The sequence below is a fragment of the Okeania sp. KiyG1 genome (genome assembly GCF_014132355.1).
Lineage (GTDB): Bacteria > Cyanobacteriota > Cyanobacteriia > Cyanobacteriales > Microcoleaceae > Okeania.
The window spans coordinates 57672-115342 of sequence record NZ_BLZO01000109.1 but is presented as its reverse complement, the minus strand read 5'-3'; the positions used below and the strand labels follow the sequence as shown (position 1 = coordinate 115342).

The 57671-nt window shown below is 38.5% G+C and carries 48 protein-coding genes and 2 pseudogenes (2 of these 50 cut by a window edge); 22 read left to right on the top strand and 28 right to left on the bottom strand.

The window, feature by feature from the left end; genetic code table 11:
* A protein-coding gene (locus tag SAGCYANO_RS25910; protein WP_202222717.1) for a bifunctional nuclease family protein crosses the window boundary here: on the bottom strand, positions 1-249 show its 5' portion. 258 nt of this gene lie to the left of the window's left edge; the window shows 249 of its 507 coding nt (coding positions 1-249); its start codon is at positions 247-249; its stop codon lies off the left edge, out of view.
* A gap of 296 nt (positions 250-545) precedes the next feature.
* On the opposite strand from SAGCYANO_RS25910, the gene ribE reads away from it, so the two are divergent.
* The 3 genes from ribE (at position 546) to SAGCYANO_RS25895 (ending at position 3954) form a co-directional block, all read left to right on the top strand.
* On the top strand, positions 546-1259 hold the full coding sequence (gene ribE / locus SAGCYANO_RS25905; RefSeq protein ID WP_202222716.1) for a riboflavin synthase: 714 nt from the start codon (positions 546-548) through the stop codon (positions 1257-1259).
* A gap of 865 nt (positions 1260-2124) precedes the next feature.
* Positions 2125-2694, top strand: coding sequence for a GNAT family N-acetyltransferase (locus SAGCYANO_RS25900; RefSeq protein WP_202222715.1), 570 nt, complete (start codon positions 2125-2127; stop codon positions 2692-2694).
* A 591-nt stretch (positions 2695-3285) separates the two neighbouring features.
* On the top strand, positions 3286-3954 hold the full coding sequence (locus SAGCYANO_RS25895) for an ester cyclase (protein WP_202222714.1): 669 nt from the start codon (positions 3286-3288) through the stop codon (positions 3952-3954).
* A gap of 418 nt (positions 3955-4372) precedes the next feature.
* Here the strand turns inward: SAGCYANO_RS25895 and SAGCYANO_RS25890 are convergent, their stop codons facing one another.
* Complete coding sequence (locus SAGCYANO_RS25890; protein ID WP_202222713.1) at positions 4373-5071, bottom strand: sugar transferase; 699 nt, start codon at positions 5069-5071, stop codon at positions 4373-4375.
* A 504-nt stretch (positions 5072-5575) separates the two neighbouring features.
* Between SAGCYANO_RS25890 and SAGCYANO_RS25885 the strand changes: the two genes are divergently transcribed.
* The gene (locus tag SAGCYANO_RS25885) at positions 5576-5713 is read left to right on the top strand and encodes a hypothetical protein (protein WP_202222712.1); all 138 of its coding nucleotides are present in this window, start codon (positions 5576-5578) and stop codon (positions 5711-5713) included.
* Positions 5714-6723: 1010 nt separating this feature from the next.
* Here SAGCYANO_RS25885 and SAGCYANO_RS25880 read toward each other — a convergent pair.
* The 4 genes from SAGCYANO_RS25880 to SAGCYANO_RS25865 are packed head-to-tail and all read right to left on the bottom strand — an operon-like array spanning position 6724 to position 10485.
* Entirely contained in the window at positions 6724-7494 is a 771-nt protein-coding gene (locus SAGCYANO_RS25880; protein WP_202222711.1) for a hypothetical protein, read from the bottom strand.
* Entirely contained in the window at positions 7455-8282 is an 828-nt protein-coding gene (locus SAGCYANO_RS25875; protein ID WP_202222710.1) for a hypothetical protein, read from the bottom strand. Before SAGCYANO_RS25875 ends, SAGCYANO_RS25880 begins: the two co-directional genes overlap by 40 nt.
* Before the next feature lie 44 nt (positions 8283-8326).
* Complete coding sequence (locus SAGCYANO_RS25870) at positions 8327-8752, bottom strand: hypothetical protein (RefSeq protein WP_202222709.1); 426 nt, start codon at positions 8750-8752, stop codon at positions 8327-8329.
* Positions 8749-10485 (bottom strand): hypothetical protein, encoded by a 1737-nt coding sequence (locus SAGCYANO_RS25865; RefSeq protein WP_202222708.1) that lies wholly within the window; start codon positions 10483-10485, stop codon positions 8749-8751. The genes SAGCYANO_RS25870 and SAGCYANO_RS25865 overlap by 4 nt, the downstream gene beginning before the upstream one ends.
* A gap of 599 nt (positions 10486-11084) precedes the next feature.
* Here SAGCYANO_RS25865 and SAGCYANO_RS25860 point away from each other — a divergent pair.
* The 3 genes from SAGCYANO_RS25860 to cobT all read left to right on the top strand — a co-directional run bounded on the left by SAGCYANO_RS25860 (position 11085) and on the right by cobT (position 14612).
* Positions 11085-11789 carry a Crp/Fnr family transcriptional regulator gene (locus SAGCYANO_RS25860; protein WP_202222707.1) on the top strand — a complete coding sequence of 235 codons (705 nt, stop codon included), beginning with the start codon at positions 11085-11087 and terminating at the stop codon, positions 11787-11789.
* Positions 11790-12257: 468 nt separating this feature from the next.
* A complete protein-coding gene (locus SAGCYANO_RS25855; RefSeq protein ID WP_202222706.1) occupies positions 12258-12917 on the top strand; it encodes a DUF2232 domain-containing protein in 660 nt (219 codons plus the stop codon).
* Between the two features lie 606 nt (positions 12918-13523).
* Positions 13524-14612, top strand: a complete 1089-nt coding sequence (gene cobT, locus SAGCYANO_RS25850; protein ID WP_202222705.1) for a nicotinate mononucleotide-dependent phosphoribosyltransferase CobT — start codon at positions 13524-13526, stop codon at positions 14610-14612.
* 1213 nt (positions 14613-15825) lie between these two features.
* Here cobT and SAGCYANO_RS25845 read toward each other — a convergent pair.
* From SAGCYANO_RS25845 to SAGCYANO_RS25835, 3 genes are all read right to left on the bottom strand, one after another.
* Complete coding sequence (locus tag SAGCYANO_RS25845; protein WP_202220848.1) at positions 15826-16395, bottom strand: ISAs1 family transposase; 570 nt, start codon at positions 16393-16395, stop codon at positions 15826-15828.
* 75 nt (positions 16396-16470) lie between these two features.
* Positions 16471-16698, bottom strand: coding sequence for a hypothetical protein (locus SAGCYANO_RS25840; RefSeq protein WP_202219317.1), 228 nt, complete (start codon positions 16696-16698; stop codon positions 16471-16473).
* Positions 16685-16924: a transposase family protein gene (locus SAGCYANO_RS25835; RefSeq protein ID WP_202219316.1), complete on the bottom strand. Its 240-nt coding sequence runs from the start codon at positions 16922-16924 to the stop codon at positions 16685-16687. The genes SAGCYANO_RS25840 and SAGCYANO_RS25835 overlap by 14 nt, the downstream gene beginning before the upstream one ends.
* Before the next feature lie 463 nt (positions 16925-17387).
* Here SAGCYANO_RS25835 and SAGCYANO_RS25830 point away from each other — a divergent pair, with 463 nt between their 5' ends.
* The gene (locus SAGCYANO_RS25830; protein ID WP_202222704.1) at positions 17388-17870 is read left to right on the top strand and encodes a hypothetical protein; all 483 of its coding nucleotides are present in this window, start codon (positions 17388-17390) and stop codon (positions 17868-17870) included.
* Here the strand turns inward: SAGCYANO_RS25830 and SAGCYANO_RS49440 are convergent.
* The 4 genes and pseudogenes from SAGCYANO_RS49440 to SAGCYANO_RS49425 all read right to left on the bottom strand — a co-directional run.
* Positions 17770-18045 (bottom strand): annotated as a pseudogene (locus SAGCYANO_RS49440) (zinc ribbon domain-containing protein); the annotation flags it as partial. The gene SAGCYANO_RS25830 and the pseudogene SAGCYANO_RS49440 overlap by 101 nt on opposite strands.
* 61 nt (positions 18046-18106) lie before the next feature.
* Positions 18107-18739: pseudogene (locus SAGCYANO_RS49435) on the bottom strand (RNA-guided endonuclease InsQ/TnpB family protein); the annotation flags it as partial.
* A 55-nt stretch (positions 18740-18794) separates the two neighbouring features.
* A complete protein-coding gene (locus tag SAGCYANO_RS49430; RefSeq protein WP_307785881.1) occupies positions 18795-18980 on the bottom strand; it encodes a hypothetical protein in 186 nt (61 codons plus the stop codon).
* Positions 18973-19068 carry a helix-turn-helix domain-containing protein gene (locus SAGCYANO_RS49425; RefSeq protein WP_202223267.1) on the bottom strand — a complete coding sequence of 32 codons (96 nt, stop codon included), beginning with the start codon at positions 19066-19068 and terminating at the stop codon, positions 18973-18975. Before SAGCYANO_RS49425 ends, SAGCYANO_RS49430 begins: the two co-directional genes overlap by 8 nt.
* A gap of 244 nt (positions 19069-19312) precedes the next feature.
* Here SAGCYANO_RS49425 and SAGCYANO_RS25810 point away from each other — a divergent pair, with 244 nt between their 5' ends.
* Positions 19313-21541, top strand: a complete 2229-nt coding sequence (locus SAGCYANO_RS25810; RefSeq protein ID WP_202222703.1) for a tetratricopeptide repeat protein — start codon at positions 19313-19315, stop codon at positions 21539-21541.
* Positions 21501-21719: a hypothetical protein gene (locus tag SAGCYANO_RS25805; RefSeq protein WP_202222702.1), complete on the top strand. Its 219-nt coding sequence runs from the start codon at positions 21501-21503 to the stop codon at positions 21717-21719. Before SAGCYANO_RS25810 ends, SAGCYANO_RS25805 begins: the two co-directional genes overlap by 41 nt.
* Here SAGCYANO_RS25805 and SAGCYANO_RS25800 read toward each other — a convergent pair.
* From SAGCYANO_RS25800 to SAGCYANO_RS25765, 7 genes are all read right to left on the bottom strand, one after another.
* Positions 21714-22064, bottom strand: a complete 351-nt coding sequence (locus tag SAGCYANO_RS25800) for a type II toxin-antitoxin system PemK/MazF family toxin (RefSeq protein WP_202222701.1) — start codon at positions 22062-22064, stop codon at positions 21714-21716. The two genes, SAGCYANO_RS25805 and SAGCYANO_RS25800, sit on opposite strands and share 6 nt — an antisense overlap.
* Positions 22058-22288, bottom strand: a complete 231-nt coding sequence (locus SAGCYANO_RS25795) for a DUF2281 domain-containing protein (protein WP_202222700.1) — start codon at positions 22286-22288, stop codon at positions 22058-22060. The genes SAGCYANO_RS25800 and SAGCYANO_RS25795 overlap by 7 nt, the downstream gene beginning before the upstream one ends.
* Before the next feature lie 559 nt (positions 22289-22847).
* Positions 22848-23090: a type II toxin-antitoxin system HicB family antitoxin gene (locus SAGCYANO_RS25785; protein ID WP_202222698.1), complete on the bottom strand. Its 243-nt coding sequence runs from the start codon at positions 23088-23090 to the stop codon at positions 22848-22850.
* Positions 23091-23146: 56 nt separating this feature from the next.
* Positions 23147-23287 carry a hypothetical protein gene (locus SAGCYANO_RS25780; RefSeq protein ID WP_202222697.1) on the bottom strand — a complete coding sequence of 47 codons (141 nt, stop codon included), beginning with the start codon at positions 23285-23287 and terminating at the stop codon, positions 23147-23149.
* A 150-nt stretch (positions 23288-23437) separates the two neighbouring features.
* Positions 23438-23767, bottom strand: coding sequence for an element excision factor XisI family protein (locus SAGCYANO_RS25775; RefSeq protein ID WP_202222696.1), 330 nt, complete (start codon positions 23765-23767; stop codon positions 23438-23440).
* The gene (locus tag SAGCYANO_RS25770; protein ID WP_202222695.1) at positions 23752-24171 is read right to left on the bottom strand and encodes a XisH family protein; all 420 of its coding nucleotides are present in this window, start codon (positions 24169-24171) and stop codon (positions 23752-23754) included. Before SAGCYANO_RS25770 ends, SAGCYANO_RS25775 begins: the two co-directional genes overlap by 16 nt.
* A 73-nt stretch (positions 24172-24244) precedes the next feature.
* The gene (locus SAGCYANO_RS25765; RefSeq protein ID WP_202222694.1) at positions 24245-24520 is read right to left on the bottom strand and encodes a DUF1778 domain-containing protein; all 276 of its coding nucleotides are present in this window, start codon (positions 24518-24520) and stop codon (positions 24245-24247) included.
* Positions 24521-24719: 199 nt separating this feature from the next.
* On the opposite strand from SAGCYANO_RS25765, the gene SAGCYANO_RS25760 reads away from it, so the two are divergent.
* Both SAGCYANO_RS25760 and SAGCYANO_RS25755 read left to right on the top strand, forming a co-directional pair.
* The gene (locus tag SAGCYANO_RS25760) at positions 24720-24881 is read left to right on the top strand and encodes a Uma2 family endonuclease (RefSeq protein WP_202222693.1); all 162 of its coding nucleotides are present in this window, start codon (positions 24720-24722) and stop codon (positions 24879-24881) included.
* 71 nt (positions 24882-24952) lie between these two features.
* Positions 24953-25312: a Uma2 family endonuclease gene (locus SAGCYANO_RS25755; RefSeq protein WP_375339990.1), complete on the top strand. Its 360-nt coding sequence runs from the start codon at positions 24953-24955 to the stop codon at positions 25310-25312.
* A gap of 307 nt (positions 25313-25619) precedes the next feature.
* Here SAGCYANO_RS25755 and SAGCYANO_RS25750 read toward each other — a convergent pair whose 3' ends face one another.
* The 3 genes from SAGCYANO_RS25750 to SAGCYANO_RS25740 all read right to left on the bottom strand — a co-directional run bounded on the left by SAGCYANO_RS25750 (position 25620) and on the right by SAGCYANO_RS25740 (position 28520).
* Entirely contained in the window at positions 25620-27191 is a 1572-nt protein-coding gene (locus SAGCYANO_RS25750) for a sodium:proton antiporter (protein ID WP_202222692.1), read from the bottom strand.
* A 100-nt stretch (positions 27192-27291) separates the two neighbouring features.
* Positions 27292-27417: a photosystem II protein Y gene (locus SAGCYANO_RS25745; protein WP_202222691.1), complete on the bottom strand. Its 126-nt coding sequence runs from the start codon at positions 27415-27417 to the stop codon at positions 27292-27294.
* Between the two features lie 575 nt (positions 27418-27992).
* A complete protein-coding gene (locus SAGCYANO_RS25740) occupies positions 27993-28520 on the bottom strand; it encodes a gamma carbonic anhydrase family protein (protein ID WP_202222690.1) in 528 nt (175 codons plus the stop codon).
* Here SAGCYANO_RS25740 and SAGCYANO_RS25735 point away from each other — a divergent pair.
* The 3 genes from SAGCYANO_RS25735 to SAGCYANO_RS25725 all read left to right on the top strand — a co-directional run bounded on the left by SAGCYANO_RS25735 (position 28514) and on the right by SAGCYANO_RS25725 (position 30420).
* Positions 28514-28675: a hypothetical protein gene (locus tag SAGCYANO_RS25735; RefSeq protein ID WP_202222689.1), complete on the top strand. Its 162-nt coding sequence runs from the start codon at positions 28514-28516 to the stop codon at positions 28673-28675. The genes SAGCYANO_RS25740 and SAGCYANO_RS25735 overlap by 7 nt on opposite strands.
* 152 nt (positions 28676-28827) lie before the next feature.
* On the top strand, positions 28828-29352 hold the full coding sequence (locus SAGCYANO_RS25730; protein WP_202222688.1) for a TIGR02652 family protein: 525 nt from the start codon (positions 28828-28830) through the stop codon (positions 29350-29352).
* Positions 29353-29982: 630 nt separating this feature from the next.
* Positions 29983-30420, top strand: coding sequence for a VOC family protein (locus SAGCYANO_RS25725; protein WP_202222687.1), 438 nt, complete (start codon positions 29983-29985; stop codon positions 30418-30420).
* A 522-nt stretch (positions 30421-30942) separates the two neighbouring features.
* On the opposite strand, the gene SAGCYANO_RS25720 is transcribed toward SAGCYANO_RS25725, so the two are convergent.
* Positions 30943-31083, bottom strand: coding sequence for a hypothetical protein (locus SAGCYANO_RS25720; RefSeq protein ID WP_202222686.1), 141 nt, complete (start codon positions 31081-31083; stop codon positions 30943-30945).
* A gap of 332 nt (positions 31084-31415) precedes the next feature.
* Here SAGCYANO_RS25720 and map point away from each other — a divergent pair, with 332 nt between their 5' ends.
* Positions 31416-32261 carry a type I methionyl aminopeptidase gene (map, locus tag SAGCYANO_RS25715; RefSeq protein ID WP_202222685.1) on the top strand — a complete coding sequence of 282 codons (846 nt, stop codon included), beginning with the start codon at positions 31416-31418 and terminating at the stop codon, positions 32259-32261.
* A 557-nt stretch (positions 32262-32818) separates the two neighbouring features.
* Complete coding sequence (locus SAGCYANO_RS25710) at positions 32819-33550, top strand: response regulator (RefSeq protein WP_375339989.1); 732 nt, start codon at positions 32819-32821, stop codon at positions 33548-33550.
* A gap of 988 nt (positions 33551-34538) precedes the next feature.
* On the opposite strand, the gene SAGCYANO_RS25705 is transcribed toward SAGCYANO_RS25710, so the two are convergent.
* From SAGCYANO_RS25705 to SAGCYANO_RS25695, 3 genes are all read right to left on the bottom strand, one after another.
* Positions 34539-35252 (bottom strand): PHP domain-containing protein, encoded by a 714-nt coding sequence (locus SAGCYANO_RS25705; protein ID WP_202222683.1) that lies wholly within the window; start codon positions 35250-35252, stop codon positions 34539-34541.
* Between the two features lie 710 nt (positions 35253-35962).
* Entirely contained in the window at positions 35963-37204 is a 1242-nt protein-coding gene (locus tag SAGCYANO_RS25700) for a HetZ-related protein (protein ID WP_202222682.1), read from the bottom strand.
* Positions 37205-37812: 608 nt separating this feature from the next.
* On the bottom strand, positions 37813-38469 hold the full coding sequence (locus SAGCYANO_RS25695) for an L-threonylcarbamoyladenylate synthase (RefSeq protein ID WP_202222681.1): 657 nt from the start codon (positions 38467-38469) through the stop codon (positions 37813-37815).
* An 803-nt stretch (positions 38470-39272) separates the two neighbouring features.
* Between SAGCYANO_RS25695 and SAGCYANO_RS25685 the strand changes: the two genes are divergently transcribed.
* From SAGCYANO_RS25685 to SAGCYANO_RS25670, 5 genes are all read left to right on the top strand, one after another.
* On the top strand, positions 39273-39647 hold the full coding sequence (locus tag SAGCYANO_RS25685) for a hypothetical protein (protein ID WP_202222679.1): 375 nt from the start codon (positions 39273-39275) through the stop codon (positions 39645-39647).
* A 105-nt stretch (positions 39648-39752) separates the two neighbouring features.
* Positions 39753-39884 (top strand): hypothetical protein, encoded by a 132-nt coding sequence (locus SAGCYANO_RS48055; protein ID WP_255502704.1) that lies wholly within the window; start codon positions 39753-39755, stop codon positions 39882-39884.
* A gap of 793 nt (positions 39885-40677) precedes the next feature.
* Entirely contained in the window at positions 40678-45081 is a 4404-nt protein-coding gene (locus SAGCYANO_RS25680) for a hypothetical protein (RefSeq protein WP_202222678.1), read from the top strand.
* Between the two features lie 296 nt (positions 45082-45377).
* Positions 45378-46691, top strand: a complete 1314-nt coding sequence (gene larC, locus SAGCYANO_RS25675) for a nickel pincer cofactor biosynthesis protein LarC (RefSeq protein ID WP_202222677.1) — start codon at positions 45378-45380, stop codon at positions 46689-46691.
* Positions 46692-47748: 1057 nt separating this feature from the next.
* A complete protein-coding gene (locus SAGCYANO_RS25670) occupies positions 47749-57222 on the top strand; it encodes a CHAT domain-containing protein (protein ID WP_202222676.1) in 9474 nt (3157 codons plus the stop codon).
* 280 nt (positions 57223-57502) lie between these two features.
* On the opposite strand, the gene SAGCYANO_RS25665 is transcribed toward SAGCYANO_RS25670, so the two are convergent.
* Positions 57503-57671: the 3' portion of a hypothetical protein gene (locus SAGCYANO_RS25665; protein WP_202222675.1), read on the bottom strand. Its footprint extends 116 nt past the window's final position; only the last 169 of its 285 coding nucleotides appear in the window; its start codon lies off the right edge, out of view; the stop codon is at positions 57503-57505.

Sequence of the window (57671 nt, the reverse complement as noted above, 5' to 3'; positions counted from 1 at the left end):
GTTATCTTGCAATGAATGAATTACCACCTTTTCCAAGACCCCACTTAGTGATTCTAAAATACTGACTGTGAGGTCGTGAGTCAATGGACGTGGTGGCTGATGGTTTTCCAGAGCGCTAATAATTGCTTTGGCCTGGTCTTGACCTATATAGATAGGTAGAGCACGTCTCTCCGTACCATCTCTTAATAACACAATTGGATTGCGTGTTGATGCATCCAAAGCTATTCCTGCTACTTTCATTTCAATCATTGGCTCGGCCTCATTTTATAGTAATTTTTGTCAAGCTGTATAGAATGTAAGTGAGTATAGATATAGATCGGGATCGAGTAATTTTTAGTATTACTTGATATTTACCTATATGAGTCATTTTTACATTCATTTATTATCTTCGATCTTTGAGAGTATGGTGTCTACCTTGACTAATGGCTCACCATGATATACAAACCGTGTAATTTCAAGACTAGCATTGCTGCTCATAGAATATGAATAGAGTTTGTGTTCATAAAATTTAACTAATATTTAATTAATTAATCAGAGGAAAAACAGTGTTTACAGGATTGATTCAAGCTTTAGGAAAAATTAAGCTTTTAGAAGAAAGCCAAATTTTAGTTTCTCTGGCATCATCTAGTAGCAGTAAAATCATCTTGGAAGATTTGGCCATTGGTGATAGTGTCGCTGTAGATGGTGTTTGTCTAACAGTAATAGACATTTTAGCTCAAGGATTTGTGGCGATCGTATCACCTGAGACCTTAAAACGTAGTACATTAGGCCAAATATCGGATAGGTATGTGAATCTTGAGACTTCATTACGAGCAGGTAGTAAGTTAGGAGGCCATTTTGTTACTGGTCATATTGACGGGGTTGGACGCTTGGAAAGCTCTGTGGAAACTATTAATGCCTGGGAAATGAGATTTACTGCTTCACAAATAAGGGACGACAGGTGGCAACGTCAGATAGCTCCCTATATTGTGTCTAAAGGGAGTGTAGCAGTTAATGGCATTAGTTTAACTGTGGCAGATTGTGATGTGGATGGCAATTGGTTTGAGGTAGCAGTTATTCCCCACAGTTTTAATGAAACAAATTTGTGTCATTTAAAAGCAAGTAGTTTAGTGAATATTGAGGTAGATATTCTTGGTAAATATGTGGCTAAGTTTCTACATCAGAACTCTAATAACCATTCAGTTTTGGTAGGAAATTCTCATGTTAATAGTTTCCAAGATATTACACCACAATTTTTGAGTGAAAACGGTTTTATTTAGAAGAGGGAAGAGGGAACAGGGAACAGGGAACAGGGAACAGGGAACCCACCCTAACCCCTCCCAGGAGGGGAGTAATTGATAATCTATGGATAATAATTGATTTGATTTTTGAGTTTTACCGAATAATTAAGGTTTGAAGCTTCTCCTTTAAATGAGAACAAATTTCTCTTAAGCGTCAATTTTCTTCTTTTCAAGGATAGGTAATATTATGTTCGGTTGAATACTTATAAATAAATTTTGTGAGGAGTCAGGAGTCAACCCACCCCTAACCCCTCCCAACCCACCCTAACCCCTCCCTGGAGGGGAGGGAGTCAGGAGTCAACCCACCCCTCGCCCCTCCCAGGAGGGGAAGAAAGGAGAAAAAGAGGAAATATTGGAGATTGGGTATTGATAATTTCAGTATTTCTTTGCTACCGTCCGTACTGTCAGTCCTTAAATTTTATTTATAGCAGTCGAAGTAAAGGTTAGGACAGGTCAAAAGCTTAAAACTCAGACAACGTAATACTTTTCCTTCTTCCTTCTTCCTTCTTCCTTCTTTCTTCTGCTATATAACTGACCCGTCCGAACATGATATAATTATTAATAATTAATTATTAATTACTAATTATTAATTATTAGTTGCTGAACAGATGTCTACTGAAACAATTGAAATTTTGTCGGTATTGATGGAGTTATTTTGTTCTAATATAGCAATCAGGAATCAGTTGTGAGAATTGAGGTGTTCCTTAAAAGTTATAGAATATAATAATTGCTATATTCATATGATACGTTTTTTTCTTCTTCTCTGTTCCTAGATCCAGTGTTCCCTTTTCCCTAAAAGTTTCCAATATCTCACAACTCAAATCATATTGCTATATATAAAATAATGAAGATTTTTCTAGAGACAGAAAGATTAGTTTTACGACAGTTTACTGAAGCTGACACGGAATTATTATTTGAGTTGGATAGCGATCCAGAAGTAACTCGATATACAAAGTTAGGCGATCGCTCAGGAACACCTACAAGCTACGATGAGATTAAAAATGGATTTTTGCCTAAAGTTTTCAGGTATTACCAACAATATCAGAGTTATGGTTTTTGGGCAGCTATTGAAAAGTTAAGTAATAAATTTGTTGGTTGGTTTCATTTTCGACCAGGTTTAGATAGTTATATGGGGGCAGCATTGTATCAAGAGAATGATATTGAACTTGGTTATCGGTTACAAAGAAAAGTTTGGGGAAAAGGATATGCAACTGAAGGTTCAAAAGCTTTAATTCAGAAAGGTTTTTTAGAGTTGAAAATACAGCAAGTAGCAGCAAGTGCATTGTTAGAAAATAAAGCATCTATTCGAGTGATGGAAAAAGTGGGATTAAAATTTGAGCGAAATTTTGTTTATTTAGAATCTCAGCAACAAGGTGTTAAATATAGTTTGAGTCAAGATGATTTTTGTGCTTAGGGAATAGTTCATTAATGGATAATTGATAATGGATAATTGATAATTACCTCGGGTTTTAACCGTTACGGAATTGAATATCAGGAAATATCCTAGCACTTTTTTTCCCCTTAAAAGGGGAGGCTTTAAACCAAAATTATTTAATTATTAATTATTAATTATTCGGTAATAGGGAATAGGGAATAGAGAGTTGTATGCAACGTCCGTACAGATTAGTTCGTTCTTATGTTGTTCAGGAGCAAGTAGTGAAAGGGGTATTTATAATTCATATCTTAAATTACGGTTTGCCCAAATATCTTAATTATTATGTTGATTAACCAACCCCAATTTTTTTATTCTCGTTGACAACTGGTAACTGATAACTGATAACTGATAACTGAAATGACTCATCATCAAAAAATTAAATCATTATGTAATAAGTTATGGTTGCCAAAAATCATCGAGTAAATTAATCAAAGTTTGAATCGACTCAGATAGTTGAGAACAAATATAGCATTTTTATGGCAGATAAAGTAAAGGATTATACTTTTTTTATCCTGTTGTATGTTCTCTAAAATCAAAAATTTTGTACTTCATCCTAGGAATAAAAATTATATGAGTAATACTAATTCTAAAAATCTACCCCTATGGGTGCAGGACCGAGAAAAAGTAATTTCTAATGATATCGGTGTGGAATGGCGAGGCGGAAAACGACCAGATTATTCTCACAACGATCGAGTTTTTGAACAAGAGAGTAAATATCATCATCCAGAAGGGTCTTTAGAAGCGATCGCTCATAACCTAGTCAGAACTTTTGAGATGGAAGCATCTAATAAAACTAATCCTGAACAGTGGTTATCTGTTGTTGCCGATAAGTTTCGTATGAGTAGTAATGGAGGAAAAGAATATACTGCTGAGGAAGCAGGAGAACACGGAACATATAATCTTTTTATTAGTAAAAACAAACATTATAACCCTGAGGAAGAAACTTTTGAATCATCCTTTAAAACCTTTAATAAAGCTTTTCCAAAAGGGTTTCTCTGGGAAGTAATAGAAGTGCTTTCTGGACCGCCAAATGTTACTTTTAAATGGAGACATTGGGGGACTTTTCAAGGTAATTTTAAAGACTATCAACCTACTGGCGAAACAATAGAAATTATTGGTATGAGTATTGCTAGATTAACTGAAGATTTAAAAATTTTGTCTGTAGAACATTATTTTGATAATAGTAAATTTATCAAAAACTTAACCGCTGGTGGTTGCCCATTTCATAGTCAAAAATAAGAGAATTATTAGACATCTAGTCTCCCCCTCTAGTGGGAGTAATTTGCGATTTCAGAACGGGCGGAGCGAATCGCAACTTTCATGAAACAAAGCTCTGCTCAACCACAAACTTCTCTATTTTCCAGTATTATTTAATCTTTATTGGTAACTAATAACTAATTAAATCTAATTTTGCATTAAATAATCAGAATTTTTTCTTATCCTACTTCTAGTAGCATTAAACAACATTTCAAATCTAAGTAGGTAGGCGTGAATAAATCTAACTATAATAACGAAATGTTGATGCACCTAATACCCTTTATATTGCTTTCGGTCCGAAATGCTACGCAAACCTTCCACTTTACGGAAATACTTGTAAATTTTACCACCTACTTATTTTTGAGAAATGCATCATTGAACTCCTAATAAAATAGTATAACTAACACGCACCTGATTTATTAAATACCACCCAAATAGTTTTCCATATTAACTTGAGATCGTATGCGATAGACCATTTTTGCTGATAGTCAATATCCATACGCACTATATCTTCAAAGTCTTTCACACTAGAACGACCATTAACCTGCCATTCTCCAGTTATACCAGGTTTGACATTTAGTCTGTGCCAGTGATGAGCTTCATAATTTTTAACTTCATCGACAGTGGGGGGGCGAGTTCCCACTAAACTCATATCTCCCTTGAGAACATTCCAGAATTGAGGTAGCTCGTCTAAGCTAGTCCGACGCAGAAAGCGGCCTATACGAGTTATTCTAGGATCTTTCTCATTTTTAAAGATGTTACCTTTTGCTTCGTTTTTGACTAGGTGCTTCAGTTTTTCTGCATCAACAACCATTGAACGAAACTTCACGATCCAAAAAGTTTGACCCTTAAAACCACAGCGAACCTGACTGAAAAATAGCGGGCCAGGACCATCAAATTGCATGAATATAAGTACAGGAATTGCAAGTATCCCTGCGATCGCTAACCCGACTAAGGCTCCTAAAATATCAATCAGGCGTTTGATTGGACTATTGACAGAGGGATGAGCTACTTGTTTGTATAAGTTAGCTGAGTATTTGTGTTCTAGAACTAATAGAGAATTCATATCTGAGGAGACTGATAAGTTAGAGGTATTCATAAGATTTGCACTCTGAAATCATGTTTTACAGCCCTTTTCAGATTGATAAACCACATCGTCATAACCAAAAATCTATAAGGGCGCAATTCGGAGCTCTGCGCTAGCAAATGCCATTCGCCCCTACTGTGGTCTACTGAAATGAAAACCGCTGTAATCTATGGAAAACTTTTATACCTATATTCTAGAGTAGCTAAGTTCAGAGTGGTAGAGTTATCTAGTCAACTTTACTGAATCTTCACAAATTTTAGCTGTTTTTTAAAGTTTCTGTGTTGTTTTACCAAATTTATTATTATTTTTTTATCTCTAAAAAATATTGTGTATAATTTAAAATTGTGCTTTTTGTTTGTTATGGAGTTTTTAGACATCATGTAATTAAAATCACAAAAATATAGTATAATTTAGCACAAGTACTTGTAATTAGAAATCCTGAGATGTTTTTTACCGAAAAATTGGGTTTAAAGCCTCGCCCTTGTAGGGCGACTTTTTATTTTTATGTTAAGTGAATTGAATATATGCTATAGTGTTATTAGTTGCCGGGGGCACTCGGAAACTCTAAACGGACGTGGAGGCAAGCGTCAGACTACTGCCAAAGTAGCAGCAGCCTGTGAGACGTCAACCCACCGAGGAGCTAAGGCTCGGTAGGAATCCCCGTGCCTTTAGGCCGGGGAGGATGTCAACAATAGACCTCTCTAAAAAAGAGGGAACAAAAAAGAGGGAACAAGGAACAGGAAGAATTAATTGATAATTTATGGATAAGAATTGATTGAATTTTTTATTTTTACCAGATGTCTAATAGACTCCTTGTAGAAGTCAAGGAATAGCGGTGTTACCCTGCGGGACGCGACATACGCAAGCGGTCGGAACCCATTGAGGTATCCTCGCCATGGGAACGCCGACCAAGAGAGCAGGGTCATTTCAGTTATTACAGGACTTACGCATAACCACCATATCTAGTAGGGGCGAATGGCATTTGCGTTCCGCAAAGCTCCGAATGGCGCCCACTACAATTGGTGTATAATTTCACATTTTGCGTAAGTCCTGTATTAGTTATCAGTTATCAGTCAATTTATTGTCATATCAAATCCGGTTAAACAGCCATAGAATAGTTAAGTCAGGAGGAGTCAACCCACCCCTAACCCCTCCGAGGAGGGGAGGGGAAGTCAGGAGTCAGGAGTCAGGAGGAGAGAGAATTACAAAGATGAGGGTAGTTATGACGATTGGAGAATTTTGTTATGTTCAATAAAACGGATTTGATATCACTAGAGAAAAAGGGAGTGGGGGAGTTTTACAAAAGTCAATTTATCGTCACTAGAGAAAAACTGTATCCTTTGAAATTTTGAAATTTCGTACATCTTGCTAGAATTAGTTAACCAAAAATATAGAGTTGTAAATATTCTCTGATGACAAAGAATTAGCCCTGCGACCAAGAGATGGGATGCGCACTGCTGTGAGGGAATAGGGAATAGGGAGATAAAATTGTTGATTTCAGATATTGAATTGATTTATCGCAGAAGTGAGTAGCACAAATCAAAATTAGCAGGACTTACGCAAATTGACTGTCAAACCACCATCTGTAGGGGCGCAATTCGGAGCTTTGCGCTAACAAATGGCATTCGCCCTCTCTATATATAGAGTCTCTGCGTAAGTCCTGATTAGTCATAATTAATAAGTTTTATCCCAGTTCTCACTGTGGGTTCCTCAAATTTTTGCCTAGTATTAGCCACTAACTTATTTAAGTATTCTCTTAAATATTCTGCTTGTTCCCCACTCAAACGATATCCACTACCATCAGTTTCTTGGCAAAAAAGTGGCTTTGCTCTCAAACTTTGATAGTCAGAATTTTGTCGAGAAGCTTCACTTAATAGCATTACATCTTCTTCCGAAGGCATTAAACCAGGAGGTAGTTTACTGTCTAAAATAGTCTTAATGTTCTCCTGACAAACACGAGTATTTATTCCTTGTTCCTCTAATAATTGATAAACTTCCTTTAGAGATAAAGGACGGTCAGGAAAAACTCGCAGTATTTCCCACAGTAAAAAATAGTCGTTGTACTGTTGTTGAGGTATATCTATAATTTGTGGATAAAGAGGTAAGATAGCTAAACCATAAGCAACCCTACCGATAGTTAGTTTAATATCTTCAATCTCAGATAAATAATTATCCGATCCCTGCGACTTTTCTTGCTCTAACTCTATATTTTCAGAATTAACTTTTGTATCTTGAACAATAATTGCGTTAGATAATTTTTGACGTAACCAACGAGATATCCCGCTCCAACTCCCACTACCTCCAGTACATAAAGCACGGTTAATTCCCACCGGAGATATTCCCACCCTACTCAAAAAATTATTTAACTCCTGATTTAATTGTTGTATAAAAGGTCCTAATACTTTTTTTCTAAATCTTGTTGTTGTAAATTCCATTGGCGATCGCCTATATTCAAAATAAATTCTTTTTCCGATGGCAGAATTACTTTTAAATTACGAGCTGCTGCTAATAATTCTTGTCTGTAGGATGAACTTTGTAACCATTGCTGTAGTTGATACCTAATTGATAAATCTGGATAGCCTGGCCGTGGCCATGATTGAGTAGATTGTTCTTGATTCTTTTCTTTCTGGGTCTGGGGCGAAAGATTTTCGTTTTTTAATAAAAGTTGACAAACAATATCTTGATCTAGGGCCTGACCCCCATAAGCAAAACTATGGCAATGGAAGTGAGAGTAAGTTAAATTTTGGCCATCATCAGGAAAATCTACTAAGGCCATTTCTGTTGTAGTTGCTCCCACATTCACAATTAAAATTTTGCCCTTTCTAAATTCTGAGATAGTAGATGTTTTTGGATCTTCTGTTACTGAAGTTAATTCTGATAGGGCAGTAGCGATCGCCTCCTCAACTACAATTACTTGACTGACACCTTGGACAAGACCTGCTTCTAAAACTGCTTCTCTGAGATTGAAATGATAGGCTTCTGGCCAATTAGTTGGACTACCTATCAACACACATTTTAATTGTGCCAAAGCGGAAACAAATGTTTCTTGGTCTAATCCTACTGCGCCACAAGTATAATCATGAGGTAAAGTAATTATTGTTTGAGTTTCTCCATCAGTTAGAGAAATAGAGTCTTGGACAACAGCTTGGGTCTGAAGGGTAGTTAATAAAGTTACTAATCCTTGCTTAACTAAATTAAGAGGAATTTGTTGATGTTCAGACAACTGTAAAATTGGTTCATGGGCAGTTGTAGCAACAAAGTTAGAATCTAGAAGAAAAGATTTATCTGGTTTTCCTGAAATTGTTGTTTTTCAAATTTAATCGAAATGTAAGGAATAGTAACTTTTAAAGCAGGCTTCAAGTTTTGTACTAATAAGGGTTTTTCTTCTATAGTTTTCTGTTTAGATGATTTTTGATATATATATAAAGTTGATGGTAGCTTATATATTTTTGTTTTTGTAGTAGAACTTAATGTTGTTTGAGCTATTTTTGTTGATAGAGCAAATTCTTGATTTGTTTCAGTAATATCTAACCCTTGTTTAGTTGCTCCCCTTTCCCAATATATAGGATAAATTTCACTGCTGCTACGATTAAATAATGCGGCAGAAATACCTGTAGTACTAAAGTCAATTCCTAAATACCATAGTGAAGGTTTTTTCTCTGGTATTCTATCTGTCTCTTTCAAGGGATTCAATTTTTTTTTTCTGTCTCTGGAGAGTCTTGAAGTAGGGTTTCTAGAGGTAAAATTTCTCGCTCATTTGTATCTGTTGATTCTACTTCTGTTGAAGATGTTAAGTTATCTAAAATATCTTCTAGAATGTGTTCATTTTCTATATTTTCTGCTGAATTGTAAGTATTTTCTTGGTTCGTTAGATTTGATTTTTCTGAAGCATCACCAATATCTATAAATAAACTTTCTAAGTTAGTAATTTCTGCTTCTGAAGTCGAAGTAGCAGAAACATCAGTCGATTCAAGACTACTTTCTTCTAAAGATACAGGTGAATATTCTCCTAATTGAAGCTCAGTTTGTTGCGGATCTTCTGCTAATTCATCTAAGTCAAATTCTTCTAAATTTTCTAAATCAGAACGCAAATTATTGAGGATATTAGTATCTAATAATAATTCTATATCTTGTGTTTCATCTGATTCTTGTACTGGCAAGAGACTTTCTTTAGCAGATGCCTGAAGATACTCTTCTTCTTCTGATTTATTGCTGCAATTTGTTTTTTCTTGCTTAGGTTCTAGAGAAGCAATTAATTGATTAGTTTCTGCTTCATTTATCTCTAATTCACCAAAGAGATTACTGAGAGATTCGATAATTTCAGTGTTTTCTACATTTTCTGAATTGTCTAACTTTAACTCATAATTTAGTGGTGATTCAATCGTATTTGCTATTTCTGCATCTTCTATTTTAGCAGTATAATTTTGAGATTCTTGCCACTCTGTATTCTCCTCTTCAAAACTAGGAGCTTCTAGTTGAACAAAAGTTTTATCTTGCTCATTTTGACTTTTAATAACTTCTAAATCTTGCTCTTCATCAAGATTAAGTTCATTTTGAATAGATGATTCTTGAGGGCTTGAATTATCTGTTTCAGTTGTTTTTGATTCTGTATTTACTTTAGAAACAAACTCATATCCTGGATAAGGAAATACATCTGTATTGTTAGGCTCATGTAATTCATTTATTTGAGGAGATAGTTTTGGATTTTGAATATTTTGAGGACTAACATGAGAGGATGCTATAAAATTTTCTGGATCTGGCTGTGTTTCTTCATTATCTTCTGTATTGAACTCATCAATAAATGAGTGGTCCAAGTTATCGTCTTCTTTCAGTATACCCTCTGAATTTGTCCCCATTTCAGAAGGTTCAATATTCTTAGAAGTCTGTGGATCGAGATTTTGCTCAATAGGTAAAGCGCTCTGACTTGGATATGAATGTTGGTTGGTTAACTGAGACAAATGTTCCACCAATGTTTCTTGCACTGGGCCAAGTAAAGCCTGAGAAAACTCAGAAATAATTTGCTCCTGTTTAGCATATTGTTGAGCTAGGGAATAATTATCTTGTCTTTGCTTCTCAAGTTGTCTAATTTCTTCTTGCAAAGCTTGTCGTTGTTCTTTAAGAACTTGAAAATCTTCTTGTAAATATCGATTAATAGGAGTCAAAAACTCTTCTAGCTGTTGTGGATGTTCCTTAGTCGTCTGGTCAATAACATTTTCCGAATTTGAAGGTGGGTCAACAGAGAGTAGCTGTAGACTTGAGGTTGTATCCACATTCTGACTCAGATAGTTCAGCACCTGCTGTAGTGTCTTTTGAGATTTTCTGAGTGTTTTTTCTAAGACTTTAGGATAATTTTTAGTGCTAGGCTGATTTAGCACCTCATCTATTTCACTGATTATTGATTTGATTTGCTTATTCTGGAAATTCAAGAGTTTCACCTTTGTCACTCATCATTAAGAATTATAAAACTGATGAGAGCATAACTGACTTTAAAATTACTCTTTCACACAAGATGTACAAATTAGAGATAGATTGGATTAACAGTCTTAAAGTTTTTTCAGACTCTTTAGTCTAATGTATAGCCTGATGTGGCAATAGCACGATATTATTAAATTAATAATTTAAGTACTTTTACTTTCTATACCTACTACATACATAATAATATTTATTAACTATAATAGTCATAAATAGTCCTAAAATTGAGCTGTTTAGAAAATTTTTTAGGATTAGGAAATAGTATTATGACCCTGTGGATGTTTAACCCGTCAAGGAGCGCTTAACTGGAAGCAGTAGTAAAAGTTTCCGGATTTATTATTGATATTTTGGGTTTTTGACAAATCCTGTACTGATACCTATGTACTACCATACTGTAAAAGCCCTATCATAGATTCCACAAAGTTGTTGACTTTCAGGATATTTAAAGTCGGCCAATTGGCTAATAATATAATATGTATTAATTTTAATTATTAATTTATAGTTGCTTTGTGGGCTAAATATACTGCCCGATTAATATTGAAAAAATAACTTTATGGAAGAAAGGTATAATCGCGACCCCCAATTAAATATTAAAGAATTAATGCTTTCTACCTCATTTTTTGAGGGTTTACCACAAGAAGCATTAGAAAAAGCAGTAATTCATGTGGTCAGTCGTCAACATCCACCAAATCAGGTAATCTTACTAGAGAATGATTGGGGGACATCTGTATACTTCATTCTGGATGGGTGGGTAAAAATTCGCACCTATAACTTGGATGGTAAAGAAGTAACGCTGAATATTTTGGGTAAAGGCGAATTATTTGGAGAAATGGCCGCTTTAGATGAAGTACCTCGCTCTACTGACGTAATTACCTTAGCCCCCACATTAATTGGTAATATGCCAGCTCAAGATTTTGCTCATCTAATTCATACTGAACCCACAGCAGGAATTAGATTAGCCCAATTAATGGCCAGACGTTTACGACAAGTGAATCGACGACTTAGACTACGAGAAGCAGATGCTCAGGCTAGGGTAGCAGATATTTTACTATTTTTAGCAGAAGGGCAAGGTATAGACTCTCAACAAGGAAAAGAAATTCCTAATTTACCTCATAGAGAGCTAAGTAGTTTAAGTGGGTTGGCCAGAGAGACTGTTACCAGAGTCTTAAGCAAGTTAGAAAAAAAGTCATTAATCAAACGCGATCGCGATACATTATGTATTCCTGATATACACGCACTGGAACGTACACTTGTTTAGTCAGGGTTACTGATTAAGTGTATGATTTCACAGGAGTCAGGAGTCATTTCAGTTATCAGTTATCAGTTATCAGTTATCAGTACCTCTACCTGAAGTATTGGGATTGAAATATTGAACCTTATTTTTTTTCATCCCCTTAAAAGGGGAGGCTTGAGACCTTATTTTTTGTCATAAGTCAGGAGATAGGAGTCAGGAGTCAGAAAAGAGTTTTTCGGTGACTTTAGAGTCAGAATATAAATATATTCCCACTATTGTTTTGGGTGAAAATTTACCACTAATTGAATAATCAGCAACGCCGTTTAATCTAAGGAGTAAATTAAAAGTCAATTACAAAATCTTAAAAACTTTACCAATCAATACTTTTGAGGGCGAATGCCATTTGCTTCGCATAACTATCGTTAACGCCCCTACGACTTTTGACTTCCGCGTAGCGGCACTAGCCAAAACTTATAAGGCCAAACCAATTCTGTGAAAACAACTTCAGATCCAATACCATCATCCACCAGCAAAGAAGATAAACCAATAGTTCTGGTAGAAACAGCTTTTCTGGCCAGTACAGCTAGTTTAATTTGGTTTATCAATTATTACTTTCCCTTGGGACCCTTATTAAGAGTTTTCTTCCCAGTACCAATTGCTTTACTATATTTACGATGGGGAAACCGTGCAGCTTGGATGGGCGCAGCAGTATCAGGATTACTTTTATCTGTGCTTATGGGGCCAACTCGTAGTATTTTATTTGTCATTCCTTTTGGTTTCATGGGAGTAATGTTAGGGGGAGTATGGAAACGAGGAGGAAATTGGTTAACTTCTATAGGTTTAGGTTCTATACTCGGCTCAATTGGTTTCTTTTTTCGATTTTGGTTACTTTCACTTTTGTTGGGACAAGACCTCTGGATATATTTAACTACACAAGTTACAGAATTCCTAGAATGGGTATTTATCAAATTGGGATTATTAGCTCAACCTAGTTTGCCTTTAATTCAAGCACTTGCTTTAGTCATGGTATTTGTGAATAATTTTGTGTATTTATTTGTTGTACATTTGGTAGCTTTATTATTACTAGACCGCATCGGCAACCCTATTCCTAGACCTCCTAAATGGGTAAGAGTTTTGCTTGATTATGAGTAGTGCCGCTACGCGGAAGTCAAAAGTCAAAAGTTAAAAGTCAAAAGTTAAAAGTTAAAAGTTAAAAGTTAAAAGTTAAAAGTAATATCTGACTGAGTTTGAGCATTTACAGGACTTACGCAGAACCGTCATATCTAGTAGGGGCGAATGGCATTTGCTAACGCAAAGCTCCGCTAACGCCCTCCAGGGATAGCGTATTGTCTAAAAATTTGCGTAAGTCCTGATTTATAAATTTCCGCGCCCTATTTGCGTAGTGCTATAAGTAAACTTTTCTGATTTCTAAGAGGATATCTGAAAAGTTTTTTGATACTGAATTTTGCCCCCCTAGCACCCTAACTTTGGGGGGAAAAAGAGTCTATATTTTGCCCCCCTAGCCCCCCAACTTTGGGGGGAACAAGAGTCTATTTGCTTTTAAGTCCCCCAAAATTGGGGGATTTAGGGGGCTTGGATGTAGCAAATGGGACTTCTCAGATAACCTCTAATAGACATCTCCAAAAATCAAAAATAAAATCAATTTTATCCATCAATTATCAATTATTTTTTATTTTTTCCTATTCCCTCTTTTCTGAAGATATCTAAATAATCTATTACCTAAACTTACTAATAATAATGATTCGTGTTTATACTCAGGTGCAACAGGGAAAAAATTGGCTGCAAAGGTATCGGAGACGCCAACCAATTTTTGCCTGTATATTAGGATTTACAGATACAGGTCTAATACCGGGAATTTCTGCAGCAGGGGCGACTCCAAAAGACCGCCAATATACTTGTTTGGCAGATGTAGAATTTTTATACAATGGTTTTCAACCACAACCCAAATATCCATTACCACCCCTTGATGCTGGTGCTTCTCCAGTTTTAATCACAAAAGCAATTGTTGATGCTCTGAATATCCCTCTCTACTTATTCAATGCTGGTTTAACTCATCAACCCACTGTACCAACAATTGATTTGGGAGGTACTCCAGCTCGTTGTTTAACTTCTGGTCGTGCTTTAGATATGGCAACTGTTGAACATTTACTAGAAGTTGGCAAGAGTTGGGGATATAAGTTAGCTGCGGAAGCAAAGGATAGCTATTTAATTTTAGGAGAATGTGTGGTTGGAGGTACAACTACTGCTTTAGCAATTTTGTTGGGTTTAGGTATTGCTGCTGCGGGTAAAGTGAATAGCAGTCATCCTCAATGTAATCATACTCAAAAATTGGCTGTGGTGCAACAGGGTTTACAAGCTTCTGGTTTGAATTCTTTACCTCCGCTTTCACAACCTCTAAAATTGGTTGCTGCGGTGGGAGACCCGATGCAAATAGTAGTAGCAGGAATGGCAATGACAGCAAGTCTCAAAGTTGGGGTGATGTTAGCTGGTGGTACACAAATGTTGGCTGTTTATGCTTTGATGCAAGCATTAGCAGCAAAATATTCTATATCTTGGCTACCTGAGAATATTGTAGTGGGAACAACTCGATGGGTTGCTGAAGACCCGACGGGAGATACTGTGGGGTTGGCTAGAGAAATTGGTTTTGTGCCTTTGATGGCAACACAACTTAGTTTTGCGGAGTCTTGTTATCCTCAACTACGAGCTTATGAACAGGGATATGTTAAAGAAGGTGTGGGTTGTGGAGGATGTGCGATCGCGGCTCATTTATATCAAGATTGGAGTCAAGGTCAGTTGCTTCAAGCTGTTGAAAATTTATTTGTGTAGTAGAAGGAAGAGGGAAGAAGGAAGAAGTGCGATTCGTTTGGCTAAACAAGCTTCTATGTAAGTTAGCCAGTCTCAAAAAAGGGATAACTCTAGTAGTCATGCAGGTTGAATTCCTGCCCTCTGGGATGTAGAGTGACTCTGAAGTTCAGGATTCCAAGGTAACAACTTGGTCTCTCAGTGCATGGACTTAAAGCCTTAAAACTAGAAGGTTTTTTCTGGTTATCGTGGCCAAGGGAGTTACATAAGGTTAACGCACAGTCAATCTAGTATAACCGCTCGTCATCTTCGATTGGTGAAATTAAGCCTGATACACCAAACCCAAAACGGGAAACCTCACATAACTGGTAACGTAGTTCTTCGGCGTTATCACATCTAGTTGGAGGTCGGACGACACTAGGAGCCTAAATGTAACGAGAAATGATACTAGGGAACGAAGTAACCCCTTAAGACTCTCAGACCTTAACCTCTGAGTAGGAAAAGTTTAACCAATGTCTTTTAGGGATAAGGAAACTCCTGCGAAGCAAGCCTGGAGTAATGTTCAGGATATGCAGACGTGGGGAGGCACTGCAGGTAGCCGTGAAACCGAAATTGTATTAAGCCAAAACGCATTCGCCGGGGTAAGTAGGCTCAAGTCGAGAGTAGGAGACTCATGCCCGTGAAAAATCTCCAGGTATCCAAGCCAAAGAGTAGTGAAAACCGAGGCCAACAAGCGTTGACAAACCTTGAAATATTAGGTGCGAGAATAGGTGTAACCAACCTTGAAGAATCCTGCAATGTTAGGAGCCGTATGAGATGGAAACTCTCATGTACGGTTTTGGAGTAGAGGTGAGGGATAGCGATATCCTCATCGACTACATCGGAAGAAGAAAGAAGGAAGAGGGAGAAAGAATTGATGAATAAGAGTGGGATAGAGGTAGATGAACGATCCCCCTAAATCCCCCTTTTTAAGGGGGACTTCCAGTTTCCCCCCTTATCAAGGCAGGGCTAATTCATTGTCGCCAGAGAAAAATATTGAGGAGTACAAGTTTGGCCATATTGTCAAGTATTTCATAGTCTTTTCCCCTAAATTATCATACTTATACAGGAAAAATTTATGTCACAGACTCAGTCGCGATCGCTAATATCAGTCGCGATCGCCAATACCAGAACTATTGAAATCGAAAACTAGGGGGGAGTGAGGTTCTGTGTATGGGCCAATTTCAATTCTCAATGACTACAGTTCTAGATTTATAATCATCAGAAAAATCTGCTCCAAATCGTGAGCAATGGTACGAATCGCAGTAGTGAGGGAAGAATAACCATGAAGGCGACAGATAGCGATCGCCAACTGACGAATCACAGAAAAATTAGCAGCAGCTTGAGAGTGCCGAATTAGACTTGTGTCCTCTCGAAACACTACATCTTTAACCCAATGTAGTCGATTCTCAATTCCCCAATGTCCCTGAATTCCTACTGCAAATTCTGCTGCACTTAATTTCAGACTGCTAATGTAGTAAGCTGTTTGATAATAGTCAACACTTGCTCGTGTACCCTGACGCTCAACTCTAATCACAGACTTAATTCCTTCCCACTCAGAGCTAATTCCCAACAGATTATTAAACACAGACACTGTTCTACAAACCACACGATTTCTAGATCTATCTTCTGATATATCAACACTACTTGGTTGTGTTTGTTCAGTTGTTAGTTGTACTTGCTGGTACAGTTTTTTTTGATTACCCTTGACTGCTATTGTGTAATGGTTACCTCTGTCAATGATTAACTTGACGGTTTTTTTTGACAATGTAAAGCATCGCAACTAAAAACTACTCCTTCAAGGTTTAAACTAGCCAATATGGCTTGGACAACAGCAATTTCACTACTTTCTTCCCACGTGAAATTGTTCTATGGCTACAGGTACTCCTTGACAATTACTGAACACAGAAACAACATTGACAAAGTCTTGGTAAGAACCATAACAGTCACTGACAGTAGACCTAATACTCTTACCGTCCACTGCTAACCATTCGGCCTCTTGAATTGTTATTTGGTGTTGAGCCCATTGATTGAATACTTGAGCTAATTGAGCAAAATCAATTCTGGTCATAATTCGCCGAAATGTAGACTTCAGTTGGAAAACTCAAAGGCGATAGCTCTAGTTGTTGCTGTAATGCCAGATGATGACGACGAGCAAAATCTTCTAGGGCACAATAGGAGAAACAACCGCTCATTGTACCCATAATTACTAACAGTAATACTAACCATAATGGATAACGTCTCCCTCTAGCAGCTCGAAAATCTGGTAATTGGGCCAATATTTGTAATAAGTTCATTTCTATCTAAGCCCTAATATTGAGAATAGTTAGCTTAACTCAATACTTGACAACAATCATTGTACTCCTCAATATTTTTCTCTGGCGACAATGAATTAGCCCTGCCTTATCAAGGGGGGTTAGGGGGGATCTCCTGGTGAGGTAGATGAACGATCCCCCTAAATCCCCCTTTTTAAGGGGGACTTCCGTTTCCCCCCTTATCAAGGGGGGTTAGGGGGGATCTCCTGGTGAGGTAGATGAACGATCCCCCTAAATCTCCCTTAAAAAGGGGGACTTCCGGTTTCCCCCCTTGTCAAGAGTGAGGTAGATGAACGATCCCCCTAAATCCCCCTTTTTAAGGGGGACTTCCAGTTTCCCCCCTTGTCAAGGGGGGTTAGGGGGGATCTCCAATAGTAGACCTCACACTTACTGAGAAATTCTATATAATTTATAATTATCAATATTTCAACAAGGAGTATAGAAAATGGAACCTATAGAATTGAGCCTAGCAGTGATCGCCACTTCTTTCCTCACTAAATATGTAGAAAAGACAGGGGAAGGTTTAGGGGAAAAGACTTTGGAGCAAGCGGGTAAGTTGTGGCAACTCATACAACGAAAGCCTGCGGGAAGTTTACCTGCTTTGAAGTCTGCTGAAACAGAAGTTTTTCCTGTATATATTAATCAGGCCATAAAAGAGTTGGAAGCTGCTGCTAATGAAGACCAGGAAGTTAAGCAAGCTGTTATTGATGTAGTTGAAGTCGCAAAACAGGAAAATTCAGAATATGTTAAAAATCTTGAGTCTGAGATTGAAAAAATTAAGTCTCAAGGGCCCACTGTACACAATTATGGCAAGCTAGCGGAAACAATTAGAAATGTGATTCAAGGAAATACCTTTTATGGTGTTGACATCCTCCCCGGCCTAAAGGCGCGGGGATTCCTACCGAGCCGTAACTCCTCGGCGGGTTGACGTTTTGCTTCGCATAGCTGCCGCTAACACTGGCTGCTGCTACCTTGACGCTAGTCTTACGCTTACCTCCACGTCCGTTTAATGTCTCGGACTGCCCGCCCGCGACTAATATATTTATCGCTGCATTCTCGTCTCTATCATGTTTTGCACCACAGTTGAGACACTCCCATTCTCGAACCTGAAGGTCTAGCTTCCCACCTTTAAAGCCACAATTTGAGCAAACTTGGGATGTTGGCTCAAGGGCGACTAATTACTCTGAAATCGCGACCATATTTTTCTGCTTTTCCTTCTAAAAAAGTCCTGAACGTTCTCCAAGCTAAATCAGAAATTGCTCTGGATAATTTACGGTTTTTAACCATTCCAGAAACGTTTAAATCTTCTAAAACAATTGTTTGGTTTTCACGAATTATTTTAGTAGATAATTTATGTAGAAAATCTGTCCTTGTATCTTTCAGTTTGGCATGGAATTTAGCCACTCTAACCCTGGCTTTTTCATACCTTTTAGACCCTTTAGTTTTATGAGATAATGACTTACTTAACTTTATATACTTCTTAATTCGTTTCTTCAGTGGCTTAGGAGCATCAACCTTTGTACCGTCGCTCAATGTAGCAAAGGTTTTAATACCTAAATCTATGCCTACTGAATTATCAGTTTGAGGTAAGATTTCTGGTTGTATTTCTACTACAAAACTCAAGAAATATCTATGGGCGGAATCTTTGATTACTGTTACTGATGATGGAGCAGCAGGTAACTCCCTTGACCAAACTATTTTTAGTTTTCCAATCTTAGCTAAATAAACTTTATGCTGACCAATCTTAAAGCCACCCTTTCTAAACCTAGCAGTTTGCTTTGATTTCCTACTTTTAAATTTAGGAGGTCTAACAGGTCTACCTTTTCTCTTCCCTTGAGTTGATTTAAAAAAGTTAGAGCAACGCCTGGTTTAAGTCATTCAATGATTGCTGCAATGGTATGTTAGAAACCTCTGACAACCATTCTCTTTCTTCAGTCTTTTTAGCTTGAGTAATAAAAAGCTTTTGTAATTCTGAATTAGTAGATTTCTTTTCTCCTGATCTATACCTCTGTTGGCAGAAAGCTAGACTATCATTCACTCGCCACACGGACACAGCCAAATAGCTTGGCTAATCGGTATTTTTGTCCCGGCGTTGGATATATACGGTACTTAAATCTAGCTTTCATAACTTGACGCATCAAACTAACATATAGGTTAACATATTTATTGAAAAAAATCAACCCGCAATAAAAAGTCGCCCGCTTATGGGCGAGGCTTGAGACCCATTTTTTCGGTCAAGGTGGTAATCACTTTTGACTGCAGTCGTCGGGATGGGCACCGACAAAGGAAAGTACCCAACTGCCAGAAGGCATTCCTGAAAATTTTAGTCGCCGGAGTGGCGCTAAGAATTTTGTTGGTCGGGATGAGGTAATGGATATCCTACACCAACAGTTACAAACAACCGAACGAGTAGCAATTACTTCTATTACTGGTATGGGTGGTATCGGTAAAACTGAACTTGCTCTCCAATATGCTCACCATCACCTTCAGCAAAAGACTTATCCTAGCGGGGTTTGTTGGTTGGAGGGGCGTGGTGTGGATGTAGGAATTCAGATTGTTAATTTTGCTAAGTCGCAATTTAACTTAAATCCTTCAAAAGATGATAACTTGCAGACTCAAGTGGCTTACTGTTGGCGTAACTGGTTGCAGGGTGATGTGCTGGTAATTTTTGATGATGTGGTTGATTATCAGGAGATTTCGGATTTTCTACCTCCTGGGGAAGCTCGGTTTAAGGTGTTGATAACTACCCGTCAAAAATACTTGGGGCAATTTTTCCATAGGTTAGAGTTAGAGGTGCTGGATGAGGATGCAGCTTTGGAATTGTTGGTTTCTTTTGTTGGGGAGACTCGGATACAACAGGAGCTGGAAGAGGCAAAAGCGTTGTGTGTCGATCTGGGATTTTTGCCCTTGGGGTTGGAGTTGGTGGCGCGTTATTTGGAGCGGAAACCGGATTTATCTGTGGCAAAAGCAAGGCAACGGTTAAAGTCAAAATGGTTAGAGCATAAATCTCTAGAACGATTTTCTCAAGATATGACTGCGGAGCGGGGGGTTGCTACTGCTTTTGAGTTGAGTTGGCAAGAGTTGAATGAAGATAAGCGGGAGTTGGGGCGGTTGTTGAGTCTGTTTGCTCCGGCAGCTATTCCTTGGTCTTTGGTGACAGGGTGTTTGCTAGAAGTGGATGAGGAAGATTTGGAGGATTGGCGAGATGATGGGTTAGTGAATTTAAGTCTGTTGCAACGGGTGGGTGAGGGGAGTTATGAATTGCATCCACTGATTCGAGAATTTTTTAGAGGGAAGTTGTCAGAGTCGAACTCGGTTGAGGAGATGAAACAAGGTATTTGTCGGGTGATGGTAGCAGAGGCAAAGGAAATTCCCTATACACCTACTCGCGAGGATATTTTAATGTTTGAGTCGGCGATTCCCCATCTTGCCGAAGTTGTGGACAACCTGACGGACTGGTTGACCGATGATAATCTAATCGAGCCTTTCGCTGGTTTAGGTAAATTCTATATAGGTCAGGGATTTTATGACCAAGCCGAACCTTGGTATCAACAATGTGTAAACATTGCTCAAAGACGTCTGAAGCCTACACACCAAAATTTTGCTCTAAGTCTCAACAACCTGGCATACCTCTACAAGTATCAAGGACGATATAGCCAAGCAGAATCTCTGTATCTGAAAGCTTTAGATACCAGAAAGCAACTGTTAGGCTCTACAAATCTATATGTTGCCCAAAGTCTTAATAATTTGGCAAAGCTCTATGAGTCTCAAGGGCGATACAACGAAGCTGAACCCTTGCATCTGGAAGCTTTGGATATCAGAAAGCAACTGCTAGGATCTATACATGAAGATGTTGCTCAAAGTCTTAGTAACCTGGGGGTTCTCTACGACTTTCAAGGGCGATACACTGAGTCCGAACCTCTGCATCTGGAAGCTTTGGAGATGAGAAAGCAACTGTTAGGTTCCGCACATCCAGGTGTTGCGCTAAGTCTTAGCAACCTGGGGGTTCTCTACAAGCGTCAAGGGCGATACACTGAAGCTGAACCCATGTATCTGGAAGCTTTGGAGATGAGAAAGCAACTATTAGGTTCCGCACATCCAGATGTTGCTGATAGTCTCAACCACCTAGGAGTTCTCTACGACTCTCAAGGGCGATACAGGGAATCCGAGCCTCTACATCTCGAAGCATTGGAGATCAGAAAACAACTGCTAGGTTCTGTACATCCAGATGTTGCCCAAAGTCTTAACAACCTGGCAGTTCTCTACTACTTTCAAGAACGATACAGTGAAGCTGAACCGATTTATCTCCAAGCTTTGGAGATTAATAGGCAACTGCTAGGATCGACACATCCAAATATGGCAGCCAGCCTCTATAACTTAGCCCAGCTCTACAACTCTCTGGGGCGATATGCTGAAGCAGAACTGCTGTATCTGGAAGCTGTAACTATTTTTGTTTCAAAACTAGGAGAAGAGCATCCTAATACTCAGAAAGTTCGGCAGAACTATCAAAATTTTTTACAGAAAGTTGCGAGCGAAAATCGGCAAGGGGAGTTATCTGATGAAAAGAGTTTGCAGATTATCTCGCAGATGGAGAGTTAGGTTTCAGTTATCAGTTATCAGTTATCAGTTATCAGTTATCAAGGAGATATCAACAAAAATTAATTGTGTTCCCTGCTTCCTCGCTGCCGACAGTATTAGTTTTTTTTGTAGAATAGTCAAAACAACAGCGATCGCCTACTTTAAAACTCCTGAAAACAGCGATCGCTGTTACCTATAGCGACAACCCCAATATTATACTCAATGCTCTTGCTAATTCTTCCAGATAGGGATCATCTAGATGACCCAGCTTTCTCATAATTCGAGATTTATCTATTACTCTAACCTGCTCGCACAAAATCACAGAATCTAAACTTAAACCACCTACACCAGCAGAAACAAATACATGAGAAGGCAAAAGTGCCCGATTAATCTTACTCGTAAAGGGTGCAATAATTGTGTGAGGACTCACTGCATTAACCCGGTCTATTTGTACGATCGCTACAGGTCTTATCCCTGCTTGTTCAGTCCCAATTACCGGATTAAGATCGCATAATACCACATCGCCCCGGATAACATTTACCATTGAATTTCTCCACTAGCTAAACGTTCCTCGTACTCTTCCAAATTAGATAAATAATCAGAAAAGTCAGATTCGGCTAATTTTTTACCCTCGGCAAATAACTCCCACAACTGCCAGCGGTTGCTATCGTGTTTCATCAACAAGAAACTGACAAAATCATTGACCTCACCCACAAGTTCTTCAGGAAGTTGATTAATCTTAGCAATCGTTTCTTCGCGAACGTTCATGTGTACCTCTTGTTTTTGTTTGTAAAATTTAACTTCCCTGGCGGGAAGTCCCGCGCTCTCCCGCAGGGGAGCGTCGGGATGAAAGCCAGGGCCAAGATTCGGATACCTCCATAAGCTAAACGTTCATAAGCCCTTGACAAGCTAGGAGGATTTTGTTATTATAAGCGTCATCACAGGGGGAGGACATCACCTCTGTTAAAACAGCGGTCAGTTTTTGCTGACTGAAGAATCCCGCGTTTTCGCGTAAGCGCAACGTCGGGAGTATGTCAATACTGCCATATTGAAGTAGTTGGGAATGCGAACTCGCAAACTATCGCGCACCTTAATGAAGTCAGAAGTCAGAAGTCAGAAGTCAGAAGTTAACCCACCCCTAACCCCTCCCAGGAGGGGAAGTAGGGTATTTGAGCTTGGCTCCAAAAATATTTCGCCTTAAAAGGCGTGGTATTAGACCCAATTATTTTGATAATTTGATGCTTTCCTCTAGAGTAAGGACCGGAAAAACCACCCGCTCTCAATGCAGCAACTAACTCTCGACGAGATATAAAACCAAAAACTGGCATTAGGCAACAGACTCCACTTTCAAACTAACCCCATCAAACTCTGGGAGTTCGTGACCCATTGCAACACCAATAAGTACCCACTCCTCCAAAACTTCCAATAATTCCTGGCGACATTCTTCGAGGGTGCTACCCGTTGCCCATACCCCAGCAGCACCAGAAATCGACCCATAAAAACCTTGATCCTCCTCCAGGATATCGTAGTTAGCTGCCTGCATTGCTTTTTGTAAATATTCTTGAATCATGGTTTATTCCTATCCTATTAAAATAACAGATAAAGATGTTAGTATCTAGCAAGTATTTAGTCATCCCACTCCGCTCTTAACGCTTGTTGAAATTCTAGAGGATCTATGCGTTTTGGCAAAAAACCAAAAAGGTCTAAAACTTCCTCCTTTTCTGGCGAAATTTCTCCTACTGGCGGTAAAGATTGTACTACCACCACAACTTCTACTAAACCTGGTTATACAGTATCAGGTAGACTAATTTCCAGTTGGCGATCGCTCCCGACATAGACTACTTTCCGAATAGTTTCCATAATTTCTCTTGTGACAAAACACTTTTTCAAACTGTAAGTATTCAACCGAACATGATATCAGTTGAAGTTTAGAACCTCTTTGCTTCTATGATAATTAAAACCAGAGATAATATCCTCCGCTCGGATACCAGCGTCAATCAGAGAAGAAGTTAACCCATCCTCAAAGTTATCCATTTCAATTATAACTTGGCGATCGACCACACGAGCATGAAAGAGAATAAAGTCGATCCAGCCTTGCTTATCTAAACCTGTCCCTACTACAAGGAAGTGACCAGAATCAAAATCGCAGACAGGATATAGCTTTATCTGTTGTAAACTTGGTTGGTCGCGAGTTGCTTCTTGCACAGTTTTTTTGAGGATATCTAGATAATTTAGTGAAGAATCCATCGAACAATAATCTCCTGTTCTGGTTCATAAATTAATAAATTAATTCTATTACGCCGGACAACTAGCTGAAAAATTGGTTTTTGGAAGTGTTCAAGGTATTTGGCTTGACTAATCGCTAGGAATAGCTGTCTTTCTGGTTCTTGAACCTCGAGAGCTAATTGGTAAAGCTGAAGCTGTCCTATTGTTTTTTCCAATTCGCTAATAGGTGAAGGAGAATCAAAGTCTTTTATTTCCACAGCAATTTTCCGTCCTTCTTTTTCTGCAGCAAAAAACTTTTCAGCTCCTAAATCTACTTTTAATGCTGTTTGTTCTAACACTAAGATTAATGGGTCTTTTGTAATAATCCACCCGTCTTTTTCTAAAGTATGACGTAGTGGTAAATGTAAATCATCCCGTCTAGACATTAATGAAAAGTGCCAACAATAAAATAAAACAGCTCTTATAGTTTACCGAATAATTAAGGTTTAAAGCCTCTCCTTACTCTTGCTGATTCTCGTTAATTGCTGCCTTCAAAGCTTCCTTAGCAGGGGGTAGATTCAAAATTGCCGATTCTATTATTTCCCAGTCGCGATCGCTGGCTACAATAACTTCTGGCTCTGCTGTTTCCTCACTCGCAGTCTCTAAAGCAAGTTGTAGCAAATATTCGCTGACAGTCAAACATCTCAAGGCAGCCGCCTGCTCTAAAAGTTGTTTTTGTTCTGGTTCTAGAGTTAAAGTTATGGTTGTTTTCTTAGTATTTGTTGTTGCTGACATAATACTTCACCTATTTAACGATTTTTGAACATAACAATTTCTATATTTTACCTCTTCTTCCCCAGATTGTCAACAGTTTTGAGAAAGAAGCGATCGCTTTATCTATTTACTAGAAAATAGGGCGATCCCCATACAGAAAGCAAGAGGCAACCCCAATATGTTAAAATTAGATCGAACCTAGACCGCCAGGATACAAACAATGGTAGCAGCTCCCAAACCCGAAAAAATGACTCCCCAAGAATATCTCGACTGGGAGGAGAAACAACCAATTAAATATGAATATATGAACGGTCGAGTTTTTGCCATGACTGGGGGAACTATTCCTCATAATGACATTGCTCTTACAGCGGTTTTCATTTAAGTAGACTACAAAATTCTTTTTGCTTAGGGAGTAGGCAGTAGGGAGTAGGCAGTAGAGAGTAGAAAAATGCTTTGGCCACTGTACTCTATCTATTTGAAAACCGCTATAATTTGGCGACAGCTTTAAAAATTCATCTGCGCGGTCAAGGGTGTAAAGTATTAATGGCAGATGCCAAACTAGGGGTATCGGAAAAAGGGTCTTTTTATTATCCCGATGTGATGGTAACTTGCGATGAAAGAGACCGACGCGCGATTAAAGTTATTTATCATCCTTGCTTAGTCGTTGAGGTTTTATCTCCGGGAACCGAAGCTTTTGACAGGGGCAAAAAGTTTAAAAATTATCGCCGCATTTCTACTTTAAAAGAATACGTTTTAATTGATGCGCGAGAGATGGCGGTGGAGTGTTTTCGATCTAACGAAAATGGTGTTTAGGGACTTTATAATTATGGGGAAGGCGATGAAGTAACTTTAACTTCCGTAGATTTTAGCTTTCCCATCGAGATGCTTTATGAGGACGTAGTTTTGGAGGGAGTAGAGGAATAATAGGGAAGTGACGTTAGAATTGTTATTTGCCCTCAACTGCTTCAGATGTTCGAGAATTATCTACAGCGCTTTTCGCTCTTGATGAACCACATCGCCATAACCAAAACCCTGTAGGGACGTTGCATGCAACGTCCCTACTGTGGTCTACTGAAATGAAAACCGCTGTAAAAAGCGATCGCTCGATCTATACATGATATTATTCATGTTCCTTTTCTGCAAATACTTCTGCTAACAATGGTGATACATTACTATTCAACTTACCTGCTCGAATAAATTCAGCGTAAGTTTCCGCCTCAATATCTACCAACTCTTCCCGTAATAACTCCATATCCAGCGCCACTAACTGAGAATGTTCCGCCTGCATTTTATCAATTTTCTCCTGCAACTGTTTCAATTCGTTTTGCAAAAATTCTGCCTGATAGCGATAATATTCTGGGTCAATTTCTTGCAACCTGACCAACTCAGACACATAATTCAGCACTCGTTTTAAAGCTACACGACGAGCGGTCGTTTCCATATATTCCTGACGCAACGGTTGGTCGCCTATTAAACCCAATACTTTCAACATTGACTGAGTTGTTAAACCTTGCACCAACAATGTAAACAATACCACCCCAAACACAACTGCGGTAATTTCATCTCGTCCCGGCAAAACCACAGGTACACTCAACACTAGAGCAATAGAAACAGAACCCCGTAAACCTCCCCACCAAAGTAACGTTTGTTCCTTTAAACCAATATTTGACTTGACTACCAAATTACTCAAAGCACTCAAACTATAAACCGAAATTGCTCGCGTGCCCAGAACTGCTCCAATAGCTACTACTATCAATACTATATTATCTGCCAGAATCGAATATCGAATTTGATCGCCTATTAACAGAAACACTATAGAATTGACAAAAAATGCCACAAATTCCCAAAACTCACTAACTATTAACCGAGTGCGGGGGTTCATTCCAATGCGGGAACCGAAGTTACCTAAAATTAAACCAACGGTGACAACCCCAATAACTCCCGAACCCCCAAATTTTTCTACTATTACATAGGTGCCATAAGCAGAAACTAAAGTTAGTGACTGTTCCACCAAAGGTAAGTCAAAACGTTGAGTGAGGTAAGAAATGCCAAAACCAATTAAGCAACCGATACCAACACCGATGCCAACAAAACTAAGAAAAGTGGATAGAGAGTCAGAAATAGAAAATTTATCGACTGTTCCTAATGGAATTCCTACTAGCAAAGTAAAGGCAACAACCGCCACCCCATCATTAAATAAACTTTCTCCTTCCATTAAGGTGCGTAGGCGTTTACTTGCTCCTAATTCTTTTAATAAAGCTACTACAGAAATAGGGTCTGTTGCTGATAAACTAGCTCCGACGAGAAAGGCGATCGCTAAGGGAATTCCGGTGAAAAAATTCAAACCATAAGCAATACCAACTACTGAAATAATTACACCAATAATTGCAGATAATCCCACGGGAACTAAATCTCTTTTTAAGTTTCGCCAATTCAAATTCCAAGCTGCCTCAAATAATAGGGGAGGCAAGAAAATTTCGAGGATTAATTCAGGAGATAAATTAACTAATCTCACATCAATGAATGCCAGAACTAATCCGGCAATTACTAATAATAAAGTAAACGGAATTCGACGGAACAAGCTAAAAACTCGTGAGATAGTTGCTACGCTCAGAGAAACAGAAAGAACTAACAGAAATTGTTCTATATTTTGCTCAATAACTGTTTCAGTTACAGCAGTTTCTAAAGCCATATATTACCCCTAAATTTGGTATAAAATTAATCAATAAAATACCGACTGTTATCTGAGTGCAAGAAACAGTCGGCTTTTAAGTAAAGAGTTAAGGTTGAATCTAATTTTCTTTGTTTAAGAACTTTTGCACTTGTTGAATGGCTAAAGCTCCAATATTGAATACTGCCCAACCACCAGCAGCAATTATAGGTAATAGAACAATTAACAAACGAAAGTCAAATTCCATTTACTCCCCTCCTAAAGATTTTTAAAGATTTATCATTTCTTATAATCTTAATCTAAAATTAAGTTTTTGAGCAAAATTTTAATAGGGAATAGGGATTAACGAAGTCAGAAGTCAAAAGTCAAAAGTCAGAAGTTAGAAGTTAACCCACCCCTAACCCCTCCCAACCCACCCCTCGCCCCTCCCCTCCCAGGAGGGAAGTAGAGGATTTGAACTTCGCTCCAAAAATATTTCGCCTTAAAAGGCGAGGTTTTAGACTTAATTATTTTGATAAAAAATATTTGTGTACTTGAGCAGTCGATCTAAAAATCATTTTTCTTACCCATTTAACCTGACCATCAAATATACAATTAATTTTGTTTGACTACTTATAAGTAAGCTTCAATTAACTGTTGACTCAATTTTATACGATCTTCAATTAACTTTTAACTTTTGACTTTTGACTTCAAATACACTTTTGACTTCACAACTATTCAAATAACTTTTAACTTTTGACTTTTAACTTTTAACTTTTGACTTTTAACTTTTAACTTTTGACTTTTAACTTTTGACTTTTGACTTCAAATACACTTTTGACTTTACTCGGTAAATCCAACATCGGTTCCCTTGCCAGCGTGGACTAAAGCTAACTTTTCATAACGTTGGGCGTGTTCAATCAAATTAGCAGCCTCTGCTTCTGAAATATTCCTAACTTTTTTCGCAGGTACTCCCACAACCAGAGACAAAGGCGGTATATCCTTAGTGACAATAGACCCAGCTCCCACAATACTACCTGCCCCTACCCGCACGCCATCCAAAATTACAGCTCCAATGCCAATCAAACAACCTTTTTCTATATGAGCCGAGTGAATCACAGCTCGATGTCCAATTGTCACATGGTCTTCCAACACAGTTACTAAACCTGGGTCTCCATGAAGCACAGCCCCATCCTGGACATTACTATGGTCTCCGATCGCAATCTTTTCTACATCCCCCCGGACAACAGCTCCATACCAAATACTAGCTCCAACTCCTACTTCAACGACACCCATAACCACAGCGTTATCTGCCACAAAAGCAGCTTGGGACAAATCTGGAGGAGACCAAAAAGAGGGCTGATTTGACATTATCTTCGTTAATATTAGTGATGTTTGCTCGATTGGAATTTTATCAAAAAAGAATTCAGCTAGGAAACTGTCGGCAACCTACAAAATTAAACCTAGAAATTATTGAAGTTACTCACAAATTACAGCTACATAGTAAACTGCATAGAACATCATAATTGTCAATAGTGGTACGACCCAGCAAAGTTTTTACCCCATAATATAAGTTAAGAGTTTGATGTAGTACTTTAGTAACAACTCTATAGCTATTAGGCTCAGATTCTTTGACCAAGCTAACTATAATTTAAGTCACCACAACTCTCTAGAAACTATGACCCAATTCTCTATCAATCCTGCCCTCCAATACCCAATGTTTGGCCCTGAAATTCAGTGTCCCCACTGTCGTCAGACCATACCAGCTCTCACCTTGACAGATACTTATTTGTGTCCTCGTCATGGGGCTTTTGAAGCCAATCCAAATACTGGTGAGTTGTATCATCTTCAGTCTGGCCGTCACTGGCGTTTATGGAATGATGAGTGGTATAGGCAACATACTCATCCCGACGGTATTAGGTTTGAAATCCATGAAGCTCTAGATCGACTTTATACTAAAGGATATAGAGCCACTCGTGTGATTATTGCTCAAAGATATCAGGAGTTGGTTAGTACTTATTTGGAACGTAATACCCCCTGGCGTTCTAATTCTGATTCTTCCTGTAAGCCCAAGCTTTATGGTTTACCTGTAGAATTTAGTCCCGACCCCAAGGATGAGCCTTGCTGGGAAGTAATCAATTTTCAATTGGACAAAGAAGCAGGAGTACCCGTTCGATATCCCTATTTTCGATTGTTTGAATAAGAGACATCTCCAAAAATCCAAAATAAAATCAATTCTCACATAGAAATTATCAATTATTTCTCCCTACTGCCTACTACTGCCTACTGCCTACTCCCTCTTTTATGGAGATGTCTAAGCTATTCAGCAAACCCTAAATATTGATTTATTGAATATGGTTGATAGCTGAAAAGTATTTCCCTTTTCTGTTGAAAAGTTATCTTTTTTATTGCCAAAATAAATGGGTTTTACCGAAATATTGTGGTTTAAAGCCTCCCCTTTTAAGGGGATAATAAATAAAAATTTTCATGATTAGTCAATCCTATCCGTGTAAGCATTCAGCCGTCAGCTATCAGCTAGCCTCCTATCGGAGGAACTGCGAACTTCAGCTATTGCTTTTAGTGAGTGATAAAAGTAATATTTAATTGAGCTAGAAAAATCTTGCTATAAAAGTCAGCTCCAAAGTTTATATTCATTTAGACCTCGTCCTTAAGCACAGGGTCTTATTGCTGATAGCTGATGGCTAATAGCTGAATGCTTACCTATCGGTTTTAAAGGAGAGGTAATTCTAAATTCTTAATTCTTAATTATTGAACCTAGTTATATTTGGTGTAAAATTAATGCTGAAAATCAAGTTAAAAATATTAAACTAGAATGCACCATGCCTCGATTCGGACAGCCAATATTCATCGAGCGATCGCTTTCTATGAAAAACTAGGTTTTACGGTCTGCGAGCGCTTTACTACAGGCTATACTTTAGCTTGTTGGATGGAGGGATTAAATGGCAGAATTGAACTAATTGAAATTCCTCAACCAAAACCTGCTCCTGATACTTTTGGGGATGAGCATTATGTTGGATATTATCATTTATCGTTTGATTTGACTCAAAAGACTACAGATTTACCTGGTTGGCTAAATGATTTAAAACAGCAATTTGCTGCGACAGCAGCATCACAACCAGAAATTTTTCAACCATTGAAAATTCTTTTAGAACCGACTCAACAAATGATTGGAAATAATGTTTATGAAGTTGCTTTTATTGCTGACTGTGATGGTTTACCTCTAGAATTTATTAGAAAGTTAAATCCTTAGAGTAAATTGCACAATGCTCTGAAAATTTTAAAAATACAGCATTTAATTATTGTGGTATGTGACAGTCTTGTTTCCAGAAAAAAATACTATAAAGCAAAGCGTCACATACTTTACTTCATTCCTGGTAATTTTAAACTTTAAAGGAAATTATGAAACAAACATTAGAATTATTAAAAATTCAGAGTAGATATATATAAATTCCCAAAAAGAGTGAGGTACAAAACTCTAGGCAACAGTTCAATAATTTAGAATTTAGAATGCGCGAATTTAGAATTACCTCTCCTTTAAAACGGATAGGATTGACTAATCATGAAATTTTTTCTTCTCTTGGTCGATTGGATATGGCGCAGGTTTCCGAGCTATCCCACCCTACGGGAAGCTCCGCTACGACCGCTTTTATCCCCTTAAAAGGGGAGGCTTTATACCACAATTTTTCGGTAACAGGTAATAGTGAAGTAAAGACAAGAGTGTACCTCAAGCTTACTAAGAAACGCTATAGCATTTTTATCTGAGATGTGAAAATCAAGTATAGCAGTCGAAGCAAAAGTTAGGACAGATAAAAAGCTTAAAACTCAGACAAAGTAATACTTTTCCTTCTTCCTTCTTCCTTCTTCCTTCTTCCTTCTTCCTTCTTTCTTCTTCCTTATTTCTTCTGCTATACAATTAAAAAGAGAATAGGGAATAGTAGAGGAGGGAAAATAGCATTAAATAGTAGTAAATACAAGGATATAAAGTAATCAATCAGCTAGCTTTTTTATCATCAAAAAACCTCCATCTAGATTTATACTAATTTGAAAACACTATAGCATCAAAAAAATAAGTAAACCAATAATTTCATGATATTTTAGTCAAAAAAATAAATCTATCAATTCCAAGTTGAGTTAAAATATCCTCAATTTATCTTGTCTCAGTTAAGGTATATATTTGACATTTGACTTTAGTTATACCTAAACTTTAAGATATCATAGATAATATTTAACAACTTGTCAGAAAACATGAACATTTTTAGTAATCTACTTGCAGCTCCAGCAAAACCCAAACCACGTCCTACTGTTAAGAAAAAACAACGTCGAGGAATAGAAATCAAATCTCAACGAGAAATAGAAATTATGCGACAATCCTGTAAAATAGTCGCAACCGTACTCAAAGAAATTTCTCAGATCGTTAAACCAGGAATGACAACTGCTGACCTAGATGCTTATGCAGAAAAACGCATTCGAGAAATGGGCGCAACGCCAAGTTTTAAAGGTTATCATGGTTTTCCTGGTTCTATTTGTGCTTGCATAAATAACGAAGTTGTCCATGGCATTCCCAGTAAGAAAAAAGTTATTCGAGTTGGCGATGTTTTAAAAGTAGATACAGGAGCTTACTATCAAGAATTTCATGGAGACTCTTGTATTACCATTGGCGTAGTTGAAGTTGCTCCTGAAGCAGCCAAACTAATTCGTGTAGCAGAAGAAGCAATGTATAAAGGTATCGAACAAGTAAAAGCTGGTGCTTATCTACTCGATCTTGCAGGAGCTATTCAAGATCATGTAGAAGCAAATGGTTTTCGTGTAGTCGAAGAATTTACAGGTCACGGTGTGGGAAGAAATTTACATGAAGAACCTTCAGTTTTTAACTCTAGAACTAAAAGTTTGCCAAATGTAAAACTAAGAGCAGGCATGACTTTAGCTATTGAACCAATTCTGAATGCTGGTTCTAGGTTTACACGAATTTTATCCGATAAATGGACTGCCGTTACTGTTGATAATTCTCTTTCAGCTCAGTTTGAGCATACAGTCTTGGTAACAAATACTGGTTATGAAATTTTGACCGATCGCTCCCAAATTAGATGTTAGGTATTACAGTAGTTTTCAGCTAATTTATAGCAGGGAACAGGGAACAGTGGGAAAAGTATTTCTGGTGTCTTACGGTTCATCATCAACATAAGTCAAACACTAACTCATTCCTTGCTATACCAGGACTCACGCATAACCACCACATCTTGTAGGGGTTAACGGCCGTTAACCCCTACAAACGGTGCATTATATCATGTCCGGTAGCATCGGTATTGTATAGCTAAAGTAAGGAAGAAGGAAGAAAGAAGAAGCAAGAAAGAAGAAGGAAAAACCTTAAATATGGTAGATATTTCCCTAGCTTTTATAGCATTAGGCATTAAGGTGTTTGACATGAATAGAAGCAGCAAACCCAAATGTATTTCCCTGTTGCCTTGCCCCTATACACAAACGCGCCCCAACGGACATCATATTATTTCGTATTTTGCGTAAGTCCTGAATACCACAAAAACAAATTTTAATCAAGTATTGTTAACCTTATATTATTTTCACCCCTTTAATAATGAAAATTAGCTAAATTATAAACAGTAGTAAAATTAAAATAATTTATGATATCTCAAATGATTCAAGCCGAAAACGACAGCCAAGAAAAATTAAAAATATCAGGAAAAATACTATTAGTAGATGATGAACCAGGATTACGGGAAGCTGTACAAGCTTACTTAGAAGATAGTGGATTTGATGTAAACGTTGCCAGTAATGCTAATCAAGGATGGGATATCCTACAATCATATTTACCGGACTTAGTAATTACAGATATTATGATGCCTCAAATAGATGGCTATCAATTTCTGCAAAAATTACGAGAAGATCCAAGATTTAAAGCTTTACCAGTAGTATTCTTGACAGCTAAAGGAATGACTACAGACCGCATTCAAGGTTATCAAGCAGGTTGTGATGCTTACCTTTCTAAACCCTTCGATCCTGAAGAGTTAGTAGCTATAGTCGAAAATTTGTTAGAACGTAGAGTGGTAGCAACAAGCCAAAATGAAGGGGAAAATACTCCAGATATTGCTGTTTTAGCAAGTCAAATTGCTGAAATTAAAGCAATGTTAATGGGGAAAAATGCGATCGCTCAAACCCCATCACCAATTAAAATAGACTTAACCCCAAGAGAACAAAGTGTTTTAGATTTAGTAGCTAGAGGACTAATGAATAAAGAAATAGCTAGAGACCTAAATACCAGTGTTCGCAATGTAGAAAAGTATGTAAGTAGATTATTCACTAAAACTGGTACAAACAGCCGCACAGAATTAGTTCGTTATGCTCTAGAACATGGATTAACTAAATAGTATGATAGTCCTGCTCGCGTAATGGTAGAAGAGGATGAACAACAGCGCTTCATGGTAGCAAGATACTAGCAAGGGAGCAAGATGCTCCCACTGCTCTACATTTTATTGAGCAAGGGAGTAGGGGAGTGGGGGAGTGGGGGAGTGGGGAGTGGGGAGAAGTAAACATAATAATATCAGGACTTACCCACTGACAATATATATAGGGTTTTGTACGTTACGCTACTGCCAACACACCCTACTGGACTGTTTCATCTTAAATGTTGCATTAGAAAATGGGGTGATGGGGGGATGGGGTGATGGGGGGATGGGGTGACGAAAAAGCGCTCTGCACTATTTTAGGTGAAACAATCCACTACTGGACCGACACAGCTTAAATGGTGCATTAGATGGAGAGGGTGGGGAGTGTGGGAAGTGTGGGAAGTGTGGGGAGTGTGGGAAGTGTGGGGAGGGTGGGGAGAAAAAGACACTAGAAACAAAAATCTATTGCACAGTTTTAGCTGTGTCAGTCCACTATCAATAGCGTTCATACCTAAGTCCTAAATATAATAATTAATGCTAAATAGCGTGCTAATTCTATTTCCTACTCCCTCTTTATCTGGAGATGTCTAATATCAAGAAAATATACGTTTAATCACAAAATATTAATATTTGCCTCGAACTCTTACAACACTTGTTATCCTAAATACATCAATTTAAAAAACTGTGATAAAAATTATGAGAGTATCAAAATCACCCTTACATCTAGGCCAGTCAATATCTCTAGGAATTGTTTTGTTGCTAATGAGCGTTGGGGTAATGCTTGTGACAACAATTATGATAGCAAATGGAAGTTAAAAAAAACAATAGACCCCTCTAAGTAAAATAAAGAGGTCTGGCGATTCAATTCAATTCCGTGTGGGAGTTTAATCCTGCGGTGTCGCCTAAGCGCAACATCGAGAGTATATCAATACAGCTTTAATTATTGGGGTGGGGTAGAGGTATTCCCACCCTATAAACGTACTAAAAGATTTTTTCCATGAGTATCAGTGCCACAGGTATTAAGTAGGCCATAAGTAGCACTGAGTTTTTTCACTTGTTCAGTTTGTTTTGGGCTAGGACACCAGGGTTTAGTGTGAGTATAACCGTAGTAGGTTTCTACACCATCAATACCTAAATTAGCTGCTGCTTTGATTAGATCGGTGGCAGAACGCTTATAACGACAGGGATGAGCAAGCACCGCTAAACCACCAGCTTGTTGAATAGCAGCAATAACATTATCCGCTTGATATTCTTGACCTTTAGTAGCTTTTCCTGTCAAATAAGGCTCTAGACTTGGGTGTTCTGGGTTAAAGCCATATCCTAAAATATGTACCTCAATATTAATTAAGTTGGCGTTAATTTCTACTCCACTCCACAGAATTGGCGCTAAACGCTCGCAATCTCCATTAGTAGATTTCCAGTTTTCTAACCAATTTTTAGCTACTTGATAACCAGCAACAGTATGATGATCGGTAATGGCCAAACCTTTAAGGCCGATCGCAATTACTTGTTCTATCAAACTCTCAGGTTTTAACTGTCCATCCGAGTGAATTGTATGCATATGAAAGTTATAAGAGTATGGACAGCTATGAGCATCAATAGTTTCAAAGATTTGCTTAATTTGAGAGTAGTTATAGGCCACTCGATTAGTCACATCAGGAGCCAAAGCTATATTGATAGACATATATTTTAATAAATCGTTACTTTATCTAATATATCTAATTTTTATCCAAAACTGCTAATTAGCTCTAGCTAACTAATATATTAAAATTTTATATTTAAAAATATCTAATTGATTAAATATGATTAATTTTATGGGAACGATGGGAAAAATTTCTATCAGAAAATAAGAGGGTATTTATACTGATTAAATTATTTTCGGTTGAATGGTTAATAATAGCTGTGAAAATAGGTAATTGGCAATTAGTAATTAGTAATAGTTCAAACAGCTTTATTGGTTTATGGAATGCTAATAGTAAATTTGAGATAGTTAATGACTACTGTATCTCTGTAATTTGACGGCTACTCTAACTGGCTACTGGCTAGTAAGTATAATAATAATCGATCGTCCGAATATGATATTAGTCCCAATTTATTTGTATTTTAAATAACATAAAAATCCTTAACAGACGGAATGTAATACCGATTAACTCTGAGGATGTCACAAATAGTCAGCAACTAATGATGTGGAATAATAGGCTGAAATTATTCTAAGCGTTAATACTTTAACTCTATCAACTTTCACTTCTAACTTCTAACTTTTGACTTTTGACTTCTGACTTCTGACTTCTATAAGGTGGGCAATGCCCACCCTAGACAGAAGCAGGATGACCCAGATCGCAAACTTTAATTGATGGATGAGTAAAAAGAATCTGTTTCATTTTTAATACCATACTAACTTTGGTCGCTATTGCGAAAGACCCAAGCCATATCCAACAATTTTGCCCAACGTTTTTGTAACTGTTTCGGAGTACATTTAATAGTCTTCGCGATCGCTTGTTCATCTTCACCATTGCGCTTGAGTTGTAAAATTTGCTGTTGTTCAGGAGAAAGAGTTGCTTGGAAAGCTTCCCATTTATTAGAATTCATACCTAATTTTTGGTCAATGTCAGCACCTAACCATTGATGTACTAACTTCCAATTTTTAGAACAAGCAAATTTTTCAACATGATACTTAAAACGTTGTTGTAAATAATCCCGTTGACGAGAAGTTATACCTAGCTCCTTATCAATATCAGATGCTTGATAATCTTGCAATTTTAGACGCAGATAATCAATACATTGGTCTTGACCTTGAGCTTCCAAGTAATTGATTAATTCAGAAACTACGCGATCGCGCAATACAGCTTCAGCAGGGTCAACAGCTTCAGAAACCATTTGCTCCCGTACCTGTTGTACAGCAGAAGACCGACTAAAAGCTTCTGCATCTTCACCTTTAGGAGACTCAACTGCCATTTCAATATCAAGAGAAGTTTCAGGAGGTTGACCCTTAGCAAAACCTTGAGCGCGGAGTACAATCAATCTTTGACGATTCCGGCCTGGCAAGCCAATTTGACGCTTGGCGTACTGTTCAGTAAATGCCATATATTCTGCCAATTCTAACTTTACTCTAGGAGTATAGTTTTGTTCGAGGCCGTGTTCCCGGCGGAAAGCTCTTAGAGACTCAATATAAAAACCTTGTAGAAAATCCTCAATCAAGTTATAGCGACCTTGGAAACTTAACTGTGCTCTAAAAGAAGCAATATGACGATAAATCATAGAAGCAAGCAGAGAGTGTAATTCTACCCGACCTTGCTTAGAACCAAGTTTGTAGTATTGTACGCACTTTTGCCAGCGATGACGAGCCAAACTAAGTTGCCAAGATTGAACTTCACCAGAATTTTGAATTCTATTACTCTTTTGGCAAATCCGCTCTACTTCTTGGGCGATGCGAGTAGTTACGGTTTCAGCTTTTGCGGGCTTACTTTTTAAAGTACCTTGCAATTCTTTCAAAACTACAGCAGCTAAAGTTTCAGTATTCATTTCTAATACAGTATTCGCTGTCGTGTCATTTTCAACTTGGTTATTGTTAACTTCTGGAGCGATAGCAGTGTTTGTGTTCAGGGAGTTGGGGGTGTGAGCAGTCTTAACAGTCATTTGATTTTACCTTTGGATAATGCACGGTAGGTGTACGAAGTAATCATGTAGAGCGATTAAGTATTGGTTGAAATCTGTGTGATTCCTTTCTTTCCTCTACACTTACGACTATAGGAAAGTTCACCCAACTATTTGTGGAGGAAGGTTACACTTTTATGATGTGGTTTTTCTGTTAACAACCAATTCTCCAATTCACTATCAGAAGTATATTTTCCGGATTTAGGTCTAAAATCAACGAAAGCTAGATATAGATTGAAAATCAGAACTTTACTTACCAAATTATCCAACTCAAAGAGACTGTGACAATATTCAAATTGGCAGTGCCACCCGTGTAACAATAACACAAGTGGCACAGTCGTAGGTTTTAGGTTGTAGGTTTTATGGAAGAAGGAAGAAGGAAGAAGGAAGAAGGGAAGTAAGGAAGAGAGAAGAGGGAAGAAGGAAGAAGGAAGAAGGAAAAATTTTACGACCTACCACCTAATATCATGTCTCTTTGAATAACCACAAATAACATTTATTAGGGAGCCGGGAGTAGGGACGTCCTTACAGAGCCAGATTTTGCCTTCTGCCTTCTGCCTTCTGCCTCCTGCCTCCTGCCTTCTGCTATATTAACCAATCAGAGCTGTGACAGTTTCAACTCCAAGACCTTGCCTAATCAGATTTGGCTCTTGGCCAGTTAATTCCAGGATAGTGGATACTTGATATCCAGGGTCAGAACCGTCATCAACAATGATGTCCACTACATTTTCTAGACAATCAAATAATTCCGCTTTACCAGTAACTGCTCCTACATCTACTGGGGCCATTCCTTCCGCTTCACTGGTAATGTGAGCTGATGTTGAAATGATGGGATTGCCCAAAGTTTCCAACAAAGACAAACAAGATTGATTGTCTGGAACTCGAATACCTGTTGTTTTTCGCTTAGGACTCATCACCAGTCGTGGGACTAACTTTGTGGCAGGCAACACAAATGTGTAAGGGCCAGGAATTAAACGTTTGATGATTCGGTAGGCTGAGTCACTCACAATAGCGTAATTGGCGATATTGGACAGAGAGGAACAGAGGAATGTCAGAGGTTTATCATTAGACAGTTGTTTAATTTGTCTGACTCGCTCCACAGCAGATTTAGCATAGAGGTCGCAACCTATTGCGTAAACGGTATCCGTGGGATAAAGCATCACTGCCCCATTTTTCAGATCGCTAATAATTTGTTCTACACGTCTTTGTTGGGGTGTATCAGGATGAAGTTCATAGAATATTGCCATAATTTTTATTTTAGATTTTAGAAAATAAAGAATGAAGTCATACTAATTTGAAACAGACTGTGGTCGTTAGAGATTTCTTTGTGCCAGTAGTAAACCCTAGTGGCGCGTCAAGCTTAAAATAAGGTAATAGGAAAATGGCAAAATTTATATATATCGTTTTTGTCCAAAATTCTAATACAACATTTAAGGCTTGACACAACACTAGTTTATGTTTTTTTCGGAAAGGCATTGTGTCAGACAGTAGATATTTGTATACTTATATATAGCATCTTTCGAGGGGGCGATATACAGAATGCCTATTTATGGATGTCAGCAAAATTTAATTAACCCGAATAACGAATTGAAATCAGTACTTAAGTTTATTTGGTTCCGAGTCCCATAAACTAATAAATTGTGGTATCTACTATGGTCGTCAATTATTTTTTCAGACTAAAAGATAATTATCAAATATGACTTAGAATATTACCACGCAATCAGTATTTGTATGTCGAGTTTGTCTATAAAACTGTACTTTAATTGATTGTAAGCATTTCCTGCGGAATGCTGCGCAAACAGCAGTCAGCTATCAGCTATCAGCTATCAGCTTTATTACCTTTAGTTGACAATTTAAGCTCGTTATTCTTGTGCTTCAATTCTTTGTTTAAAAATCTAGTAGAAGTTAAGCAAGTGCTTGGTTCATTCATTTTTATTGCTGAAGCGAGCGCATTCCGCACCGAAGAGCTGACCGCTAATAGCTGAATGCTTACAATTGATTTAAAAATAAACTGCAACTAAAATATCAACCTAGAGGGGAAAAATTAGCAATGAATTCTCAAGATAAACCTGATAATCAATCACCTGAATCAAATCCTCAATCTTCCAATCAATCTCAATCTTTTGGCAATATCACTTTTAGTGGGAAAGGTAATAATTTTAATCCAATAAATAGCGTAAGTGGTGATGTAAATATAAACCAGAGTCGCACCGAAATTATTGGGCAAAATACCGAATCAGAATTAGCATCAGCATTAGCTGCACTGACAGAATTGAAACAGGAAATTGCTGCAACAAATTCTCTCAATTCAATTCAGAAACAACAAGCAGAGATTCCCGTTAAAATGATAGAAACAGAATTACAGAAATCTCAACCTAATAAAAGTTTAATAGATGAAGCGGTTGAAGCGCTAAAAAAGGATTAGAAGGTGTCGAAGTTCTAGCTGGACCTGTGATGAAAGTTGCAGCAATTTTAGCTAAAGTTTGGGTTTAATATCAAATCCGGTAGCATCGGTGTAATTAGATGGGGGATGGGGAGATGGGGGATGGGGAGATGGGGAGATGGGGAGATGGGGAGATGGGGAGATGGGGAGATGGGGGGATGGGGAGGTAGGGAGATGGGGAGATGGAGGGATGGGGAGATGGGGAGATATTTGATATAAAATATCACTTCTAACTTCTAACTTCTAACTTTTGAATGCATGAATTTTGACTTTAGTGAATGGGGAAATCGAGAAATATTTGGTAATGGTTGAAGATGGAACATTTTTTGATACCGAATTAAACGGATTTAATATAAAATATCACTTTTAACTTTTGAATGCATGAATTTTGACTTTAGTGAATGGGGAAATCGAGAAATATTTGGTAATGGTTGAAGATGGAACATTTTTTGATACCGAATTAAACGGATTTGATATAAAATATCACTTTTAACTTTTGAATGCATGACTTTTGACTTTAGTGAATGGGGAGATGGAGGGATGGGGAGATATTTGATATAAAATATCACTTATAACTTCTAACTTTTGAATGCATGAATTTTGAATTTTGACTTTAGTGAATGGGGAAATCGAGAAATATTTGGTAATGGTTGAAGATGGAACATTTTTTGATACCGAATTAGAAGGTTTGGATATAATTTAGCCTTAACAAATATTAAACTAACGTAAGCATTCAGCCGTCAGCTATCAGCTTCATTAGCTTGAATTGTATAGATTAAAAACTCAAAGCAAGTCTTTCTGGTGCTTAAATTTTTCAATTTATGGGTAGAAAATGTAGTATGAGTTAAACAAAATTTTACTTCATTCATTAAAGCTGTTTGCGCAGTATTCCGCACCGAAGAGCTGACTGCTAATAGTTGAATGCTTACAAAATTGCTAACGCAATGACATAGTTATAAATTTTATTATCTACTTATTTAATTATCCTAAAAACATTTTAACTAATTAGATTATGATTGTAGAACAAAATAAGAAATCTCCACCTAATCAAAGCCAAACCACTGGAAATATCGAGATTTCTGGTAACGAAAATGATATTAATTTTGTGAATTCAGCAAATAATGTAAATATCGATCAATCTACTCATAATTATGGTAGTTCTGAAAAGATTATTCAGCAACCACTGATTAAAAAATCCCCGTATAAAGCACTAAGTAAATTTAACTTTCAAGATAGACAATACTTTTTTGGTCGGGATGCTTTAATTACTAAATTATTTACAGCAGTCAATCAAAGTAGCTTGACTTTGCTTTTGGGAGCTTCTGGAACTGGTAAATCATCAGTAGTTCGTGCAGGTGTAATTCCTAAATTCAAGGAATCTATAGAACAAAACAATAAATTTTATGATTTTATTTTCACACCGGACAAAAACCCTTTTGAATCTTTATATCGCTGTCTTATCAATGACGAAAAAGACTATAGTTTCAGCAGTTATGAGGCAGAAATTGCTTGCAAATCCGAAGTAAATACACTAAATGAAGTTATTACTATCTTAAAAAAAGAGGATGAACAATGGCTAATTTTTATAGACCAATTTGAGCAATTATTCACCCGTTGCCATGACCTAGAAAAACGAAATAATTTTATTGAAAATATTGTTAATGTTACTAACTCTCAAAATAATTCTGTAAAGATTATATTGGCAATGAGGGCTGATTTTTTGGAGCAGTTAAGTTCTTATCCAAAACTAGGGATAATTGTCAATCAAAATAATCTTCATCTGGTAACAGATATGCACCCAGATGAACTAAGACAGGCAATTGAAGAACCAGCAAGCAAGAATGGAGTAGTTTTTGAAGAAGGGTTAGTTGAACAAATTATTAAAGAGGTAAAAGGACAAAAAGGTTATCTTCCCTTATTACAATACACTTTAGATTGTCTCTGGTGTGAGTGTCTGACTATTGGTTCTGATGGTTATTCTAATATTAAAGACCGCATTTTAAATAAAGCAACTTATGCCAAATTGGGGGGAGTAAGGGGTGCACTACAAAAGCAAGTCAATAGTATTTATGATCATCTGGACCAAGAGGGACAGTCAGCCACTAAACAAATATTTATTAAACTGGTAACCATTGTTAAAAATGATTGGGGGAGTACAACAGTTAGCAGAAGAGCTAATCGTAGTGAATTTGTCGGTGAATTAGTAAATAATACTCTTCTAAGGTTTATTGATAAAAATTTGCTGGTTAGTAGTGATGAAAATTTAAGCGCAACAAACTTACAAATTACTAAGAATAAAATCACAAAACAATCGGCAACTGTAGAAATTAGCCATGAGATTTTGATCTCTTCTTGGGATAAGTTAAAAAGCTGGATTGAAGAGGAAAAGGAAACTATTCTTCTCAAAAATTGGCTGGCGAGTGAAACAAGACGATGGCAGAAAATTCGCGACTCGGATGAGTCCAAAGCAAGCCAAGAACTGTTAAAAGGCTCTAGATTAAAGCAGGTTGTTGAGCTGAGGAAGAAAGATTCGTTTAAAAATGTTGGTGGCTTAAGATCGGAGGAAAATGAATTTATTGATGCCAGTGTGGCAGAAACTGAGCGCCTCGAACAAGAACGGGAAAGCTTAAGAAAACGTATTCTTTTTGGACTAATTGCTGGCTTGATCGGTGCATTAGGGCTGTCAGGATTTGCTGGGTTACAATGGCGGCGTGCTGTTGTTAGCAACTCAAATATCACAATGAAAAATGACTTTGAGCATCTAAAAGCCAGTTTCAATTCCACTCAAACTTGGGATACACTGATTGAGGGTATTAAACAGGGGAAAAAATTAAAAAATGCTGGTTGGGCAGAAGCTCAGACTCGACTATTAGGTGCAGATACGTTACGACAGATAATTTCTTGGCAGGGGAAGATGGAATATAATCGCCTAAATCATGACGGAGAAGTGATTAGCGTAGTATTCAGTCCCAAAGGAGACCTCATTGCTACTGCAGGTGGTGATGGTATTACTAAACTATCGAAACCAGATGGTACTTTAGTTGCAAACCTAGAACATGGCAGAGGAGTCTATAGAGCAGTCTTTAGTCCTAAAGGAGATCTAGTTGCCACTGCGAGTCAAGATAATACTGCCAAAATTTGGAATTCTTCTGATGGTAGCTTAGTAAAAACCTTAAATCACGATCGGGAAGTTAACAGAGTAGTATTTAGCCCCAAAGGAGACCTAGTTGCCACTGCAAGTAAAGATAACACTGCCAAAATTTGGAAATCTGATGGTACTTTCGTAAAAACTCTAACAGGACATACAGAAGAGGTTCGCAGTATTGCATTCAGCCCCAAAGGAGACCTCATTGCTACTGGTAGTTTTGATAACACTGTCAAACTCTGGAAATCTGATGGTAGCCTAATAGCAACTCTTAAGGAACATAACGGTAATATATATGATATTGAATTCAGCCCCAAAGGAGACCTCATTGCTACTGCTGGCGGTGATGGCAAAGTTAAACTCTGGAAACCTGATGGTAGTTTAGTAGAAACCCTTGAAGGACATAATAATAAACTCGTCTTAGACCTTGCCTTCAGCCCTAAAGGAGACCAAATTGCTTCTGCTGGTTATGATAACACTGTAAAAATCTGGAACACTGACGGTACTCTCTCGACAACTCTTAAGCATAGCGATCGAGTCTATAGTGTTGTGTACAGCAACGACGGCGAACAAATAGCTAGTGCTAGTGATGATAATACCGTTAAAATTTGGCAGGCTGATGGTACTCTTGTAGACACTCTTGAAGGACATAAGGAGAAAATTTATAGCATTGCTTTCAGTCCTAAAGAAAATTTGATTGCTACTGCTAGTGCTGACGAAACAGTAAGACTTTGGAACATTCTTCCTTATCAACACACATTCGGAAAAAGCCAACTTGATAATTATCATTGTAGACGTGTTGCCGTTAGTCCCAACAACCTCATTGCTTTGGGTTGTTATTACGAAAATACACTTCAACTCCGAAAACTTGATGGTACTATAATACAGCCCAACATCACACACAATGATTGGGTGACAGATGTTGCCTTTAGTCCTAACGGTGAGTTGATCGCTACTATCACCCATAACGGCAAAGCCCAACTATGGAAACCAGATGGTACAAAAGTTCTTGAGCTGACCGATCAAGAATTACGCGATCGCAACTCTTATAATATTACCTTCAGTCCCAAGGGAGACCTAATTGTTGCGGGTCTAAACAGAAAAATTAAAATATGGAAAGCTGATGGTAGTTTGATCACAGAAATAGACACAAAACATGGCCATGAAGTTACCGATGTTGCCATCAGTCCCAAAGGAGACCTAATTGCTACTGCTAGTCTTGACGGGGATGCTAAACTCTGGACATTTGATGGAAAGCTAGTAAATACATTTAAAGAACATAGAGGCTCTATTTACAGTATTGCTTTCAGTCCCAAGGGAGACCTCATTGCTACTGCCAGTCGAGATAATACTGTCAAACTCTGGAAACCTAACGGAACTGTCAAACATAGCTTGATAGGTCATACTGGTTCAGTACTTGGTATTGCTTTTAGCTCCAAGGGAGACTTAATTGCTACAGCAAGTAACGATAAAACAGTCAGAGTCTGGAAACCTGATGGCACTCCACTACTTACCCTTAGTGGCCATGAACAGAAGGTTGAGAGTCTAGCTTTTAACCCCAACCGTAACCAGATAATTTCAATTAGTGATGATAAAACTATCAGACTATGGAATTTAGACCTTGACGATCTATTAGCAAGGAGTTGCAACTGGGTGGATAACTATCTCAAAAGTAGACCTGAAGACTACCCCAACAAGCATCTCTGTGATGATGTTAAACCTTCAGCCCAACTTTTTCTAGAAAAAGGTAACAGAATAGTTACCAGTAATGGTAATGTTGATGGTGCTGCTGCTCAATACCGAGAAGCATTAAAACTAGATCCTAACTTGAAATTTGACCCATTAACAGAAGCCAAAATGATTGCAGCACCAGGTGTGCGCGATGAAGGAGGAATATTAGCAAGAAAAGGTAAAATCAAGGAAGCAATTGATGCTTATAATGTGGCTCAAGAGTACCATCCCAAATTACAAATTCTTGGCAAGCATTGGGATATACTTTGTCGATATGGTAGTTTATATGGTCATGCTAATGATGTCTTGTTTGCTTGTGACAATGCAGTAAACCTTGAGCCAAAAAATCCCCAGTTTAGGGATAGTCGAGGTTTAGCTAGAGGATTAACTAATAATTTCCAGGGTGCTGTTGCAGACTTTGAAGTGTTTATTCAGCAGGTGGAAAACTCAGAGCAAAAAGTACAACGGTCGCTTTGGGTTGAGTCGCTGCAAAAAGAAGAAAATCCCTTTACACTAGAGGTATTAGAGAAGTTGCGTTAGGATTAAGAGATAATTAGGGTTTGCTGATTAAATATAAAAGTCTTTACATATAAAGGTTTTAGCCTTTTTAAGTATCAAAAAGTGCGAGGTTTTAGGTGGTAATGGTTCAATTAGGAGCGGATTTTGGTCAAGAGTTGGACAGAAAAATCAAAGAACAATTCTTCCTACTATCTCCTTTATAATTCCCCGTTCCTCCTGACTCCTGACTCCTGACTCCTCCCCTGACTAAAAGACTTCCATAAGCAAACCCTAATTATACCTATATTCTTGAAACTTTTTGGTGTTGACTTTTATCCATGAAAAAAATAGCTTACCTTGAATGTCCCACTGGTATTGCAGGCGATATGTGTCTGGGTGCTTTAGTTCATGCGGGTGTTCCCCTAGAATATCTGATAGAAAAACTCAATCTTCTCGGCATTTCCCAGGAATATCAGTTAAGCACTGAAAAAGTGCATCGCAATGGTTTACTAGCTACGAAATTTCATGTCAATCTAATTTCTGCAAATCCTGAAAATGGGGAACCTCTGACTTTTGACCACCACCATCATCATTCTCACCATTCAGATAATGACCAAAGTACAGAACAACACAATCATTCTCACCACCGTCATTTGCCAGAAATTGAAGCATTAATCAAAAAAGCAGGATTGCCCCGACGTGCTGAAGCTTGGAGTTTGGCTGTATTTCACAAATTGGCTGAAGCTGAAGGTGCCGTACATGGTATTGCCCCAGATAAGGTACATTTTCATGAAGTAGGGGCAACTGATGCCATTGTTGATATTGTGGGAACTTGTTTAGGATTAGATTGGTTGAATATTGACCAATTATATTGTTCGCCTTTGCCCACTGGTGGGGGTACTGTGAGGGCGGCTCATGGTCGGTTACCTGTACCTGTACCAGCAGTGCTAAAACTTTGGGAGTTGCATCAGGTTCCTATTTATAGTAATGGCATTGAAAAAGAATTGTGTACTCCTACAGGTAGCGCGATCGCTTGTACTCTTGCCAGTAATTTTTGCTCGCCACCGTCAATGTCTCTACAATGTGTGGGTTTGGGTGCGGGTTCTCGCGATTTAGCTATTCCTAATATTCTACGTTTGTGGATCGGAGCAGGGGAGGTTAATACTCCACATTCTCAACTTACAGAATATCATTCTCCCAGTTCCCCAGATCCACACCTGGAAACTGTAATGGTGTTGGAAACTCAAATAGATGATTGTACTCCTCAAGCGATCGCTTATACTTTTGATGCTCTGTTTGCAGTAGGTGCATTAGATGTTTTTACCCAACCTGTGACAATGAAAAAATCTAGGTTAGGAGTGTTACTTACTGTGGTTTGTCTACCGGAAAAGTTATCTGTTTGTGAGGAGGTAATATTTCGAGAGACTACAACTCTGGGTATTCGTCGGTCTACTCAAAAACGGGCTATTTTGGAGCGAACAATTAATCAGGTGCAGACAGACTATGGAGCAGTGCGGTTAAAAGTGGCAAAGATGGGAAATCAAATTGTGAATGTGCAACCTGAATATGAAGATTGTGCCATATTAGCTAGACAGCAGAATATTCCTTTGATGGAAGTACAGAAAATGGCATTACAAGCTTGGTACGAATAATAATTAATAATTAATAATTAATAATTAATAATTAGGGCTTGCTGATTAAATCTAAAACCATTGACAGATAAATTCTTTAGCCTTTTTATATCTAAAAAAGTGTCTGTTTTTCAGTTTAAAATGCTCAAAATTCCTCGTTTCTCCTAATGGGACTTACACAAAATAAAGCCAGAAAATAGGCTTAAATATAGATGGGCAGAGGCTTTTACCTCAAAAAGGTATAAATCCTGAATTACCGAAGAATTAAGAATTAAATAATTAAATAATTAAATAATTTAGGTTTAAAGCCTCCCCTTTCAAGGGGAAACAAGAAAAAATTTTCCTTTTATTCAATCCTCTTCCTTTTAGGGAGAGGTAATTATCAATTATCCATTATCAATTATCAATTATTGAACAAGGGTTCTAGGCATTTTTAAGACATCGACGTAATTCCCTTATCTAGACTGATTTTGAAGCATTTTTCCTACCAAAAAATGTCTAAGTAGGGCTTGCTGAATAAAGCTAAAAATCAGGCTAGTTAAGGTAATGGAGCTTTTTATATTCAATTTATCTCCTAAGTTATTGGCTCTTATTTGCATCAATTTGCTGAAATTTTCTGCTGAAATTCAAGAAAATTTATTCACATAAAATGGCGAAACCATTGTCTGTTCCCCCGTCTCCGCGTCCCCGCGTCTCCGCGTCTCCGTGTCCTACCCCCACCAACCAATTTATTCAGCAAACCCTAAGTACCACTAACTACTCCCCTACTCCCCTACTCCCCCACTCCCCTACTCCTTAAAAAGACTTTTTCAAGAATTTAGAATTAAGAATTTAGAATTTAGAATTACCTCTTCTTTTCAAGGAGAGGATTGACGAACAGGAAAATTTTTATTTATTATCCCCTTAAAAGGGGAGACTTTAAACCACAATATTTCGGTAAGGAAGGGAGAAAGGGAAAATTTGAAGAATATTCTCTTGAGATAAAATAAAATTTTTATTATGGCTAATTAATGAGACTAGATATGAAATTATTATATTAATCAAACACTCAACAACTGTAGATATCTACATATTTTGAATGAAAACAAATAAATTAGAATCTTACAGCATCCTACCTCTAAGTTTAATCTTAGGCTCATTTACCATAACACCCGCTTTCTCTCAACCCATAACTCCGGCAAACGATGGTACAGGTACAATTGTCACACCACAGGGCAATCAATTCAACATCGAAGGTGGCACTCATAATGGCGCTAACCTCTTCCACAGTTTTGACCAATTCAACGTTAATTCTGGCCAAACCGCAAATTTCCTGACAACCCCAGATACCCGCAACATTTTAGGGCGAGTTACAGGAGGAAATGCTTCCATTATCAACGGTATAATTCAAGTCACCGGGGGTAACTCCAACCTTTTCTTGATGAACCCCGCAGGCATAATATTCGGCCCAAACGCCAGGCTAAATATACCCGCCTCATTCAGCGTTACTACCGCCACAGGTATTGGTTTTGACAACAACAACTTCTGGTTTCAAGCTATGGGAACAAACGACTATTCAAATTTAGTCGGAAACCCCAGTGGTTATAGATTTGACGTATCAAACCCAGGCGCAATAGTTAATGAAGGAAATTTAAACTCTGGAGAAAATTTAACCTTATTAGGCGGCACGGTTATTAATACAGGAGAACTCTCTACAACAAATGGAAATATTACCATTGCCGCAGTAGAAGGCGGTAGTGTCTTGAGAATATCTCAACCAGGACATTTATTAAGTTTAGACATAGACTCCAAAATAGAAGATATTTCTAATTTAGACACTTTATCTTTACCAGAATTATTAACAGGTGGAGCCGAAACAAACGCCACATCCATAATTGTTAATAATAATGGTGAATTGGTATTAACAGATAATACAATAATTGCCGATACACCAGGAAATGTATTTTTATCGGGAAATATAGATTTATCAAATCAAAATTCAGAAAGTAATTTTCTTGTTTTAGCTAACAATGATATAACAGTTAATAATTTAATAGAAACTGCTGGGTTTGTCGAATTAACAGCAGGTAAAAGTATTAATATAAATGGGGATATTAACACATCAATTGGTAATAGCAATATTGACATATTTGGTAATAATGATGAGATGAATTTGACTAACCGTTCTGACGGGAAAGCTTCGATCAATCAATTAGATGGAACAACGTTAAATGCTGGCAGTGGCACGATTAATATTGAGTTGGGAAATTTAGGAGATTTAGGAGATATAAATCTGGCTTCTTTAACCACAACAGGAGAAGTTTTAGTTAATGCTAATGGGGGAAATATTGCGAGAGTTTCTGATAGTTCAATTATTAATGCGGGGAGTGTTTTATTTCAAACTTCAGGGGATGGAGGAATAGGTTTAACTGATGCACCTTTGCGGTTGGATGTAGAAAATTTAGAGGCAGTTAGTGGCAGTGGAGGAGTGTTTTTTGATGTAGGAAATGTGAATATTGGTAGTGTGAGTGAGGATGTGGATGGTATTGTTACTGCTGGGGGAGATATAGATATTAAGAGTGATGGAAATGTGACATTAACGGAGACTATTTCTACTATTGAAACAGTGGAGAATAATTCAGAAGCAGAAATATCCCCCCCTTCGCAAGGGGGGTTAGGGGGGATCGAAGCAGTTGAGGCGACAGAAAATACAGAAATTACTGATACAAGTGGTTCGATAAATATTGAAGCTACGGGAGATATTGTTGCTACGGGTAGTGGAATAAAAGGTGGTGGTGAAAGTGTTTCTTTGTCTGGGAAAAATATTACGATAAATGATGAATTTGAGGAGACTTCTGGGGATGCGGATGTTAAGTTGGAGGCGAGAAATGATATTACTGTGGAGGATATAGAGGATGATGTGTTGGAATTTAAGTCTGGGGGGGGAGAGATAGAATTTCGTGCGGATGTGGATGGGGATGGAATAGGTGTTGTGGAGATGTTGGATAATGAGGTAGATGTTGGGAGCGATCCGAATACCTTTGAGAATGGGGCGGATACTATTAAGACCAATGGGCGGAATTTGACTATTGCTGGTGCTGGTATTGTTTTGGGGAATATTGATACATCTTGGTTGCCTGTTTATTCTGGTGGGGATATGTTTATTCCAGTAGATGCTGTTTATGGGTTTAATGTTGAACTTGACAGCGAAGGTAATATTATTATTGAAGGGGAACCCTATTATATTGCTAATATTGAAGGTAAACCTTATTTGGTACAGACTTCATTGGATAGTAATAGGTTAGTAGACGGGGGGAACACCACAATAACTACCGGAGGTAATATGACTATAGCATCTGTTAATTCCTCTTCTTATGATGGGGATGGTGGAACTATTGCTCTGAACGCCGGAGGTGATATCACTACAACATCCCTCAATTCCTTTTCCTTATCCTTGGGAGGCAACTCAGGAAATGGGGGAGCCATTTCTATAGAGGCCGGAGGCGATATCACTACAGCATCTCTCAATTCCTCTTCCAGTGTAAATTCCTCTTCAAACTTTTCAAATGGAGTCAAGCAAAACAATAGGAAATTCGTTTCTTTATCTGTGAGTGTTAATAGCATTTCAATGGGAGCTAACATCACCAATTCCTTGCCAGGCAATTCAGGGAATGGGGGAGCCATCTCTGTGTCCGCAGGAGGCGATATCTCTACAGCATCCCTTGCTTCCTTTTCCAATTCGCAGAGAGGCAACTCAGGGAATGGGGGAGCCATTTCTGTGTTTGCAGAAGGCGATATCTCTACAGCATCCCTTGATTCCTCTTCCGCATCATCAAGCAATTCAGGAAATGGGGGAGCCATTTCTATAGAGGCGGGAGGCGATACCTCTACAAGATCGCTCAATTCTTATTCTAATTCACTTGGCAATTCAGAGAATGGGGGAGCCATTTCTCTTTCCGCAGGGGGTGACATTTCTACAGAATTTCTTGATTCCTCTTCTGTATCATCAAGCAATTCAGGGAATAGTGGAGCCATTTCTCTTTCTGCAGGGGGTGACATTTCTACAGAATTTCTTGATTCCTCTTCCGCATCATCAAGCAATTCAGGAAATGGGGGAGCCATTTTTATAGAGGCGGGAGGCGATACCTCTACAGCATCGCTCAATTCTTATTCTGTATCATCAAGCAATTCAGGGAATGGGGGAGCCATTTCTATAGAGGCGGGAGGCGATACCTCTACAGCATCGCTCAATTCTTATTCCTTTTCGTATTCCTTTTCAAATAGTGGCAATTCAGGAAATGGGGGAGCCATTTCTATAGAGGCGGGAGGCGATACCTCTACAACATCGCTCAATTCTTATTCCTTTTCAAATAGTGGCAATTCAGGGAATGGGGGAGCTATTTCTGTGTTTGCGGGAGGCGATATCACTAGACTAGCAATCAAAACATTCTCATTCGGAACAAATAAATCAGGGAAAGGTGGAGACGTGAACATTACCACCAACAACCTCAGCAACGCAGAAATACTCACCCTATCTACCCACTCCAATTCAGGGGAAGTGACAATAGAAAGTCAACCACAAGGAAATCTTCTACTTAGTGACTCATCTATCATTACCAGTAAACAAGTAAGTATAAAACTTAGTGAAAATGAAACAATACAAATAGACGTAGGAGCAACCCAAGGCCAATCAGGCCCCGTCTCCATCCTCAGTTCAGGCAACATCAACCTCAACAATGTCACCATTGAAAGCGACACCAAAGGCGACCAACCCGCCGGAAACGTCAACATCTACAGCCTCGGCAACATCACCCTCGACAACACCGACATCCTCAGCACCACCAACGCCCAAGGTGATGCAGGCCAAATAACCTTAGAAACTGACCAAAACATCCAACTCACTAACAGCAGCAGACTCCAAGCCAGCACAGAAGCTACCGGAAACGCAGGAACCATCAACATCCAAGCCAACAATCTCAACCTAGACCAAAACACCAGCCTAATTACAGAAACCACAGGCGCAGGCAACCCAGGTTCCATAACCATCGAAGCCCAAACCCTAGACATCGGGCAAGATGCCCAAATCAGTGCCACAGTATTAATAGGCTCAACCAGCACTGGAGACGGAGGCCACATCACCATCAACACCAACGAACTTAATATCACAGGCAAACTCGGAATATTCGCCGAAACTGAAGCCAGCGCCAATGCAGGTATCCTCACCCTTTCACCCTACAAAGACAACCCAGACCTAGACATCAACTTCAGCAATGATGGCTTCATCTCCGCCTCTACTTCCTCCACAGGTAACGGCGGCAACATATTTATCTCAGCCCCAGAAAACATAGACATCTCAGGGGAAGGCTTCATTGCTGTAGAAACATCAGGCACAGGCAACGCCGGAATTATCGACATCCAAACAGAAAACCTCACCATATCGAATGGAGTAGCCATATCCGCCTCCACAGAAGACAAAGGTAACGCAGGTCAAATCAATATAAACACCACAAACTTCACCCTAGAAAAAGGCACAAGTCTCACCACCGAAACCAACAGCGCAGGCAAAGCAGGAGACATAGAAATAACCACAGAAAAACTCACCATCGGCGAAAACGCCCAAATAAGTGCCACCGCCAGAGAAGGAGCAAACAACACAGAAGCAGGAGGCAACATCAGCATCAACGCCAACGAACTATTCATCTCAGGAAAACTCGGAATATTCGCCGAAACAGCAGGAGAAAGCCCTGCTGGAACCCTCACACTCAACCCATATAGGGAAGGGAACCCACCCCTAACCCCTCCTGGGAGCGGAGAGAACCCACCCCTAACCCCTCCCAGGAGGGGAAATTTTGACCCAGACCTCAATATTACATTCACAGAAAAAGGCTTCATATCCGCCCGCACCACATCCACAGGAGACGGAGGTAACATCTATATATTTGCCCCAGAAAATATCAACATTTCAGGAGAAGGAAAAATCTCAGTCGAAACCACAGGTAAAGGCAACGCAGGCACTATCGACATCCAAACAGAAAACCTTAACCTATCAGAGCAAGTAGCCATAAGTGCAGAAACCAACAGTGCCGGAAAAGCAGGAGACATCAACATCAACTCCCAAACAGTCACCATAGGTAAAGGTACAGAAATAAGTGCCACAGCAGGAGAAAAAGCAACTAACAATGAAGGAGGAGGCAACATCACCATCAACACTAACGACTTATTAATCTCAGGAAAATTGGGAATATTTGCCGAAACTGAAGGAAAAGCCAAAGCAGGAACACTTACTCTCAACCCCTATAGGGAAGGAAACCCACCCCTCGCCCCTCCCCCTCCCAGGAGGGGAGATGGAGACCCAGACCTCAATATTACTTTCACAGAAAACGGCTACATCTCCGCCCGCACCTTCTCAACTGGAAACGGAGGCGACATCAACATCAAAGCTCCAGAAAACATCAATATTTCCGGTGAAGGTAGAATAACAGTAGAAACTGAAGGAGCTGGCAACGCTGGCACCATCGACATCCAAACAGAAAACCTAACAATAGCAGAAAACACAGAAATATCAGCATCCACATCCGATAGCGGAGACGGAGGCAGAATTAATATTAACCCTACTCAAACATTCCAACTAGAAGGTCAAATACTAACAGAAACCACAGGTACAGGAAAAGGAGGCACCATCACCATCAACACAGGAGAAATGAACGCCCCCAACAGCACCATTTCGGCCAAAAGCACCGACGCTGGAAACGCAGGCACAATAGATATCACTGCCCAAGAAAATATTACCACAGGAATTATTACCTCCGAAGCCAACAATAAAAAAGAAACTGCCGACGGAGGCAACATTAGTATTGTCAGCGAACAAGGAGAAATTAATGCTACTCAACCAATTCAATCATTTTCCGAAGGAGCAAACGCTGGAAATGTCACCCTCCAAGCAAAAACAGACATAATAACCAATACTATTAGTTCCCACGGACAACAGGAAGGCGGTCAAATAACTATTATATCAGAAACTGGAAATATTGACACCAGCAATGGTGACTTTCTTGCCAACTATTCAGGAGGAGGCAACGCAGGCAACCTTACCCTAGAAGCACCCCAAGGAAATATTACCACCGGCAACATCTACTCCTTTGCTGACGCCGACGGAGGTCAAATAAGTATTAAAGCAGGAGGCGACATTAACATCAAAGAAAACAGTAATATTATCTCAGCATCTGAACCCCCAGAGGGGGAGAGGGGGAGCAGGGGAGTGGGGAGAGGGGGAGATATTATTCTCGAAGCAGGTAACAACATTAACACCACAACTGCCATGATATATTCCGGTGCAGACGACGGCGACACAGGAAAAATTAATATTATTGCAGAAGGCGCAATAGAAACAGGTCAAATAGACCTAGCATCAGGTTTTGTCAGAGACAGAGTAACAGTCAACGAAAACTTCACCCTAATTCCCGTACCGCAAGGAGAAGCTACCCAAGGAACAGCAGGAGACATCACCCTTAACAGCAACAACAGCACTATAGACACCACTGCCGGAACCATAAACTCCCGTTCTCCAGACGGCACCGGAAATATTACCCTCAACGCCAGAGGAAATATTACCACAGGCAAACTGGAAGCAAGCGCCCTCAACCCCAACCAACCTACCACAGGCGGAGATGTCAACATCACCAGTGAACAGGGAGAAATTAATGCTACCCAAGCAATAGAAACATTCTCCCAAAAAGGTACAGCAGGAAATGTAAATATTACAGCAGAAGGTCATATCCATATAGATACCATTTTGTCTCAGGGAATGGAGCAGGGAGGTGATATTACTATCAATAGTTATAGTGAAAACAGTATAGATGCAGCAGGAGCATTAAATACATATTCTGATGAAGGTATTGCTGGAGATGTCACTCTTACATCCCCAGGCAGTATTAATATTAGCAGTATTCGTTCCCAAGGAATGAAAGAAGGAGGTGATATTACAGTAGAAAGTGAAATTGGAGAAATTTACTCCACAGGTGATATTGACTCCTACTCAGAGCAAGGAAAAGGAGGAAACGTAGAAGTTAACGCCTCAGAAAGTGTAACATTAGCAGATGTATCATCTTATGGCATGACAGAAAGTGGTAATTTGATAATTGAAAGTCGCACAGCACAAGTGGAAACAGGAAATGTTGAGACACAAGCAGACGGACCAAGTGGCAACGTCATAATTAATGGCAGTCAAATAACCACAGGAAACTTAAGTTCTTTAGGTACGACCAGTGCAGGTATTCTCCAACTAGAGGCAACTGACGGTTCCATCACTACTCTCGACTTGAGCTCAATTGCTTCAGAAGGAGGAGCAGGAGGTATTGATATAGATGCACCGGGAGATGTAACAACTGAAGACCAAACTGTCATTTCAGAGGATGGACCTGCTCAAATTGATATTGACACCCAAGGAAGTTTAAAAGCTGATACTCAGACAGCAGAAGCAACTAATGGAGATGCGGAGATTAATAATCAAGTAGATGGTAAGATTGATATAGATAATCAAAATGCTATTTCCGACGGTGGAAATGCTACTATTGACAATACAGGACAAATTATCAATATAGACAATCAAAATGCTATTTCCGACGGTGGAAATGCTACTATTGACAATACAGGACAAATTATCAATATAGATAATCAAAATGCTATTTCCGACGGTGGAAATGCCACTATTGACAATACAGGACAAATTATCAATATAGATAATCAAAATGCTATTTCCGACGGTGGAAATGCTACTATTGACAATACAGGGCAAATTATCAATGTAGATAATCAAAATGCTATTTCCGACGGTGGAAATGCTACTATTGACAATACAGGGCAAATTATCAATATTCCAGAGCAAAGAGCGATCGCTCCAGACGGAACTGAAACAATTACTAATACTGAAAGGAGCAACACTACCACACCCATAATTCCTACTCAGACAAATTCTATTTCTACTAATAACCCTATTCTCAGAGTAGAAACTAACCCCTCCACAACAGTAGATCTAGCAACAGATACCTCTAATAACCCTATTCTCAGAGTAGAAACTAACCCCTCCACAACAGTAGATTTAGCAACAGATACCTCAGTAACTATCCCTGTAAACACCACTCAAACTAATATTAACACTAATAGTAATCAGTCCCAACAAACACTGATAAATAACAATATCATCCCAATTACTACCCCCAGTAACAACAATCAAACAACCAACACAACAACTGCAAAAAACCATACAGAATCATCTATCAACAATACCACAAACACTCAACAAATATTAAACATAATTGACACTCCTAATACCAACCCTCTCACAGTAGCAACAGGTTCAAAACAAGTAGTAACCATGTTAGAACAAAACCGTACTAACGAATATTCTAATTACTTTGGTAAAGATTTCAACGAACAATTTATCAGTACAAAAAATGTTCGAGATATCTTAACTGATATGGCCTATCAAACAGGAAAAGAATCTGCAGTTGTTTATATTAATGCCTATCCCGAACAATTACAAATCATTTTATATACCAAATCCGGTCAACCAATTATTAAAACGATTGCTAAAGTAGACCGCCAAAAACTTATGGAAGTTGTGCTAGAATTAAAAATTAAAGTTACAACTCTGAATTACCGTAATACTGATAAATATCTCTCACCAGCACAAAAATTATATGATTGGTTAATCGCACCTATATCCGCAGAATTAAAAGCAGCAAATATTGAGACTTTACTATTTAGTATGGATGAAGGTTTACGAACTTTACCTGTTGCTGCATTACACGATGGAAAACAATTTCTCATAGAAAAATACAGTCTCAGTTTAATTCCTAGTGTGAGTTTAATGGATACTAACTATCGCCCACTTCAAGATACTCAAGTATTAGCAATGGGAGCTTCTGAATTTATTGAACAAAACCCCTTACCAGCAGTACCTGTAGAATTAGAAAATATTGCGCAACATTTATGGCAAGGTAATATGTTCCTCAATGAAGATTTTACTCTTGATAATTTAGTTATTCAAAGAGAAAGTAATCCTTATCCTATTATTCATTTAGCTACTCATGCTAATTTTCGCCCAGGAAAAGCCAGTAATTCTTATATTCAATTGTGGGGAACTGAACAAATAAAGTTAAATGAAATGAGAGAACTTGGTTGGAATGAACCTGCTGTTGAATTGTTAGTATTATCAGCTTGTCGTACTGCAATAGGGGATAGAAATGCGGAATTAGGTTTTGCGGGGTTAGCGATAGCAGCAGGAGTGAAGTCAGCGTTAGCTAGTGTATGGTATGTGAATGATGAAGGTACATTGGGGTTAATAACGGAGTTTTATAGTCATTTGAATAATGTCAAGATTAAGGCAGAGGCATTGAGAAAGGCGCAGTTGGCCATGTTGCGGGGAGAGGTGGTTATTGCAGATGGGGAGTTAAGGGGAAGTGGAGTGCGTGGAGTAGTGCCGTTACCTCCAGCGTTAGAAAATATAGAGAATTATAATTTATCTCATCCTTATTATTGGGCAGGGTTTACTATGGTTGGTAGTCCTTGGTAGATAGGGGTTCTTGAGGACACGGAGAGGAGGTTCTTGAGGACGCGGGGACACGGAGAGGGGGAGACACGGGGATGCGGAGACATGGAGAGGGAGAGACACGGAGACACGGGGATGCGGTGATATAAAATTCTTGATTGTAGAATTCTAATGCTTTGTCGTGCATTGTCCAGCAATGTTTGTGACAAGAAAAGTGGGAGCATCTTGCTCCCGTGCCAGGTATTCCTGTTTGCTATATACTATTTCGCTGTATACCATTACTATGCAGGACTACCCTAAGTTTCTAAGTGAAAGGATCTAAATCATTACATTCGTCCTCATCTCGATCGCTAGGAGCATACTTAGAAGGTGGGCGATCGCTACTCCAGGCCCACCAACTACAACCACACTTACAATGATAAAATTCTTGCCATTTGCGACGACTATTTTCTCCATAGACAGGGGAGCGTCGA

Coding starts and splice junctions, on each gene's coding strand:
- SAGCYANO_RS25900 (WP_202222715.1), top strand. CDS start 2,125: ATGAAGATTTTTCTAGAGACAGAAAGATTAGTTTTACGACAGTTTACT.
- SAGCYANO_RS25895 (WP_202222714.1), top strand. CDS start 3,286: ATGAGTAATACTAATTCTAAAAATCTACCCCTATGGGTGCAGGACCGA.
- SAGCYANO_RS25890 (WP_202222713.1), bottom strand. CDS start 5,071: ATGAATACCTCTAACTTATCAGTCTCCTCAGATATGAATTCTCTATTA.
- SAGCYANO_RS25880 (WP_202222711.1), bottom strand. CDS start 7,494: ATGGAATTTACAACAACAAGATTTAGAAAAAAAGTATTAGGACCTTTT.
- SAGCYANO_RS25860 (WP_202222707.1), top strand. CDS start 11,085: ATGGAAGAAAGGTATAATCGCGACCCCCAATTAAATATTAAAGAATTA.
- cobT (WP_202222705.1), top strand. CDS start 13,524: ATGATTCGTGTTTATACTCAGGTGCAACAGGGAAAAAATTGGCTGCAA.
- SAGCYANO_RS25840 (WP_202219317.1), bottom strand. CDS start 16,698: ATGACCAGAATTGATTTTGCTCAATTAGCTCAAGTATTCAATCAATGG.
- SAGCYANO_RS25835 (WP_202219316.1), bottom strand. CDS start 16,924: ATGAACTTATTACAAATATTGGCCCAATTACCAGATTTTCGAGCTGCT.
- SAGCYANO_RS25830 (WP_202222704.1), top strand. CDS start 17,388: ATGGAACCTATAGAATTGAGCCTAGCAGTGATCGCCACTTCTTTCCTC.
- SAGCYANO_RS49425 (WP_202223267.1), bottom strand. CDS start 19,068: ATGAAAGCTAGATTTAAGTACCGTATATATCCAACGCCGGGACAAAAA.
- SAGCYANO_RS25810 (WP_202222703.1), top strand. CDS start 19,313: ATGGATATCCTACACCAACAGTTACAAACAACCGAACGAGTAGCAATT.
- SAGCYANO_RS25805 (WP_202222702.1), top strand. CDS start 21,501: ATGAAAAGAGTTTGCAGATTATCTCGCAGATGGAGAGTTAGGTTTCAG.
- SAGCYANO_RS25800 (WP_202222701.1), bottom strand. CDS start 22,064: ATGGTAAATGTTATCCGGGGCGATGTGGTATTATGCGATCTTAATCCG.
- SAGCYANO_RS25795 (WP_202222700.1), bottom strand. CDS start 22,288: ATGAACGTTCGCGAAGAAACGATTGCTAAGATTAATCAACTTCCTGAA.
- SAGCYANO_RS25785 (WP_202222698.1), bottom strand. CDS start 23,090: ATGATTCAAGAATATTTACAAAAAGCAATGCAGGCAGCTAACTACGAT.
- SAGCYANO_RS25775 (WP_202222696.1), bottom strand. CDS start 23,767: ATGGATTCTTCACTAAATTATCTAGATATCCTCAAAAAAACTGTGCAA.
- SAGCYANO_RS25770 (WP_202222695.1), bottom strand. CDS start 24,171: ATGTCTAGACGGGATGATTTACATTTACCACTACGTCATACTTTAGAA.
- SAGCYANO_RS25765 (WP_202222694.1), bottom strand. CDS start 24,520: ATGTCAGCAACAACAAATACTAAGAAAACAACCATAACTTTAACTCTA.
- SAGCYANO_RS25760 (WP_202222693.1), top strand. CDS start 24,720: ATGGTAGCAGCTCCCAAACCCGAAAAAATGACTCCCCAAGAATATCTC.
- SAGCYANO_RS25750 (WP_202222692.1), bottom strand. CDS start 27,191: ATGGCTTTAGAAACTGCTGTAACTGAAACAGTTATTGAGCAAAATATA.
- SAGCYANO_RS25745 (WP_202222691.1), bottom strand. CDS start 27,417: ATGGAATTTGACTTTCGTTTGTTAATTGTTCTATTACCTATAATTGCT.
- SAGCYANO_RS25740 (WP_202222690.1), bottom strand. CDS start 28,520: ATGTCAAATCAGCCCTCTTTTTGGTCTCCTCCAGATTTGTCCCAAGCT.
- SAGCYANO_RS25730 (WP_202222688.1), top strand. CDS start 28,828: ATGACCCAATTCTCTATCAATCCTGCCCTCCAATACCCAATGTTTGGC.
- SAGCYANO_RS25725 (WP_202222687.1), top strand. CDS start 29,983: ATGCACCATGCCTCGATTCGGACAGCCAATATTCATCGAGCGATCGCT.
- map (WP_202222685.1), top strand. CDS start 31,416: ATGAACATTTTTAGTAATCTACTTGCAGCTCCAGCAAAACCCAAACCA.
- SAGCYANO_RS25710 (WP_375339989.1), top strand. CDS start 32,819: ATGATTCAAGCCGAAAACGACAGCCAAGAAAAATTAAAAATATCAGGA.
- SAGCYANO_RS25705 (WP_202222683.1), bottom strand. CDS start 35,252: ATGTCTATCAATATAGCTTTGGCTCCTGATGTGACTAATCGAGTGGCC.
- SAGCYANO_RS25700 (WP_202222682.1), bottom strand. CDS start 37,204: ATGACTGTTAAGACTGCTCACACCCCCAACTCCCTGAACACAAACACT.
- SAGCYANO_RS25695 (WP_202222681.1), bottom strand. CDS start 38,469: ATGGCAATATTCTATGAACTTCATCCTGATACACCCCAACAAAGACGT.
- SAGCYANO_RS25685 (WP_202222679.1), top strand. CDS start 39,273: ATGAATTCTCAAGATAAACCTGATAATCAATCACCTGAATCAAATCCT.
- SAGCYANO_RS48055 (WP_255502704.1), top strand. CDS start 39,753: ATGGGGAGATGGGGGATGGGGAGATGGGGAGATGGGGAGATGGGGAGA.
- SAGCYANO_RS25680 (WP_202222678.1), top strand. CDS start 40,678: ATGATTGTAGAACAAAATAAGAAATCTCCACCTAATCAAAGCCAAACC.
- larC (WP_202222677.1), top strand. CDS start 45,378: ATGAAAAAAATAGCTTACCTTGAATGTCCCACTGGTATTGCAGGCGAT.
- SAGCYANO_RS25670 (WP_202222676.1), top strand. CDS start 47,749: ATGAAAACAAATAAATTAGAATCTTACAGCATCCTACCTCTAAGTTTA.